At 65.8% G+C, this 55,260-nt stretch carries 54 protein-coding genes, 1 tRNA gene, 1 other RNA gene, 1 pseudogene and 1 riboswitch (2 of these 58 cut by a window edge); of the genes and pseudogenes, 30 read left to right on the top strand and 27 right to left on the bottom strand.

Annotated elements, in window-relative coordinates:
• A protein-coding gene (nadC, locus tag AQ611_RS14225; protein ID WP_069234882.1) for a carboxylating nicotinate-nucleotide diphosphorylase crosses the window boundary here: on the top strand, positions 1-294 show its final stretch. The gene continues 591 nt to the left of window position 1, outside the view; only the last 294 of its 885 coding nucleotides appear in the window; the start codon falls outside the window, past its left edge; it ends in the stop codon at positions 292-294.
• 267 nt (positions 295-561) lie between these two features.
• On the opposite strand, the gene nadB is transcribed toward nadC, so the two are convergent.
• From nadB to radC, 4 genes are all read right to left on the bottom strand, one after another.
• Positions 562-2,163: an L-aspartate oxidase gene (gene nadB / locus AQ611_RS14220; RefSeq protein WP_069235314.1), complete on the bottom strand. Its 1,602-nt coding sequence runs from the start codon at positions 2,161-2,163 to the stop codon at positions 562-564.
• A gap of 168 nt (positions 2,164-2,331) precedes the next feature.
• Positions 2,332-2,499 carry a 50S ribosomal protein L33 gene (gene rpmG, locus AQ611_RS14215; RefSeq protein ID WP_004185395.1) on the bottom strand — a complete coding sequence of 56 codons (168 nt, stop codon included), beginning with the start codon at positions 2,497-2,499 and terminating at the stop codon, positions 2,332-2,334.
• Between the two features lie 18 nt (positions 2,500-2,517).
• Positions 2,518-2,751, bottom strand: coding sequence for a 50S ribosomal protein L28 (gene rpmB, locus AQ611_RS14210; RefSeq protein ID WP_004186391.1), 234 nt, complete (start codon positions 2,749-2,751; stop codon positions 2,518-2,520).
• Positions 2,752-2,964: 213 nt separating this feature from the next.
• Positions 2,965-3,762: a RadC family protein gene (radC, locus tag AQ611_RS14205; protein WP_059520458.1), complete on the bottom strand. Its 798-nt coding sequence runs from the start codon at positions 3,760-3,762 to the stop codon at positions 2,965-2,967.
• Positions 3,763-3,901: 139 nt separating this feature from the next.
• Between radC and AQ611_RS14200 the strand changes: the two genes are divergently transcribed.
• The 8 genes from AQ611_RS14200 (at position 3,902) to AQ611_RS14165 (ending at position 10,984) form a co-directional block, all read left to right on the top strand.
• On the top strand, positions 3,902-4,357 hold the full coding sequence (locus AQ611_RS14200; protein WP_059520457.1) for an FKBP-type peptidyl-prolyl cis-trans isomerase: 456 nt from the start codon (positions 3,902-3,904) through the stop codon (positions 4,355-4,357).
• Between the two features lie 2 nt (positions 4,358-4,359).
• Positions 4,360-5,340, top strand: a complete 981-nt coding sequence (gene ispH, locus AQ611_RS14195) for a 4-hydroxy-3-methylbut-2-enyl diphosphate reductase (protein WP_059520456.1) — start codon at positions 4,360-4,362, stop codon at positions 5,338-5,340.
• A 280-nt stretch (positions 5,341-5,620) separates the two neighbouring features.
• The gene (locus AQ611_RS14190; protein ID WP_102720216.1) at positions 5,621-5,968 is read left to right on the top strand and encodes a hypothetical protein; all 348 of its coding nucleotides are present in this window, start codon (positions 5,621-5,623) and stop codon (positions 5,966-5,968) included.
• Between the two features lie 224 nt (positions 5,969-6,192).
• The gene (locus AQ611_RS14185; RefSeq protein ID WP_059520454.1) at positions 6,193-7,143 is read left to right on the top strand and encodes a branched-chain amino acid ABC transporter permease; all 951 of its coding nucleotides are present in this window, start codon (positions 6,193-6,195) and stop codon (positions 7,141-7,143) included.
• 15 nt (positions 7,144-7,158) lie between these two features.
• Positions 7,159-8,328 (top strand): ABC transporter permease subunit, encoded by a 1,170-nt coding sequence (locus AQ611_RS14180; RefSeq protein ID WP_059520453.1) that lies wholly within the window; start codon positions 7,159-7,161, stop codon positions 8,326-8,328.
• A gap of 304 nt (positions 8,329-8,632) precedes the next feature.
• Positions 8,633-9,406 carry an ABC transporter ATP-binding protein gene (locus AQ611_RS14175; protein ID WP_059520452.1) on the top strand — a complete coding sequence of 258 codons (774 nt, stop codon included), beginning with the start codon at positions 8,633-8,635 and terminating at the stop codon, positions 9,404-9,406.
• Positions 9,406-10,122 carry an ABC transporter ATP-binding protein gene (locus tag AQ611_RS14170; RefSeq protein WP_059520451.1) on the top strand — a complete coding sequence of 239 codons (717 nt, stop codon included), beginning with the start codon at positions 9,406-9,408 and terminating at the stop codon, positions 10,120-10,122. The genes AQ611_RS14175 and AQ611_RS14170 overlap by 1 nt, the downstream gene beginning before the upstream one ends.
• A gap of 187 nt (positions 10,123-10,309) precedes the next feature.
• Positions 10,310-10,984, top strand: coding sequence for a DUF2278 family protein (locus AQ611_RS14165; RefSeq protein ID WP_069234880.1), 675 nt, complete (start codon positions 10,310-10,312; stop codon positions 10,982-10,984).
• A gap of 165 nt (positions 10,985-11,149) precedes the next feature.
• Here the strand turns inward: AQ611_RS14165 and AQ611_RS14160 are convergent, their stop codons facing one another.
• Entirely contained in the window at positions 11,150-12,334 is a 1,185-nt protein-coding gene (locus AQ611_RS14160; RefSeq protein ID WP_069234879.1) for an acetylornithine transaminase, read from the bottom strand.
• A 307-nt stretch (positions 12,335-12,641) separates the two neighbouring features.
• The gene (locus tag AQ611_RS14155; RefSeq protein WP_069234878.1) at positions 12,642-13,673 is read right to left on the bottom strand and encodes a CDP-6-deoxy-delta-3,4-glucoseen reductase; all 1,032 of its coding nucleotides are present in this window, start codon (positions 13,671-13,673) and stop codon (positions 12,642-12,644) included.
• A gap of 29 nt (positions 13,674-13,702) precedes the next feature.
• On the opposite strand from AQ611_RS14155, the pseudogene AQ611_RS14150 reads away from it, so the two are divergent.
• A pseudogene (locus tag AQ611_RS14150) lies at positions 13,703-14,810 on the top strand (NAD-dependent epimerase/dehydratase family protein).
• Here AQ611_RS14150 and AQ611_RS14145 read toward each other — a convergent pair.
• Positions 14,803-14,994 carry a hypothetical protein gene (locus tag AQ611_RS14145; protein WP_089339229.1) on the bottom strand — a complete coding sequence of 64 codons (192 nt, stop codon included), beginning with the start codon at positions 14,992-14,994 and terminating at the stop codon, positions 14,803-14,805. The pseudogene AQ611_RS14150 and the gene AQ611_RS14145 sit on opposite strands and share 8 nt — an antisense overlap.
• 133 nt (positions 14,995-15,127) lie before the next feature.
• Entirely contained in the window at positions 15,128-15,844 is a 717-nt protein-coding gene (locus AQ611_RS14140; protein ID WP_069234876.1) for a pseudouridine synthase, read from the bottom strand.
• A 154-nt stretch (positions 15,845-15,998) separates the two neighbouring features.
• Between AQ611_RS14140 and AQ611_RS14135 the strand changes: the two genes are divergently transcribed.
• Positions 15,999-16,370: a copper resistance CopC family protein gene (locus AQ611_RS14135; protein WP_369828086.1), complete on the top strand. Its 372-nt coding sequence runs from the start codon at positions 15,999-16,001 to the stop codon at positions 16,368-16,370.
• Between the two features lie 251 nt (positions 16,371-16,621).
• On the opposite strand, the gene AQ611_RS14130 is transcribed toward AQ611_RS14135, so the two are convergent.
• A complete protein-coding gene (locus tag AQ611_RS14130; protein ID WP_069234875.1) occupies positions 16,622-17,509 on the bottom strand; it encodes a LysR substrate-binding domain-containing protein in 888 nt (295 codons plus the stop codon).
• Between the two features lie 114 nt (positions 17,510-17,623).
• Between AQ611_RS14130 and AQ611_RS14125 the strand changes: the two genes are divergently transcribed.
• Together AQ611_RS14125 and AQ611_RS14120 are read left to right on the top strand one after the other, a co-directional pair.
• The gene (locus tag AQ611_RS14125) at positions 17,624-18,508 is read left to right on the top strand and encodes an alpha/beta fold hydrolase (RefSeq protein ID WP_069234874.1); all 885 of its coding nucleotides are present in this window, start codon (positions 17,624-17,626) and stop codon (positions 18,506-18,508) included.
• 287 nt (positions 18,509-18,795) lie between these two features.
• Complete coding sequence (locus AQ611_RS14120) at positions 18,796-20,985, top strand: prolyl oligopeptidase family serine peptidase (RefSeq protein WP_069234873.1); 2,190 nt, start codon at positions 18,796-18,798, stop codon at positions 20,983-20,985.
• A gap of 121 nt (positions 20,986-21,106) precedes the next feature.
• On the opposite strand, the gene AQ611_RS14115 is transcribed toward AQ611_RS14120, so the two are convergent.
• The 5 genes from AQ611_RS14115 to AQ611_RS14090 form a co-directional block, all read right to left on the bottom strand.
• Positions 21,107-21,664 (bottom strand): Dabb family protein, encoded by a 558-nt coding sequence (locus tag AQ611_RS14115; RefSeq protein ID WP_180978169.1) that lies wholly within the window; start codon positions 21,662-21,664, stop codon positions 21,107-21,109.
• A 533-nt stretch (positions 21,665-22,197) separates the two neighbouring features.
• The gene (locus AQ611_RS14110) at positions 22,198-23,571 is read right to left on the bottom strand and encodes a phospholipase D-like domain-containing protein (protein ID WP_069234872.1); all 1,374 of its coding nucleotides are present in this window, start codon (positions 23,569-23,571) and stop codon (positions 22,198-22,200) included.
• On the bottom strand, positions 23,568-24,593 hold the full coding sequence (locus AQ611_RS14105; protein ID WP_069234871.1) for an alpha/beta hydrolase: 1,026 nt from the start codon (positions 24,591-24,593) through the stop codon (positions 23,568-23,570). Before AQ611_RS14105 ends, AQ611_RS14110 begins: the two co-directional genes overlap by 4 nt.
• A 1,210-nt stretch (positions 24,594-25,803) precedes the next feature.
• A tRNA-Leu gene (locus AQ611_RS14095) sits at positions 25,804-25,888 on the bottom strand.
• Positions 25,889-26,009: 121 nt separating this feature from the next.
• Positions 26,010-26,951 carry a CysB family HTH-type transcriptional regulator gene (locus AQ611_RS14090; protein WP_059520427.1) on the bottom strand — a complete coding sequence of 314 codons (942 nt, stop codon included), beginning with the start codon at positions 26,949-26,951 and terminating at the stop codon, positions 26,010-26,012.
• 216 nt (positions 26,952-27,167) lie between these two features.
• On the opposite strand from AQ611_RS14090, the gene AQ611_RS14085 reads away from it, so the two are divergent.
• The 6 genes from AQ611_RS14085 to cobA all read left to right on the top strand — a co-directional run bounded on the left by AQ611_RS14085 (position 27,168) and on the right by cobA (position 33,354).
• Positions 27,168-28,847 carry a nitrite/sulfite reductase gene (locus AQ611_RS14085; RefSeq protein ID WP_059520426.1) on the top strand — a complete coding sequence of 560 codons (1,680 nt, stop codon included), beginning with the start codon at positions 27,168-27,170 and terminating at the stop codon, positions 28,845-28,847.
• A gap of 24 nt (positions 28,848-28,871) precedes the next feature.
• Complete coding sequence (locus AQ611_RS14080) at positions 28,872-29,414, top strand: DUF934 domain-containing protein (RefSeq protein ID WP_059520425.1); 543 nt, start codon at positions 28,872-28,874, stop codon at positions 29,412-29,414.
• Positions 29,411-30,154 carry a phosphoadenylyl-sulfate reductase gene (locus tag AQ611_RS14075; protein WP_059520424.1) on the top strand — a complete coding sequence of 248 codons (744 nt, stop codon included), beginning with the start codon at positions 29,411-29,413 and terminating at the stop codon, positions 30,152-30,154. Before AQ611_RS14080 ends, AQ611_RS14075 begins: the two co-directional genes overlap by 4 nt.
• 73 nt (positions 30,155-30,227) lie before the next feature.
• Positions 30,228-31,193, top strand: coding sequence for a sulfate adenylyltransferase subunit CysD (gene cysD, locus AQ611_RS14070; protein WP_069234869.1), 966 nt, complete (start codon positions 30,228-30,230; stop codon positions 31,191-31,193).
• Positions 31,194-31,221: 28 nt separating this feature from the next.
• Complete coding sequence (locus tag AQ611_RS14065) at positions 31,222-32,538, top strand: sulfate adenylyltransferase subunit 1 (RefSeq protein ID WP_059520422.1); 1,317 nt, start codon at positions 31,222-31,224, stop codon at positions 32,536-32,538.
• Positions 32,539-32,589: 51 nt separating this feature from the next.
• A complete protein-coding gene (gene cobA / locus AQ611_RS14060; RefSeq protein ID WP_059520421.1) occupies positions 32,590-33,354 on the top strand; it encodes a uroporphyrinogen-III C-methyltransferase in 765 nt (254 codons plus the stop codon).
• 159 nt (positions 33,355-33,513) lie between these two features.
• Here cobA and AQ611_RS14055 read toward each other — a convergent pair whose 3' ends face one another.
• Genes AQ611_RS14055 through lptF form a run of 3 tightly spaced genes read right to left on the bottom strand, consistent with a single transcriptional unit; the run spans position 33,514 to position 36,185 of the window.
• Entirely contained in the window at positions 33,514-33,900 is a 387-nt protein-coding gene (locus AQ611_RS14055) for a sirohydrochlorin chelatase (protein ID WP_059520595.1), read from the bottom strand.
• 35 nt (positions 33,901-33,935) lie between these two features.
• Positions 33,936-35,084, bottom strand: coding sequence for an LPS export ABC transporter permease LptG (gene lptG, locus AQ611_RS14050; RefSeq protein WP_069234868.1), 1,149 nt, complete (start codon positions 35,082-35,084; stop codon positions 33,936-33,938).
• Positions 35,085-35,087: 3 nt separating this feature from the next.
• Entirely contained in the window at positions 35,088-36,185 is a 1,098-nt protein-coding gene (gene lptF / locus AQ611_RS14045; protein WP_069234867.1) for an LPS export ABC transporter permease LptF, read from the bottom strand.
• A gap of 145 nt (positions 36,186-36,330) precedes the next feature.
• On the opposite strand from lptF, the gene AQ611_RS14040 reads away from it, so the two are divergent.
• From AQ611_RS14040 to AQ611_RS14030, 3 genes are read left to right on the top strand one after another with little or no spacing between them, the layout of a single operon-like run.
• A complete protein-coding gene (locus AQ611_RS14040) occupies positions 36,331-37,842 on the top strand; it encodes a leucyl aminopeptidase (RefSeq protein ID WP_069234866.1) in 1,512 nt (503 codons plus the stop codon).
• A 43-nt stretch (positions 37,843-37,885) separates the two neighbouring features.
• Positions 37,886-38,302 carry a DNA polymerase III subunit chi gene (locus tag AQ611_RS14035; protein WP_059520417.1) on the top strand — a complete coding sequence of 139 codons (417 nt, stop codon included), beginning with the start codon at positions 37,886-37,888 and terminating at the stop codon, positions 38,300-38,302.
• 18 nt (positions 38,303-38,320) lie between these two features.
• On the top strand, positions 38,321-38,713 hold the full coding sequence (locus AQ611_RS14030; RefSeq protein ID WP_059520416.1) for a DUF2486 family protein: 393 nt from the start codon (positions 38,321-38,323) through the stop codon (positions 38,711-38,713).
• 69 nt (positions 38,714-38,782) lie between these two features.
• Here AQ611_RS14030 and AQ611_RS14025 read toward each other — a convergent pair whose 3' ends face one another.
• Together AQ611_RS14025 and ilvD are read right to left on the bottom strand one after the other, a co-directional pair.
• Positions 38,783-39,082 carry a c-type cytochrome gene (locus AQ611_RS14025; RefSeq protein WP_069234865.1) on the bottom strand — a complete coding sequence of 100 codons (300 nt, stop codon included), beginning with the start codon at positions 39,080-39,082 and terminating at the stop codon, positions 38,783-38,785.
• Positions 39,083-39,321: 239 nt separating this feature from the next.
• Entirely contained in the window at positions 39,322-40,995 is a 1,674-nt protein-coding gene (gene ilvD, locus AQ611_RS14020; RefSeq protein WP_069234864.1) for a dihydroxy-acid dehydratase, read from the bottom strand.
• 166 nt (positions 40,996-41,161) lie between these two features.
• On the opposite strand from ilvD, the gene AQ611_RS14015 reads away from it, so the two are divergent.
• On the top strand, positions 41,162-42,118 hold the full coding sequence (locus AQ611_RS14015) for a LysR family transcriptional regulator (RefSeq protein ID WP_069234863.1): 957 nt from the start codon (positions 41,162-41,164) through the stop codon (positions 42,116-42,118).
• A gap of 77 nt (positions 42,119-42,195) precedes the next feature.
• Positions 42,196-43,083, top strand: a complete 888-nt coding sequence (gene lgt, locus AQ611_RS14010; protein WP_059520412.1) for a prolipoprotein diacylglyceryl transferase — start codon at positions 42,196-42,198, stop codon at positions 43,081-43,083.
• 458 nt (positions 43,084-43,541) lie between these two features.
• On the opposite strand, the gene AQ611_RS14005 is transcribed toward lgt, so the two are convergent.
• From AQ611_RS14005 to AQ611_RS13985, 5 genes are all read right to left on the bottom strand, one after another.
• On the bottom strand, positions 43,542-44,276 hold the full coding sequence (locus AQ611_RS14005) for an SIMPL domain-containing protein (protein ID WP_069234862.1): 735 nt from the start codon (positions 44,274-44,276) through the stop codon (positions 43,542-43,544).
• A 195-nt stretch (positions 44,277-44,471) separates the two neighbouring features.
• Entirely contained in the window at positions 44,472-44,933 is a 462-nt protein-coding gene (locus AQ611_RS14000) for an EVE domain-containing protein (protein ID WP_059520410.1), read from the bottom strand.
• Between the two features lie 75 nt (positions 44,934-45,008).
• Positions 45,009-45,190: non-coding RNA, 6S RNA (gene ssrS / locus AQ611_RS13995), on the bottom strand.
• 95 nt (positions 45,191-45,285) lie between these two features.
• Positions 45,286-45,600, bottom strand: a complete 315-nt coding sequence (locus AQ611_RS13990) for a cell division protein ZapA (RefSeq protein ID WP_059520409.1) — start codon at positions 45,598-45,600, stop codon at positions 45,286-45,288.
• On the bottom strand, positions 45,597-45,962 hold the full coding sequence (locus tag AQ611_RS13985; protein ID WP_059520408.1) for a coiled-coil domain-containing protein: 366 nt from the start codon (positions 45,960-45,962) through the stop codon (positions 45,597-45,599). The genes AQ611_RS13990 and AQ611_RS13985 overlap by 4 nt, the downstream gene beginning before the upstream one ends.
• Before the next feature lie 207 nt (positions 45,963-46,169).
• Positions 46,170-46,436, top strand: a riboswitch (cobalamin riboswitch).
• Positions 46,437-46,505: 69 nt separating this feature from the next.
• Between AQ611_RS13985 and AQ611_RS13980 the strand changes: the two genes are divergently transcribed.
• The 6 genes from AQ611_RS13980 to cobC all read left to right on the top strand — a co-directional run bounded on the left by AQ611_RS13980 (position 46,506) and on the right by cobC (position 52,768).
• Positions 46,506-48,380 (top strand): TonB-dependent receptor plug domain-containing protein, encoded by a 1,875-nt coding sequence (locus AQ611_RS13980; RefSeq protein WP_069234861.1) that lies wholly within the window; start codon positions 46,506-46,508, stop codon positions 48,378-48,380.
• Between the two features lie 69 nt (positions 48,381-48,449).
• A complete protein-coding gene (locus AQ611_RS13975; protein WP_059520594.1) occupies positions 48,450-49,451 on the top strand; it encodes a FecCD family ABC transporter permease in 1,002 nt (333 codons plus the stop codon).
• The gene (locus tag AQ611_RS13970; RefSeq protein ID WP_059520406.1) at positions 49,448-50,287 is read left to right on the top strand and encodes an ABC transporter ATP-binding protein; all 840 of its coding nucleotides are present in this window, start codon (positions 49,448-49,450) and stop codon (positions 50,285-50,287) included. Before AQ611_RS13975 ends, AQ611_RS13970 begins: the two co-directional genes overlap by 4 nt.
• A gap of 67 nt (positions 50,288-50,354) precedes the next feature.
• Positions 50,355-51,407: a nicotinate-nucleotide--dimethylbenzimidazole phosphoribosyltransferase gene (gene cobT / locus AQ611_RS13965; RefSeq protein ID WP_069234860.1), complete on the top strand. Its 1,053-nt coding sequence runs from the start codon at positions 50,355-50,357 to the stop codon at positions 51,405-51,407.
• Between the two features lie 6 nt (positions 51,408-51,413).
• Positions 51,414-52,172 carry an adenosylcobinamide-GDP ribazoletransferase gene (locus tag AQ611_RS13960; RefSeq protein WP_069234859.1) on the top strand — a complete coding sequence of 253 codons (759 nt, stop codon included), beginning with the start codon at positions 51,414-51,416 and terminating at the stop codon, positions 52,170-52,172.
• Positions 52,157-52,768: an alpha-ribazole phosphatase gene (cobC, locus tag AQ611_RS13955; protein ID WP_069234858.1), complete on the top strand. Its 612-nt coding sequence runs from the start codon at positions 52,157-52,159 to the stop codon at positions 52,766-52,768. The genes AQ611_RS13960 and cobC overlap by 16 nt, the downstream gene beginning before the upstream one ends.
• Positions 52,769-52,792: 24 nt before the next feature.
• Here the strand turns inward: cobC and AQ611_RS26160 are convergent, their stop codons facing one another.
• From AQ611_RS26160 to cobD, 3 genes are all read right to left on the bottom strand, one after another.
• On the bottom strand, positions 52,793-53,635 hold the full coding sequence (locus tag AQ611_RS26160; protein ID WP_069234857.1) for a hypothetical protein: 843 nt from the start codon (positions 53,633-53,635) through the stop codon (positions 52,793-52,795).
• 120 nt (positions 53,636-53,755) lie between these two features.
• Positions 53,756-54,664 (bottom strand): cobalamin-binding protein, encoded by a 909-nt coding sequence (locus AQ611_RS13945; RefSeq protein ID WP_069234856.1) that lies wholly within the window; start codon positions 54,662-54,664, stop codon positions 53,756-53,758.
• 89 nt (positions 54,665-54,753) lie between these two features.
• Positions 54,754-55,260, bottom strand: partial view of a threonine-phosphate decarboxylase CobD gene (cobD, locus tag AQ611_RS13940; RefSeq protein WP_069234855.1) — the end only. It continues 519 nt past the right edge of the window; 507 of the gene's 1,026 nt are visible here — the last part of the coding sequence; its start codon lies beyond the right edge, outside the window — the gene reads right to left on this strand; its stop codon occupies positions 54,754-54,756.

Raw genomic sequence — 55,260 nt, 5'->3', positions numbered from 1 at the left:
GCGGCGTTCGCGCTCGATGCGCAGGTGCCGGTGCAGATCGAGGTCGAGACGCTCGACCAGTTGCGCACCGCGCTCGCGCATGGCGCGCAGTCGGTGCTGCTCGATAATTTCACGCTCGATGCGATGCGCGAGGCGGTGCGCATGACCGATGGCCGCGCGGTGCTCGAGGTATCGGGCGGCGTGAATTTCGACACGGTGCGTGCGATCGCCGAAACGGGCGTCGACCGGATCTCGATCGGCGCGCTGACGAAAGACGTGCGCGCGACCGATTATTCGATGCGCATCGTCGAATAGGCGCGGCGGGGCCGCGCTGTCCGGCAGGAATGATTGGGCCGGCGCGGGCGGCGGCTTGATAAAGACCGGGCGAATTGCGGCTGCGCCGCGGCGTCCGGTCGATCTTTCACGCTGCCGGTGGTTGCTTCGATTTTTTCGAGAAAGTGACGCCCCGTTTCGACATGCATTAGGCAAATGAAACAAGGCCGCCGGCGCGTGATGTGCCGGCGGCCTTGTCTTATCGCGCGCACGGCGCGACGCAGTGGGCGTGCGCGGCCGGGCACGCCGTTATTGGGTTGCCCGCCGCGTGGGTGTAAGCACGGTCGGCAACGCTGTCGGCAGCGCGTGCGGCCAGTCGCGGCTGTAGTGCAGGCCGCGGCTTTCGCGCCGCGCCCGCGCGCTGTCGACGATCAGCGACGCGACATCGACCAGGTTACGCAGTTCGAGCAGATCGCGGCTTACGCGGAAATTCGAGTAATAGTCGTGAATTTCGTTGCGCAGCAGCTTCAGCCGGTGCTTCGCGCGTTCGAGCCGCTTGTCCGTGCGCACGATGCCGACGTAGTTCCACATCAGGCGGCGCAGTTCGTCCCAGTTGTGCGCGACCACGACTTCCTCGTCCGGGTCCGATACGCGGCTCTCGTCCCACGCAGGCAGCGGGCCATGCGTGGCCGAATCGTAGCCGGCGCTTTCGATTGCGGCGGCGGTGGCGCGGCCGATCACGAGGCATTCGAGCAGCGAATTGCTGGCGAGCCGGTTCGCGCCGTGCAGGCCGGTGTACGACGTCTCGCCCACCGCGTAGAGCCCCGCGAGATCCGTGCGGCCGGCCAAATCCGTGACGATGCCGCCACATGTGTAGTGCGCGGCCGGCACGACGGGAATCGGCTCTTTTGCGATATCGATGCCGAATTCGAGGCAGCGCGCGTGGATCATCGGAAAGTGCTCGCGCAGGAATGCCTCCGGCTGATGGCTGATGTCGAGGTAGACGCAATCGATACCGCGCTTCTTGATCTCGAAATCGATGGCGCGCGCGACGATATCGCGCGGCGCAAGCTCGGCGCGTGGATCATGCTCGGGCATGAAGCGGGTGCCGTCCGGTAGCCGGAGAACGCCGCCTTCGCCGCGAACGGCCTCGGTGATCAGGAACGACTTGGCATACGGATGGAACAGGCAGGTCGGATGGAACTGAATGAATTCCATGTTCGCGACTCGGCAGCCCGCCCGCCATGCCATCGCGATGCCATCTCCGGTCGAGGTGTCCGGATTCGTCGTATACAGATACACCTTGCCGGCGCCGCCCGTCGCGAGCACCGTGTGCGGCGCTTCGATCGTCACCGTGCGGCCGCTTTGCACGTCGAGCGCATAGAGGCCGACGCAGCGCCGCCCGGGCAGGCCGGGCAGCCCGAGGCGATCCGACGTGATCAGGTCGATCGCGTGGTGATCCTCGAAGAACGTGATGTTCGGATGGCTGCGCGCACGCTCGGACAACGTCGCGAGCACGGCATGCCCGGTCGCGTCGGCCGCATGAATGATGCGGCGGTGGCTGTGACCGCCCTCGCGGGTCAGGTGGAAGCCCAGCTCGGCCGCATCGTCCTTCGTGAACGGCACGCCTTGCGAAATCAGCCATTCGATCGCCTCGCGGCCGTGCTCGACGATGTAGCGTGTCGCCGTTTCATCGCACAGGCCGCCGCCTGCGATCAGCGTATCGTTGACGTGGTTTTCGACGCTGTCCGCCGAGTCGAGCACGGCGGCAATGCCGCCTTGCGCGTTGTCACTCGCGCCTTCCATCATCGAGCGCTTCGCGATCAGCGCGACGCGGCGTGTTTGCGCGAGATTGAGCGCGACCGACAGGCCGGCGAGGCCGCTGCCGACAATCGCCACATCGAAATTCATCTGCATCTCCGTTGCTTGTGCGTTCCGTCTTATCTTTCCCGCCGCGCGCCATGCGAACGGGAAGTGCAGAGCATACCGCTTCAGAGCGGAGCGCGGACGGCGGCTCAAGTAAAAAGCCCCGCGATTGCGGGGCTTTTCGTCATCGTCAGGCTCGTGGAAACCGGAGCATTACTTGATCTTGGTTTCCTTGTATGCCACGTGCTTGCGCGCGACGGGATCGAACTTCATGATCTCCATCTTTTCCGGCATGTTGCGCTTGTTCTTCGTGGTCGTGTAGAAGTGACCCGTGCCTGCGGTCGACTCGAGCTTGATTTTGTCGCGTGCGCCTTTCGCCATGGTAGTGCTCCTTGGGGCTTAGGCTTCGCCGCGTGCGCGCAGGTCAGCGAGCACGGAATCGATGCCGTTCTTGTCGATCAGGCGCAGGCCGGCGTTCGAGACGCGCAGGCGCACCCAACGGTTTTCGCTTTCCACCCAGAACCGGCGGTTTTGCAGATTCGGCAGGAAGCGACGCTTCGTTTTGTTGTTCGCGTGGGAAACGTTGTTGCCGCTCATCGGCGCTTTCCCAGTCACTTGGCATACGCGTGCCATGAGAGCACTCCTAATACGCTGAATTCGGGGTTCAATCGCCGGTGACGGTTTCCGCGAGCTTGTGCCGGTATGGACAAAACAGGCTTGCAGGACCGCTGAAGCGGCTTCAGAACTGGTTGGAAAAAAGTCAGACGGCGATTCTAACAGAAAAACCTCAGGAAAATCAAACCCAATTTGTCGGCGGGTTCGGGCAGGCCGCACGGCTCGTCCGTGCTAGAGCCAGCCCGCTTGCGCGAACGAGAACGTATCGTTTGCGCCGATGACGAGATGGTCCGACAGCCGCACGTCGACAAGCGCGAGTGCATCGCGCAGCACGTGCGTGAGCCGCCGATCCGCGGCGCTGGGCTGCACCGCGCCCGACGGGTGATTGTGCGCGACGATGAGCGCGGCCGCATTCAAGGCGAGCGCGCGCCGCACGATTTCGCGCGGATAGACGGCCATTCGCGTCAGCGAGCCGCGCGCGCTTTCCTCGGTTCGCAGCACACGGTGCCGGGCGTCGAGGAACAGGCAAACGAACACCTCATGCGGCTGTGTGCCGATCATGAGCCGCAAGTAATCCTCGAGCGCGCCAGGCGAATCGACGAGCGGCCGTTCGCGCGCCTTTTCGGCGAGCGCGCGCCGCGCCAGCTCGACGACTGCGACGAGCATTGCGGCGCGCGCATTGCCGATGCCGCGCAGGCCCTTGAAATCGCCGGGCGCCGCGTCGAGCAGCGCGCGCAGCGAACCGAAGCGCATGAGCAGCGTGTTCGCAAGCGCGAAGACATCGTGGCCGGGTAGGCCGGTGCCAAGCAAAAGCGCGATGAGTTCCGCATCGGATAGCGCGGCCGGGCCGCGTTCGAGCAAGCGTTCGCGCGGCAGATCGCCGCCACGCCGCGCGGACATCGGCGCGGCCGTGGGCGTTGCGGCGCGGCAGGCCGTGAGCGCGGCCGCGGCGGGCGGGACCGCCGCCGCGCGCCATTCTTGCGGCGGCTCGTCGGTGTCTTCGCCAATCATCAGTAGGTCGTGCTGCATCTTACTGGCTCCATTGGCCGGGCGATGGCGGCGGCGCAAATGACGCCATCTGCCGCCCCGATCGCCGAGGGTGACTTACAATAGGGGCTTTGTACCGCGCCGCCCGCGTTTTTCAGGCGCCGATTGAACGAGTACCACCATGAGTCTCATCGACCTTGCAGAAGTGAAGCCCGGTTCCCACGTCACGCTTCATTACCGGCTCGCCCTGGCCGACGGCGCCGACATCGTCAACACGTTTACCGACAGGCCCGCCACGCTGCTGCTCGGCGCCGGGCAGCTCGCGCCGTCGCTGGAAGAGATTCTGATCGGACTCAAGCCGGGGCACCATTCGACTTTCCGGCTAGCGCCCGAGCAGGCATTCGGGCCGCGCAATCCGGAGCTGATTCAGCGGGTGTCGATGGCCACGCTGCGTGAGAACGCGATGGTCGGCGAGGATTTCACGCCCGGCGATCTGGTCGAGTTCAACGCGCCCGGCGGCGGCCGTTATGCTGGCGTGCTCAAGGAGGTCGGCGAGACGTCGGCGCTGTTCGATTTCAATCATCCGCTCGCGGGCCAGGCGCTCACGTTCGAAGTGAAAATCATCGGGATTCTGTAATCATGAGCTCCATCGATACGCTGTCCGGCCAGGTTGCTGCGGCCGATGCCGAGATCCTGCTCGCTCAACCGCGCGGTTTTTGCGCGGGCGTCGATCGGGCGATCGAGATTGTCGAGCGCGCGATCGCGATGCATGGCGCGCCGATCTACGTTCGCCATGAAATTGTCCACAACAAGTATGTCGTCGAGGATCTGAAGAAAAAAGGCGCGATCTTTGTCGAGGAACTCGCCGAAGTGCCGTCCGGCAACACGGTGATCTTCAGCGCGCACGGCGTATCGAAGGCGGTGCGCGACGAGGCGGCGGTACGCGGGCTGCGCATTTACGACGCCACCTGCCCGCTCGTCACCAAGGTGCACGTGGAGGTCGCGAAGATGCGTCAGGATGGCGTCGATATCGTGATGATCGGCCACAAGGGGCATCCGGAGGTCGAGGGCACGATGGGGCAGGTCGAGCGCGGGATGCATCTCGTCGAGAGCGTCGAGGACGTGAACCGGCTCGAACTGCCCGATCCGGAGCGCGTCGCGCTCGTCACGCAGACGACGCTGTCGGTCGACGACGCGGCCGAGATCATCGCGGCGCTCAAACAGAAATTCCCTGCGATTCGCGAGCCGAAGAAGCAGGACATCTGCTATGCGACGCAGAACCGCCAGGATGCGGTGAAATTCATGGCGCCTCAATGCGATGTCGTCATCGTCGTCGGCAGTCCGAATAGTTCGAATTCGAGCCGTTTGCGCGAGGTCGCGGAAAAGCGCGGCGTCGTCGCGTACATGGTGGATGCGCCCGAGCAGATCGATCCGGCGTGGGTCGCTGGCAAGCGCCGGATCGGCGTGACGGCGGGCGCGTCGGCGCCCGAGGTGCTCGCGCAGGCGGTGATCGCGCGTTTGCGCGAGCTTGGCGTGACCAACGTGCGTGCGCTCGAGGGCATCGAGGAAAACGTTTCGTTCCCGCTGCCGCGCGGCTTGAATCTGCCGCCTGCCGCTTGATCCGGCGACGGCTACTCGCCTCTCGGGTTGTAGCGCGAAAGCGCGCCTTTGGGCGCGCTTTTGTTTTGATGGGGCCTTTGGGGAGCAACCGGACGGCGTTAAATTAGTGCAACCAAGTTGCTATTTAAATTGAAATGGCCTTCCCGGAAAAGGTTGCAATGCAGGAAAACCCTGTCGAATCAGGAATATTGGCGCTTCTATAAATAGAGTTACAATTCGCCCGTTTTCAGGCCTGGGGCCTTGAAACACGAATTGGGCAAGGCGCTGGAGACCTGTTTTGATGCATCGGAAGTTGGCTTGCGCCGAGTTCGACGGCGCTGCGGTTGCGCTTTTTGCGGTATGCGCCGTCACGTGCTGTCACGAGGTGGCGATGCCTGGGGTTTTTCGGCGCGGCATGCGCGCCGGGGCCGGCTGCGCGCGGTTCGCCGCGCGCGCAGTTGCGATGTCCATTCCGCATGTATGCGTTCGCGCGCAGGTTCGGTTGCTTGCCGGCGTGCGCGCCGACGCCCCGGCGCGCCTTCATTTGGCCGCGGCGGTTCATCCGATGCTCCGTCCGCGCGGCCGGAAGGCGCGGGCCCGGACGCTCTACGACTTCAAGGAGGTCCAGCACACTGTCCTCAAGTCGTGAGAATTTCAAACGGGATTCGTGGTGGTGCCGAAAATCCGTGCGGCGCCGTTTCCGCCTCTATCCCGGCGCTCAGCGCGCGGCATACGATCCGCGCGCTGAGCGCCGGGGCGACATCACCTACCGGTATTGATTCAGGACCCGCAGTGTCCGCCGAAACGGTGCGACTCCATCGCTTATCCGCGTGGCCGAGCATCGTCCGGACGGCACGGACCAAGGAGCTTTAAATGGATATTTTCATCCAGCAGATTCTCAACGGGCTGGTGCTCGGCAGCATCTACGCCATCATCGCGTTGGGCTACACGATGGTGTACGGCATTCTCGGCATCATCAACTTCGCGCACGGCGATGTGCTGATGGTGGGCGCAATGGTTGCACTCTCCGCGATCACAGTGCTGCAGAACCATTTTCCGGGGCTGGGGCATATCGCGACGCTGGCCATCGGGCTCGTGATCGCCGCGCTCGTTTGCGCGTGCGTCGGCTTTACGGTCGAGCGCGTCGCGTACCGGCCGCTGCGCCGCGCGCCGCGCCTCGCGCCGCTGATCACCGCGATCGGCGTGTCGATCCTGTTGCAGACGGCCGCGATGATGATCTGGTCGCGCAATCCGCTGCCATTTCCGCAGCTTCTGCCGACCGATCCGATCAGCGTGATCAAGGCGGGCGAGAACAATCCGGGCGCGGTGATTTCGCTGACTGAGATCACGATCATCATCGTCGCATTCGTGGTGATGGGCGGGCTCCTGCTGCTCGTGCACAAGACCAAGCTCGGCCGCGCGATGCGTGCGATCGCCGAGAACCCGAGCACGGCGAGCCTGATGGGTGTGAATCCGAACTTCGTGATTTCGGCGACGTTCATGATCGGCTCGGCGCTGGCCGCGCTCGCGGGCGTGATGATCGCGTCCGAGTATGGCAACGTGCATTTCTACATGGGTTTCATTCCCGGCATGAAGGCATTCACGGCCGCCGTGCTCGGCGGGATCGGCAATCTCGGCGGCGCGATGGTGGGCGGCGTGCTGCTCGGTCTCATCGAGCAACTGGGCGCCGGCTATATCGGCAATCTGACGGGCGGGGTGTTCGGCAGTAACTATCAGGACGTGTTCGCGTTCATCGTGCTCATCGTCGTGCTGGTGTTCCGGCCGTCGGGCCTGCTGGGCGAGCGTGTCGCCGATCGCGCGTAACGGGGGGAGAACAACATGACATCGATTCAACCGATCGAAACGTCCGCGACGCTCGTCGACGAGCGTCATACCGCGAAGACGGTCACTGTCGGCGTGTTGACCGCCGCGCTTGTGATTGCCGCGCCGCTCATCATCGGCGCGACGGGCGGCAACTATTGGGTGCGCGTGCTCGATTTCGCGATGCTGTACGTGATGCTCGCGCTGGGGCTGAATGTCGTCGTCGGCTTCGCGGGGCTGCTCGACCTCGGCTACATCGCGTTCTACGCGGTGGGCGCTTATACCGCGGCGCTGTTGAGTTCGCCGCATCTGACGTCGCATTTCGACTGGATCGCGCAGCTCGCGCCTGCCGGCCTGCATGTGCCGTTTCTCGTCATCGTGCCGATCGCGATGGCGCTCGCGGCGGTGTTCGGCATTCTGCTCGGCGCGCCGACGCTGCGTCTGCGCGGCGACTATCTCGCGATCGTCACGCTCGGCTTCGGTGAGATCGTGCGGATCTTCATGAACAACCTGGATCGTCCGGTCAACGTGACGAACGGGCCGCAAGGGATTACGGGCGTCGATCCGGTCAAGGTCGCGGGTTTCAACTTCGCGCAGACGCATGAGATTTTCGGCTTCTCGCTGCCCTCGGTCTATTTGTATTACTACCTGTTCGTGCTTTGCGCGCTGCTCGTGATCTGGGTCTGCACACGGCTGCAACACTCGCGGATCGGCCGCGCGTGGGCCGCGATCCGCGAGGACGAGATTGCCGCGAAGGCGATGGGCATCAACACCCGTAACGTGAAACTGCTTGCGTTCGCCATGGGCGCGTCGTTCGGCGGTCTGTCGGGCGCGATGTTCGGCGCGTTTCAGGGCTTCGTGTCGCCGGAATCGTTCACGTTCTGGGAATCGGTCGTCGTGCTCGCGTGCGTCGTGCTGGGCGGCATGGGACATATTCCGGGCGTGATTCTCGGCGCCGTGCTGCTCGCCGTGTTCCCCGAATTTCTGCGCTCGACGATGAGTCCGCTGCAACACATGCTGTTCGGCCACGACGTTGTCGATACCGAAGTGATCCGTCAGGCGCTGTATGGCCTCGCGATGGTCGTCATCATGCTGTACCGCTCGGAGGGCCTGTGGCCCGCGCCGAAGCATGAGGACAAGATCGCGAAATTGGCGAAACGCGGCGGCAAGAAGCCGGTGCGCGCTTGAAGGGAGCGGGTGGGGTGAGCGCTGAAGCGCTAACGCCCGCCGACAGCGTTGCATGGGGCAGGGGCAAGTGCTGAAGCGCTAACTCATGCCGACAGCGTTGCATGGGGCAGGAGCAAGTGCTGAAGCGCTAACTCATGCCGACAGCGTTGCATGGGGCAGGAGCAAGTGCTGAAGCGCTAACTCATGCCGACAGCGTTGCATGGGGCAGGAGCAAGTGCTGAAGCGCCAACTCATGCCGACAGCGTTGCATGGGGCAGGAGTAAGCGCTAAAGCGCTAACTCCTGCCGACACAGGAGAGAAGGTAATGAGCGAACAAATTCGTCTGTCCGTCAAAGGCGTGAATAAACGCTTCGGCGGCCTGCAGGCGCTGTCCGATGTCGGCCTCCAGATTCGGGAAGGCGAAATCTACGGTCTCATCGGTCCGAACGGCGCGGGCAAGACCACGTTCTTCAACGTGATCACCGGGCTCTACACGCCCGACTCCGGCGAGTTCAAGCTCGACGGCGAAACTTATACGCCAACCGCCGTCCATCAGGTCGCAAAAGCGGGCATCGCCCGAACGTTTCAGAATATCCGTCTGTTTGGCGGAATGACGGCGCTCGAGAACGTGATGGTCGGGCGCCATGTGCGCACGAAGCACGGCCTGATCGGCGCGGTGTTCCAAACACCCGCCGAGCGCAAGGAAGAGCGCGAGATCAGGGAGCGCGCGATCGAACTGCTCGATTACGTCGGCGTGCTGCAGTATGCGGACTACACTGCGCGCAATCTGTCATACGGCCATCAGCGGCGTCTGGAGATCGCCCGCGCGCTCGCGACCGATCCGAAACTGCTCGCGCTCGACGAGCCGGCGGCAGGGATGAACGCGACCGAGAAAGTCGAACTCACACGGCTGCTTGACAAAATCCGTGCCGATGGCCGCACGATCCTGTTGATCGAACACGACGTGAAGCTCGTGATGGGGCTGTGCAATCGGATGACGGTGCTCGATTACGGCAAGGTGATCGCCGAGGGGCTGCCGCAGGACGTGCAGAAGGACCCGAAAGTGATTGAAGCTTATCTCGGCGCAGGGGTGCACTGATGGCAGCGGCAATGTTGAAAATCAAAGGCTTGCAGGTCAACTACGGCGGCATCCAGGCGGTCAAGGGCGTCGATCTGGAAGTCCGTCAGGGCGAGCTCGTCACGCTGATCGGCGCGAACGGCGCGGGCAAGACCACGACGATGAAGGCGATCACGGGGCTCAAGCCGTATTCGGCGGGCGACATCGAATACGACGGCCAGTCGATCAAGGGCGTGCCGACGCACGAGCTGCTCAAGCGCGGCCTTGCGATGGTGCCGGAAGGGCGCGGCATCTTCGCGCGGATGTCGATCGTCGAAAACATGCAGATGGGCGCATACCTGCGCAACGACAGCGATGGCATCAAGCAGGACGTGGAGCGGATGTTCGGCTTTTTCCCCCGTTTGAAGGAGCGGGCGACGCAGCTGGCGGGCACGCTGTCGGGCGGCGAGCAGCAGATGCTCGCGATGGCGCGCGCGATTCTGAGCCGGCCCAAGCTGTTGCTGCTCGACGAGCCGTCGATGGGGCTGTCGCCGATCATGGTCGAGAAGATCTTCGAGGTGGTGCGCGAGATCTCGAAGGAGGGGCTCACGGTGCTGCTCGTCGAGCAGAACGCGCGCCTCGCGTTGCAGGCGGCCGATCGCGGCTATGTGATGGATTCCGGGACGGTCACGATGTCGGGCGACGCCAAGCAGATGCTCGACGATCCGAAGGTGCGCGCGGCATACCTCGGCGAGTGAGCGCATGAGCGCGCCGCGCACGGCGGCGCATTGCGTTCCGATGCTTTCGAAAGGCCGTCACCGCTCGCCGTGACGGCCTTTTTCCTATCGGGCGTTCGCAGGCGCGGCGAACTTCCCGCGCGCTGCCGAATCCATTCACGCAGCGCGTATGTCGCGCGTGCGATAACTCCGAACCGGGAGGCGAAGCATGAGTCTGGATTACGGTTTCGTAAAGGCGAAGGTGAAAGCGGTGGCGGGGCTGAAGGCGGCGGGGCATGGCGCCGAGACGCAATATCATGTGCATCTCACGCTCGCGTTGCCGACGGGCGATTGGGATGTCGCGATCAACGTCGGCACCAATGACGCAGACGACTTGCTCAAATACAAGCTCGTCTACGATTTCCATCATCCGATTACCGGCACGCTCGCGGCGGCGCAGGAGGGCTACACGGATCTCACTGGCCGCGACGCGCTGCCCGCGCTCGACTACATGCGCAGCGACATCCTGAGCGAGACAGGCGCGTGGCGCCTGAGCGACGTGATGGATGGCTCCGAGCATGCGGAGCCGATACCGTCGGTGCTGCGTCTCGTCAACCACGCGCAACAGCAAGGTCTCGATTTCTACGTGTTCGGCCGGACCTACAGCGAAGGCAACGGCATTCACGACACGCACATGAACCAGGGGTCGTCCGGCGCGCATTATCTGCACCGCGCGGGTGACGACGGCACCGATCACAACGATGTGTGGCAGGATGGCGCGCTGATGGTTTGTATCGACGGCAACCAGCAGTGGGCCGCTTATTTCGCGGCATTCGAGCAGCAGGCGGTGCCGACCGACGCGCTCGGCAATCCGCAGCCGGGCTCGGGGCCGATCACGGCGTGACGTGCGGCGCGGATGGGTCGCGCGCCGCCCGCGCGGCCCATTCGAGTATTCGGAAAATGTGGCGCGCCGCACGGCGCGCGCGGTGTCGATATCGCGGTGCGCGAGTTCCGCCCGCCCATCGAGAGCGGGCCGGCTGCGCTCGGTGCGCGTGCCGGCACGCTCTCATCAAAGCGAATCGAGCACCGAGCGCAGCATCGCGAGCATTTGGTCGATCTCGTCGATGCTCACGTTGAGCGCCGGCATGAAGCGCAGCAGATTGGGCCGCGCGGCGTTCAGCAGCAGGCCCACCGGCTGCATGTCGCGCGCCTTCTCGACGATCTGCGGGCCGATGTCCTTGCCGAGCAGCAGCGCACGCAGCAGGCCTTCGCCACGTTCGCCTTCGAAGCCGCGCTCGTCGGACAGCTCGAGCAGCTTTTCCTTCAGATATTCGCCGCGCGCGCGCACGCCTTCGAGGAAGCCGGGCGCGACGAGCTGCGAGATCACCGCATGGCCCGCCGCCGTCATCAGCGGGTTGCCGTTGTAGGTGCCGCCCTGATCGCCTGCCTCGAACACCGCGACATCGGCCTTCGCGAGCAGCGCCGCGAGCGGCACGCCGCCGCCCAGGCCCTTGCCGAGCGTCATGATGTCCGGCTCGACGTTCGCGAGTTCGTACGCGAACAGCGTGCCGGCGCGGCCGCAACCGCTTTGCACCTCGTCGACGATCAACAGCAGGCCGTGCTGCTTCGTCAGCGCGCGCAACTGGTGCATGAATTCGCGCGTCGCCGGAATCACGCCGCCCTCGCCCTGGATGGGCTCCAGCATCACGGCGACTGTCTTGTCGCCGATCAGCTTTTCGACCGACGCGATATCGTTAAGCTCGGCCTTCGGGAAACCCGGCACCTGCGGGGCGAAGAGCGTATCCCAGCCGGGCTTGCCGCTTGCCGACATCGTCGCGAGCGTGCGGCCGTGGAACGCATGGTCGAACGTGATGATCTCGTAGGCGCCGTTCTTGTATTGACGGCCCCACTTGCGCGCGAGCTTGATCGCGCCTTCGTTCGCTTCCGCGCCGCTGTTCGCGAAGAATACCTTGTCGAAGACGCTATGCTGCGTGAGCAGGGCCGCGAGCTTGGCCATCGGTTCGTTGTAGAAGGCGGGCGAAGGGTTGAGCAGCTTCTCCGCTTGCGCCTGCAGCGCGTGCACGAGGCCGTCGTTGCAGTGGCCGAGGCAATTGACCGCCCAACCCTGGATGAAGTCCAGATAGCGCTTGCCGGTATGGTCGTGGAGCCACGATCCCTTGCCGTGCGTGAACACGATGTCGGGGCGGTTCGTGATGTACATCAGCGAGTCGATCGGGTAATCGGTCAACGGCATGGCGGCGGGCTCCGGGCAGGGGGTCGGCGAAATGAAGCGGAATGAAAAGCAACAAAAAAGCCACGGTGCATGCCGTGGCTGGATGGTTCGAACAGCTTGCGCGTAACAGGGAAGCGGGTTAGGCGCGAGTCCGTGACGAGCCGGCGGCATCCGGGACGGGAAGCGAGCGGCGACGTCGAAGTGTGGACTGGAGGCGGTTCATGGGCGCAAGCTTAAGGCACGCTTGGCTTCAAGTAAACCGCCGCGACGCGGCAATTCGATGTCGCGGCGGTTCGATCTCTGCGGGTGCGTTGCCGGCGCACGGCACTCAGACCGTATGCGCGAGGTCCGCGGCGCTCGTGAACGAATCCGCGTAGAACGCGTCCGCGGGCAAACCATGATGCTGCGTGAAGTCGCGCTGCGCCGATTCGACCATCACCGGCGCGCCGCATGCATACACCTCATGGCCCGACAGATCCGGCAGATCCTCGATTACCGCGCGGTGCACGAAGCCCGTGCGGCCCGTCCAGCCGTCGCTGTCGTCGGGCTCGGAGAGCACCGGCACGAACTTGAAGTTCGGGATTTCGCCCGCCCATTGTTCGGCGACGTCGAGCAGATACAGATCCTTCTTGCGGCGCGCGCCCCAGTAAAGCGTCATGGGACGCTCGAGCTTCAGGTGTTTCACATGCTCGATGATCGCCTTGATCGGCGCGAAGCCCGTGCCGGAGGCGAGCAGCACGATCGGCTTGTCCGATTCCTCGCGCAGGAAGAACGTGCCGAGCGGGCCTTCGAAGCGCAGGATATCGCGCTCCTTCATCGCGCCGAACACGTGATCGGTGAACTTGCCGCCCGGCATGTGGCGGATGTGCAACTCGATCGGACCGTCCTCGTGCGGCGGTGTCGCCATCGAGTAGCTGCGGCGCGTGCCGTCCTTCAGGAGGAATTCGATGTATTGGCCGGCGAGATACTGCAGCCGCTCGTTTGCGGGAAGCTGCAGTTTCAGCACGATCACGTCGTCCGCGCGGCGCTCGAGCGCCGCGACGCGGCACGGCAGCTTCTTCACTTGCACGCCGTCGACACCCGCGATTTCGCGCACGTCGATTTCGAGGTCGCTTTGCGGTTTCGCGCAGCACATCAGCGCCAGGCCGCGCGTGCGTTCGTCATTCGACAGCGCCGACGCCGAATGCGGCCCCTGCTCGATCTGACCTTGCGCGACCGCGCCCTTGCACGAGCCGCATGCGCCGTTCTTGCAACCGTAAGGCAAATGCACGTTCTGACGCAGCGCCGCCGCGAGCACGGTTTCGTCGGCCTCGACCTGGAATTGCCGGCCGCTTTGCTTGATGGTTACGTTAAAAGCCATAAGTCCGTTGAGAACAGTATGTGGGGACCGTGCGATTCAGGCACGGCAGCTACAATGCATCACGAAGGAATCAACCGGTACACCATGATTGCGACACGAATCCTGCGCCGCTCGCGCGTGCTGATCGTCGGCTGCGGCGATGTCGGCATGCGCTGCGTCGCTCAACTGCGCGCGCGGCGCGTGAACCTGCGCATCGTCGCGCTGACGAGCCAGCCGGCGCGCCGCGCCGAACTGCGCGCGGCAGGCGCCGTGCCGCTCGTCGGCAATCTCGACGAACGGGCGACGCTCACGCGTCTTTCCCGGCTCGCGAATACCGTGCTGCATCTCGCGCCGCCGCAGGCGACGGGCGACGCCGATTGCCGCACGCAGGCGCTGATCGCCGCGCTGGCATCGCCGCGGCGGGTGCCGCGCCGCTTCGCGCGTGCGCAGGCGGGCCGTGCATACGTCAGACGGCGCGCGAAGCAGGCCGCCGTCACTGCGATTCGGCAGCCATTTCGGCCACGGTTTCGGCTTCCGCGTATTGTACCCGACGCGCCGTCGCGGCCGGTCGTCGTCTACGCGAGCACGAGCGGTGTTTATGGCGACTGCGGCGGTGCATGGGTTGACGAAACGCGGCCGGTGCGGCCGGCCAACCCGCGTGCGCGGCGGCGCGTGTCGGCCGAGCGCCAGTTGCGCCGCGCGACCGCGCGCGGCGCGCTGTCTGCGCGCATCGTCCGCATTCCGGGCATTTATGCGGCAAACCGGCTGCCGCTCGCGCGGCTCGACAAGGGCACGCCGGCGCTCGTCGACGCCGACGACGTCTACACCAACCACATTCACGCCGACGATCTCGCTTCGATCCTGCTGCGTGCGGCCGCGCGCGGCAAGCCGGCGCGGGCCGTGCACGCGTGCGACGACACCGAGATGAAGATGGCGGAGTATTTCGAGCGGGTCGCGCGTGCGTTCGGCAAGCCGAGCCCGCCGCGTATTACGCGCGCCGACGCGCAGCGGCGGCTCGATCCGACGCTGCTGTCGTTCATGCGCGAATCGCGGCGGCTCGTGAACGCGCGCATGAAGCGCGAATTGCGCATCGCGCTGCGCTACCCGAGCGTCGACGCGTTTCTGCGCGCCACCGCCGCGCCGGACGCGCTCAAGTAAGCGCCGGCAACGCCTCGATCAGCAGGAAGCACAACAGCGCGCCGATCATCGCGCCGATCAGGTTCGGGTGATATTTGTGCTTCAAATGCATCGCGGTGAGCAATCCGCCGATCACGATCGCACCAAGCGCCGCGAACGCGAGGATCACGGACGAAATTTCAATCGGACTGCTGATGATCATCATGCCTCCCCAAACCGGAAAACTCTGTACTCGTGTTTTGTGCTTGTGATTTGAGTATAGCGAGGCTTTTCGATGCTGCCATGCTGCGGAGCAGCAAGCCTGCAGCCGCTGGCCCGCAGGCCGTGCGGGCTTTCCCTTACAGGGTTTTCGCTGTATCGCGCAATGCAGCCAGCTCGGATGCGTCGAGCCAGCGCCACGCGCCTTGCGCGAGATCCTTTGGCAGCGCGAAGCCGCCGATGCGAAGCCGGTGCAGCGCGTCGACGCGGTTGCCCACTGCGGCGACCATTCGTTTGACCTGGTGGTATTTGCCTTCCGCGATAGTCAATTCGAGGAGGCGTTCTTCTCTGGCATGCGCGGCGATCGCGGCGACGGGCTTGGGCTCGCCGTGCAGCAGCACGCCGGCGCGCAGCGCATCGAGTTGCGCGTCGTCGAGCGGGTGGCGCACCGTGGCGGCATAGGTTTTCGGCACCTTGCGCTTCGGTGACGTGTATGCGTGAACGAATTGGCCGTCGTCGGACAGCAGCAGCAGGCCCGTCGTGTCCTGGTCGAGCCGGCCGACGCACTGGACGCCGCGCTCGGCGAACTGGGGCGGCAGCAGGCTGAAGACGCTCGGGTGATGTTGCGGCTCGCGCGAGCATTCGTAACCGGCGGGCTTGTTGAGCGCGAGATACGCGCGCGCGTGGTACGGCCACGCGATGCCGTCGACTTCGAAGATCAGTCGGTCGGCATCGAACGATGCCTGCGGATCGGCGCACGTCGCGCCGCCGATCGCGACGCGTCCCGTGTCGATGAGCGCGCGGCATTGGCGGCGCGAGCCGAAGCCTTGCGTAAACAGAATGCTTTCGAGATCCATGGCGTGCGCATTGTATCAAGCGTATCAAGCGGGCATGCGCCGGTACGTTCGCGCAGGGGCGCACGCGCGCGTAACGCTGGTAAGCTGACGGCCGCGGTCCGCACCGGCGCGCCGTGTTTGGTCGTTTGTTTCGTCGTTTTAATGAAGGTATCCAATGACATCGAAGAAGATCATGCTGATGGCGCGCGGCGGCATCGCCGCCGCGCTTGCGCTCACGTTGCCGGGCTTTGCGTCGGCCCATGCGAAACCGGAGCAGACTCAGCCTCCCGCGAACGCCGTGGTTGCGGCGCCTAGCGATGTGGTGATCAATTTCACCGAGACGCTCGAGCCGGCATTCAGCTCGATCGCGGTTGTCGATGCGGCAGGCGTGCTCGTGACGACCGACAAATCGATCGTCGATGCCAGCCGCAAGCACATGTCGGTCGCGCTCAAACCGTTGCAACCGGGTGCCTACACGGTCAAATGGGTGGCGGTTGCGACCGACGGCCATCGCACGCAAGGCAGCTACAAGTTCAGCGTGAAATGAACGGGCGCGCCGAGGCGCCCGAATCGGCCGAGCGGTGACCCGGCGCTGCGCCTGAGCCGCTTGGCCCGAATCGTTCAAGCAGTGATCCTCCGCTGCGCGGCGCAGCCGATCGGCCGCGCGCGCGGTATGTCGGCGGGTGGCCGGCCGCGCCGGGCGGGGCCGGCAGGTTGGGCGCGCTGGGGTTGCGCGCGGATGTTCCACGCATGCGTGCGCAGCCCGTCAATTCGTCGGCCCGGCGGCCCGTCGGCCCGTCATGTTCCGAATCGGCGGCGCGCGCCGCTTTCGCGAACCGCGTCGATCAGCGCCTCGCTCGCGGGCGTCGGCCGGTGCGCGAACGCGTAGAAGCGCGCCGCGGGCAGCGTAGGCAAGCCGTCGTTTGACCCGTATTCGCGCAGGCCGTCGCGCAACTGGCTGCGCGCGAGCACCGTGAGCGCGAATCCGGCGAGCGCCGCCGACACGCAACCCGTCATGCTGGCGCTCTCGAACACGATGCGCCACGGCCGTTGCGCGCTGCTCAGCGCGCGTACCGCCGCCTCTCGATAGACGCACGGCTCGGGAAAGAGCGCGAGCGGCAGCGTGCCGGCCGGCTCGAGCGTGGCGGCGGACGTGTAGGCCCACACGAGCGGCTCCTCCCACAGCAATTCGCCGGCGGCGTCGACGCGCTCGCATGCCTTGCCGAGCACGACGTCGATCTTGCCGCGCGCCTGCTCGCGCAGCAGATCCACGGTGATGCCGACCTTCAGTTCGATCGACGTGCGGCGATGCCGGCGGCCAAACGCATGCAGCACCTGCGGCAGCCACGTGCCGGCGAAGTCCTCCGAGGCGCCGATGCGCAGCCGTGCGTCGAGCGGCGAGCCGCGCAGCCGCGCCCGCGCGTCGCGCTCCAATTCGACGATATTGCGCGCATACGTGTGGAGCGTCTGGCCGGCCGGCGTCAGCTCGACGCGGCGCGTGGTGCGGGCGAGCAGCGTCGCCCCCGCAGCCCGTTCGAGCCGCTTGATGTGGCCGCTGACCGCGGATGGCGTCAGCGCGAGCCGCTCCGCGGCGAGTGCGAAGCCGTTGCTTTCGACGACGGCGAGAAACGTGCGCAGCAGCCCGATGTCGAGCGGCGCGGACGACGGTTCCAGCAGCGTATCCATTGCGATCCGCTCCCGCAATTGAACGAGATTCTCTAATAATAATCGATGATTCTTCACGAATCGCAATGAGACGACGTTCTACCATCGGCAACGTATTGATCGACGGAGATCCCGATGTCTGCATACGCCTATGTGGCGACGCCGTTGCTGGACGTTGCTTATCTCGAATGGAATCCGGCCGGCGAGCGCACGGCCGTTCTGCTGCACGGCTGGCCCGACAGCCCGGCTTGCTGGAAGACGCTCGCGCCGGCGCTTGCCGGCGCCGGCTATCGCGTGCTGGCGCCGGCGCTGCGCGGCTTTGCGCCGACCCGTTTTCGCGATCCCGCGACGCCGCGCAGCGGGCAGCTCGCCGCACTGGCGCGCGATTTGCTGGATTTCATCGACGCGTTGCGGCTCGATGCGCCGGTGCTCGTCGGGCACGATTGGGGCGCGCGGGCGGTGGCGAACGCGTGCGCGTTGCGCGAGCGCGCCGCGTCGCATCTCGTGATGATGTCGGTCGGGTATGGCACCAACGATCCGAATCAGACGCTGTCGCTGCAGCAAACGCGCAACTACTGGTATCACTGGTGGATGGCGACGCCGCGCGGCGAACGCGCGGTGCGCGACGAGCGCCGCGAGGTTGCCCGCTTCATGTGGGACACCTGGTCGCCTGCCGGCTGGTATGCCCCGCACGAGTTCGACGAGGCGGCCGAAGCGTTCGACTCGCCCGACTGGGCCGATGTGGTGCTGCACTCCTACCGGCAGCGCTGGAATCTCGCGCACGGCGACCCGGCCTACGCGGAGGACGACGCGCGGCTGGTGCCCGCGCCCGTGCTGTCGGTGCCGACGCTCGTATTGCACGGCGGCGCGGACGCCTGCACGCATCCGGACAGCTCCGCCGGACGCGAAGCGCTGTTCGCCGCGCGTTACGAGCGAATCGTGCTCGACGGAATCGGGCATTTCCCGCAGCGCGAGGCGCCGGCGCAGGCGGCCGGCGCGATTCTGAAATTCTGCGTGTGAGCGTGCGGCAGGCGCGTGCGGCTGGCACGACGATGCGGTATTTGAAAAGCCGAGTGACGGCAGGCAGCGGTTGAAACATTGCGCGCCGCGCGAGCGGGCGCATGCGGCACGGTGATCCGGCGCGCGGTTTCGAGCTGATGCCGGGCGTTGCCGCGGCGTCTGGAATCGATCTTTCAGCGATCTTTTCGGGCGCCGCAAGCTCGTTTGGCGTATCGCATTTTTGGCGACGTTGTCGGTCGGGAGGACCCGGAGTACGCTTGCCGCGCCTCCTTACCGGGAAATCCCAGATGAAAACAACGAAAGCCGTTTGGATCATGACGCTCGCCACGAGCTTGAGCGTTGCGGCAGCCGCGTCGTTCGCGGCCGACGGGCCGCCCGTCGCGCCGGTGCGCCCCGTCACGACAACCTATTTCGGCACGCCGGTCGTCGACAACTACCGCTACATGGAGAATCTGAAAGATCCTGAAGTCCAGGCGTGGATGAAGGCACAGGCCGACTATACGCGCCGCACGCTCGATCGCATTGCCGGGCGCGCCGCGCTCGCCAAGCAAATTCAGAGCCTGATGGCGGGCGATCTGATGCGCGGCGAATTCACGCGCCGTGGCGAGCGCCTGTTTTATCGGCTGATGGAGCCGGGCAGCAACTTGCCGAAGCTCGCGTGGCGCGATGGCGTGCATGGCGCGGAACACGTGATCGTCGATCCGGCCAAGCTCGCGCCCGGCAGCGCGCATCATTACGCACTCGACTGGTATTCGCCGTCCTGGGACGGCCGCTATGTGGCGTATGGCGTATCCGAAGGCGGCTCGGAAAAGAGCGTGCTGCGCGTGATCGATTTGAGCACGGGCGCGCAGCTTGCCGAATCGATCGATCGCACCAGCGGCTGTGTCGTGTCGTGGCGCAACGACAACCGTTCGTTCTTCTATCTGCGTTACCCGAAGGCCGGCCCCGACACGCCGCCCGCGCTCACCGAGTACAACGCGGTGACGTTCGTGCACACGCTCGGCGAGCATCCCGACGGCGACGGCGACGAGGCCGTGTTCGGCCGCGGCGTGTCGGCCAAGCTCGACGTGCCCGAAGGCCAGGGCACCTATGTGCTGGTGTCGCCCGATTCGCCGTATGCGGTGGCGGTAGCCAATCGCAACATGGATGACAATCCGAATACGTTCTACGTCGCGCCGCTCGAGCGCGTGAGCGGCGCCGATACGCCGTGGCAGAAATTCGCCGAGCCTCGGGACGGCGTGACCGACGTGAAGCTGCGCGGCGAGCGCTTGTATCTGCTGTCCGAAAAGGATGCGCCGCGCTTCCAGATCCTGTCGACGCCGGCAGCGCGGCCGGATATCGCGCATGCGGCTGTGCTCGTTCCGCAGGGGCCGAACGTGCTCGACGCGTTCACGATCGCGCAGGATGCGATCTATGCCGGCGAGCGCGCGGGCGCGAGCTTTCAGCTCAGGCGGGTGTCGTTCGACGGGCGCGACAACGCAACGCTCACGCTGCCGTTCGCAGGCGCCGTGCGCGATCTGAGCGCGGACCCGCGCGAGCCGGGCGTGATGTTCACCCTGCAAAACTGGGTCAAGGCGCCGCGCGTGATGGCGTTCGATCCGCGCAGCCGCGGCAATGCCGCGGTCGATACCGGCCTCGTCGCGCCGTCGAAGCTCGAATCCGACGCCTATGAAGCGCACGACGAGTTCGCGACGAGCTACGACGGCACGCGCATTCCGGTATCGATCATCGCGAAGAAGGGCGTGGCGCGCGACGGTTCGCATCCGACCATCGTGACCGGCTACGGCAGTTACGGCGTATCGATGGACCCGGCCTACCGGCCGTCGTGGCCGGCGTGGCTGGACCAGGGCGGCATCGTCGCGGTCGCGCACCTGCGCGGCGGCGGCGAGTATGGCGACGCGTGGCATCGCGCGGGCCAGAAGCAATGGAAGATCAACACGATGCTCGATTTCGTCGCGGCCGCGCAGCATCTGATCGACCGGCGCTATACGCAGCGGCGATATCTGGCCGCGAATAGCGCGAGCGCAGGCGGGATCGTGATGGGAGGCGCGATGAGCATCGATCCGGGGCTCTTCCGCGTCGTGCTGGACGATGTCGGCCTGTCCGACGCGCTGCGTTTCGAGACCGAGCCGAACGGGCCGCCGAACGTGCCCGAGATGGGTTCGAGTTCCGACGAGGCGGGTTTTCACGGGCTGTATGCGATGAGCGCGTATGCGCATATTCACGACGGCACGCCGTATCCGGCGGTCATGTTCACCACCGGCGCGAACGATCCGCGCGTGTCGCCGTGGCACATGCTGAAGATGGCGGCGCGGGTGCAGGCGGCGACGGCGAGTGCACGTCCGGTGCTGCTGCGCATCGATTACGACGCCGGCCATGGTATCGGCTCGAGCGTATCGCAGCGGGCGAATCTGCTTGCCGACGAATGGGCGTTCGCGCTGTGGCAAATGGGCCAGCCCGCGTTCCAGCCGAAGTGACGGCGCACGGGCGATGCTTCAGCATCGTTCGGACCGGCGGCGCGGCGCCTGCCCGGCGCCGGCGCGCCGGTTCGGGTGCCGGCCGGCGCGGCACGTCACGGCGTGCCGCTTGCCGGCCGGCTCATGCGCCGGACGCAGTCTGGTCGACGGTATAGTCGAACACCAGAACGCCTTGGCGCGCGAGCAACGGGCCGACGAAATCCTTGAAGGCCTGGTGATTCGCGTCATAGAAATTCGGATCGGTGACGATCGGTTGCCCGACATAGAAATTACGGTCGCCTTCCGAGCGGAACGTCACGAGGAACCCTTGCTGTAGCCCCTGATCGGCTTTTTCGCCGCTGCTTTGCAGCCCTTCGTCGATGGATACGATATAACGCGCGCCGTTGCGCTGGCTTTTCTGTAGCGACAGAAAGCGCTGGGTGATTTCCTGCCTTTGCGCGGCCGTCACCGTATCTTGATAGCGGAACAGCACGATGTGACGCACTACGCCGGGCTTGTAATCCGATGCGGTGAACCGTTCGACGCCGACGGCCCTGAGTTCGTCGTTCAAGCGTTGCGCAGCCGGAATCGATGACACATCGGCACCCTTTGCGTTGGGGATCACGTTGTCGTCATCTCCGCATGCCGAGACAACGAAGCCGCAGACGACGATTAGCGCAATATTGAGCAGAATTTTCATGATCATACCTTGCGTGGTCGACTGAGCGCGGCCGCGTATTTTGCCGTTCGGAGCCCAGCCGTATATCGATGATCGGTTTTCGGCAATTCGTGTCGCGAATTGGAAAATCGCCGGAAACCATCGGAAAGACATGCGCATTGATTGACGCGCCTCATCGCGTTTCATTGCGGCGAATAAAAAGGCGTGCCGGCCCAGGGTAAAGCCGGCACGCTCAAAGTTCCGCTTTTCGCAGAACCACGCATGCTGCGCTTGACTCGCATTCGCGCAGCCGTTTCATCATCTCAAAGGCGGGAAAAACTATCAATGGCATTTTCCCGCATTTCGCACTTGTTGACAGTTAACGACATGCGATTATTTTTAAATTTTAATTCGATTAATTGAGTTGCGGTTTTAATCCCAGAAATTGAATTGTGGGAATATGATTAATATATTGACGGAGTTAATCCGGCGCCGGCGCCGACGCCGGCGCGCGGGAGAGCCGATATTCAGGTAAGCCGCATTCGCGCCGCCCGGCGAGCGCCGATGCCGCGCGATTATAGAAACCGTCGCACGAGCGGTGTCAGCCATCGCCAGACGCTGCCGCACCCGGCCGCATCGCAACGCGCATCGGGCGAGGCGAGCAGCCCGCCTTTGCCGTCGGTGACCGCGGCTGAATGCGCGAGAGCGAGCGCCACCGTTTGAGCGAGTGGGGGGATGTCTGTTTCGTCGGCGGGATCGATCCACAGGCCGTTTTCAGTATTTGAATAGGCTGAGAGCGGATCGAAATTGAAGCTGCCGACATAATAGCGGCGGCCGTCGATCCGAACGAGCTTCGCGTGCAGCATCCGGTTTGCGTCGTCGTGATATTCGCGTATTTCGAGGCCCGCGCGCGCGAGTGCCGGCAAGTCGTTCGCGTATGCGCGGCCGATCGCCGGCAACTCAGCGGCGAGCCGCTCGAGCGATGCGCCGACTAGCACGACGCGCACGCCCTCGCGCTGCTTGCGCTCGAGCAGCGCGCGCATCTCGGGCACGAGGATCAGATATGGATTCACGACGACGATTTCCGTGCGCGCATGGGCAAGCGCGGCGAGCATGTCGCCGAGCGTGCCGGGCGCGCGTTTGTCCGGCGCGTCGTGCACGTAGCGCAGACGGTCGCATGTGAGCGCAAGCCACGCGGTGGCGGGGGGCGCGTCGTCGATCGCCGGCGCGCCGGCGTTGTTGCCGTGCTCGTCGACGGGCGCGGCGGACAGCGCGCGGCGCCAGCGCTCGATGAGCGCCGGCTCGAGCGTCTTGAAACCACGTGCGCCGTGGTACGGCGACGCGAGCGCGAATATATCCGCCGGTCGCTGCGCGACGGCCGCGTTGCTGCGCCAGAATGCGTCGAAGTGCGCGCGCATCGCATGCAGCGTCGAATCGCGGCGGCCTGGATCGCCGCGCACCAGCAAGTCGCGCTCGATGAGCCAGCCGTCGACGCTTGCATCCCACGTCGAGCTGCTGCCGATGATGCCGGTGTCGCCGACGAGGAACAGTTTGTCGTGCATGCGCCGCGCGAGTTTCGTGAAGTCTGCTTTCGGATGGAATACGCGTATTTCGAAGCGCGGCGCGATGTCGTGCAGCGCGGCGATCAACTCGTCTTCGATCGGCAGGGTGGCTCCGGGGCCGATGCCGTCGATCAGCAGGCGCACCGGCACGCCGCGTTGCGCGGCCTGCACGAGCCGGCGCAGCATGTCGAGGCCCGCGCGGTCGGTATCGAAAATGTATGCCAGGATGCGAATGCCGTCCGACGGCGTGGCCGCGCGAACGAGGTCGGCGCGCGTGCGCTGCAGCGCGCCGTCGTCGATGGGGGCGATCCAGTCGACGCATTGCGCGGCGGCGCTCGCGGACCAGGCGGCGATTGCGAATGCGGCGGCGAATGCGCGCGGTTTCATCGTTCGGCCGACATCGCGCGATTGGCCGGCGCAACGCGGGCGGTGAACGCGAGAATCCGATCCATCATCCAATCGAACGACGGGTTGTAGTCGCCAGGTTGGGAACGGTACGTATCCATGGACGATTTCGCGACGTTCGCGTGCCACACGGCGCTTTCCTCCGGATAGACGATCAGTTCGGATATTTGCGGCATCTGTGCGAGCAGGCTCAGCGTTTCGCGCGCGTCGACGGCGGGATCGCGTAGCGGCACGATCGCGAATACCGGCGCGCGCACTTGCGCGCCGAGCCTCACATAAGACAGCGGCAGATCGCGGCGCTTGCCGTTGTCGAGCGGAATCGCGTCGCCGTAAGTGCGGCCGAGATATTGAATCATCTCGTACAACTGAAATACCGGATTGCCGGACAGCCTCGCGCTTTCGTCCGCATCCGCGCGCTTGCGCGTAAACGTGTTGCCCGCGATGCCGGATGCCTTGCCGATCACGCCGCCGAGCGTGGGCAGCGCACGTAGTTCGGTTGCGGGCGCCCATAGAACGAGCGCGTCGACGTCGCGCGGGCGCGCGAGCGCCGCGTACAGCGCGAGCGTGCCGCCGAGCGAATGTCCGGCGACGATCACGTGCTGGCCAACGCAATGCGCAACGTCCAGACCGAGATCGGCCGTGGCGAGCCAGTCGCGATACGTGACGGTGTCGATCGAGCGCCAGCCCGCGTCCCAATGCCCCGGCAGCAGCAGCGACACGACATTGTAGCCGGCCGCCGCGAAGCGCGACGCCGCGCCGCGCAGGAAGTACGGCGATTCGTACAGCCCGTGGATCAACAAGACGGCCGTGTCCGTGCGACTGTCGGGCTGGAGGATCATGAACGGCAAGTGCTTGTCCGCGACGCCGGCTGCCGCGAGGCCGAGCCGATACGCGTCGAACGCCGCGGTGCAGTGCTGCTGCGTGGCGGCTTGCGTGGCACAGGGCAACGCGAGGCCGGTGAGCGCAACGGCGCATAGCCGGCGCAGAATCGCGAGCGGGCGCATCGACGTCGAATGAGTTAACCGGCCGGATGCGCGCTGGACGAGCGATCGGCCGAAAGCGCCGAGGCCGGGGGCCGGTGCCGCCGCGGGTAGGGCGTGCCGTCGGGCGGCGCGAAATTCCGACGTAGCGCGCGGGGCGGCAGAGAAAGCGTTATTTCTTTCATATTTTCGAGAAATAAAAATTCAACTTTCGATCGAGGCGATCTCGCATTAACTTCGTAACCGATTCGCGGCTGATTGCGTGGCTTGGGTTTTGCGGCGGATTTTTATGTGGATTTACAAAGTCGATTTATTGATTGTTATTCTTTGAGGTTGATGGTTGGCTGTAAATTTTGGGATCGATATTGGATTTAAATATCGATTGAATGAGGTGTGGTTTCTTTAAAAAAGGATCGCTTCAATCGCAATGGTGATTAGTCTGTGCCAAGTCGATTGGGCGGCACGGGCTGATTGCGAATTTGATATTCGCATGGCGCAATCGGCATCGAAAGGTGGTCTGATAAAGGTGTCGCCTATTGTGACGGCGGTATCGGCCGCGCGATTGTCGATTGCCGATCGGCGTCGGACCGATTCGATTATTAACGCAGGGCGAGAGCGGTAATTTGAAAGCGGTGGATGAAATTTCTAAGGCCGGACCGCGATGAAAGCGAGTTTTCGGCGATACTCGGATGGGAAAAAGCCATGCGCGACGAAATGCAAACGCTTTGGTGTTGGGCGCATCGGCGTTGTGTCGAAGCGGGCCGAAACACGGACGCCGCTGCCAGGCTGAAATCGTCGCGCCGGTTGATCGGAATGGATTGGTTTGCTGGCGCACGCGGTTTGCCAGGCGCTTTGACGAGGCGGCTCGAGCGGCCGCGCGAATAAGGCGAATGAGAAGAGGGCCGCACACGTCGGCGCGATCGCGGCCCGCGTACTGAACAACGCATCGCAAGCGCCGGTGCCATAAGCCGGGCGTCGCGCTGCGAACGCACGATTTGATCTGGTTTGCGGTTGGCGGCGTGCCCGCGTATGCGAGCGCGCAGATTGGCCATGGTTTCAGCAGGAATGCGGGGAAGTGTCGAGTTGCGGGGCGCAAACAAAAAAGCCCCATACTGAGTCGGACCAGTTGGGGCGGCTTTGGGTGCGCGAAGGCCGGTTGGCGGCGCTGCAGATGACGAGGTCGTTTGGAGGACGACTTAACGTGATGTGCTGAGAGTGTTGCGTTGTGCTTGGTTGGTGCCCAGGGCCGGAATCGAACCGGCACGCCTTGCGGCGGGGGATTTTGAGTCCCCTGCGTCTACCAATTTCACCACCTGGGCAAACCGCACTGATCCGCTCGCCGCCAACATGGCTCACCAATTTGAACCGTTAGCGCCCAGCGAAACGAGGATTATCACTGAAATCCCTCAGCCGGGCAAGTGCCGCGATAATCGTTGCCCGTCACAGCTCGTAGCTCTCGGCTACGCCCTTGAGCGCGGTTTCGACGAGCTTGCGATTGAGCGTCGGCGACAGCAGCTCGACGAGCGTGTACACGTAGCCGCGCAGATACGCCCCCTGCTTGAGCGCGACGCGCGTGATGTTGCTGCCGAACAAATGCCCGACCGGAATCGCGCGTAGGTTGCGGTCGCGCTCGGCGTTGAACGCGATGTCGGCCATGATCCCGACGCCAAGCCCAAGCTCGACGTAGGTTTTGATCACGTCCGCGTCGATCGCCTCGAGCACGATGTCGGGCGACAGCCCGCGCAGCGCGAACGCCTGGTTGATCTTCTTGCGGCCGGCAAACGCATCGTCGTATGTGATGAGCGGGTATTGCGCCAGATCGTCGAGCGACGGCTGCTTGCGTTCGAGTAGCGGATGATCGGCCGGGACGACGGCCGCGTGGTGCCACTGGAAGCACGGCAGCGACACGAGTTCCTTGTAGTCGGCGATAGCCTCGGTCGCGATGGCCAGATCGGCCTGATCGTGGATCACCATTTCGGCAACCTGAGTCGGGCTGCCTTGCAGGATCGACAGATGCACCTTCGGAAAGCGTTTCTTGAACTCGGCGATTGCGGCGGGCAGCGAGTAGCGGGCCTGCGTATGCGTGGCCGCGATCGTCAGGTTGCCCTGATCCTGCGCCGCATAGTCTTTTCCGACCCTTTTGAGGCTTTCCACTTCCTGCAAAATCCGCTCGACCGACGCGAGAATGATGCGCCCCGGCTCGGTCAGCGAGCGCACGCGCTTGCCGTGGCGCGTGAAGATTTCGACGCCAAGTTCGTCTTCCAGCTCGATGATGGCTTTCGAGACCCCTGGCTGGGACGTGTACAGCGCCTTCGCCGCTTCCGTGAGATTGAAATTCTGACGCACGGCCTCGCGCACGAAGCGGAATTGGTGCAGGTTCATTTATAACCCCTGTGCATATCGACAGAATTTTTTAGTCGTTTGAAATATAAAGAGAGTTTATTACGATTTGCCCGTGTTTTTCAAATATCGATATCTGTAATCGTCATTAGCAAAGCAGCGGCCGGGCGGATGGCCGCTCCGGCGGGCGGTGCAGATTCGGCGCGCGGCGTGGCTAGGACGTCGCGCGATCACGTTGAGCAACCCTGGGGTCCCCGAATGTATCAGTACGACCAGTACGATCAGACGATCGTCGACGAGCGTGTCGCGCAGTACCGCGACCAGGTCCGCCGCCGCTTGTCCGGCGAATTGAGCGAAGACGAGTTCCGCCCGCTGCGGCTGCAGAACGGCCTGTACATGCAGCGCCACGCGTACATGCACCGGATCGCGATTCCGTACGGCAATCTGCGCAGCGACCAGTTGCGCATGCTCGCGCGCATCGCACGCGAGCACGACCGCGGCTACGGGCACTTTTCGACGCGCTCGAACATCCAGTACAACTGGATCAAGCTGGAAGAGACGCCCGAGATTCTCGCGAAGCTTGCGTCCGTGCAGATGCACGGCATCCAGACATCGGGTAACTGCATCCGCAACATCACCGCCGACCAATTCGCGGGCGTCGCGCAGGACGAGGAAGTCGATCCGCGTCCGTGGGCCGAGATTCTGCGCCAATGGTCGACGTTCCATCCCGAATTCGCGTGGCTGCCGCGCAAGTTCAAGATCGCCGTGTCGGGCGCGAAGGTCGATCGTGCCGCCGTGCAGATCCATGATCTCGGCGTCTATCTGAAGAAGAATGAGCGCGGCGAAGTGGTCGCGAGCATTCTCGCGGGCGGCGGGCTCGGCCGCACGCCGATCGTCGGCGCGCTCATCCGCGAGAACCTGCCGTGGCAGCATCTGCTGACTTATTGCGAAGCGGTGCTGCGCGTCTACAACCGCTATGGCCGCCGCGACAATCTGTACAAGGCGCGGATCAAGATTCTCGTGAAGGCGCTGTCGCCGGCGAAGTTCGCGCAGCAGGTCGAAGAGGAATGGCAGCACCTGAAGGACGGCCCGTCGACGCTCACGCAGGCGGAAGTCGATCGCGTGTCGCAATACTTCCAGCCGCCCGTCTACGAGAAGCTGCCGGACACCGACGCGTCGTTCGAGCAGCATCTGCTGGAGAACAAGGCATTCGCGCGCTGGGTCGAGCGCAACGTGGCGCCGCACAAGGTGCCGGGCTACGCGGCCGTCACGCTGTCGCTGAAAAAGCATGGCGTCGCGCCGGGCGATGCGACCGACGCGCAGATGGAGCAGGTCGCCGACTGGGCCGACGCGTATTCGTTCGGCGAGCTGCGCGTGTCGCACGAGCAGAACCTGATTCTCGCGAACGTGAAGAAGCGCGATCTGTTCGAGCTGTGGGAAAAGGCGAAGGCGGTCGGCTTCGCGACGCCGAACATCGGCCTGCTGACCGACATCATCGCGTGCCCCGGCGGCGATTTTTGCTCGCTCGCAAACGCGAAGTCGATTCCGATCGCCACCGCGATCCAGGCGCGCTTCGACGATCTCGACTACGTGTACGACCTGGGCGATCTGTCGCTGAACATCTCGGGCTGCATGAATTCGTGCGGCCATCACCATGTCGGCAACATCGGCATCCTCGGTGTCGACAAGGACGGCGCCGAGTGGTACCAGGTGTCGCTCGGCGGCGAGCAGAGCACCGGCGCGAACGGCGCGCGGCTCGGCCGCGTGATCGGCCCGTCGTTCTCCGCGCATGAGGTGCCGGACGTGATCGCGAAGCTGATCGACACTTACGTCGATGCGCGCATCGAAGGCGAGCGCTTCATCGACACCTATGAGCGCATCGGCATCGCGCCGTTCAAGGAGCGCGTCTATGCGGCGCGCCAGACCGCGCACGCGTAATTCAAGCGGAGAAGGAATCAGCAGATGGCTTTGATTATCAAGAATCGCGCGGTGATCGACGACGCATGGCAGGTCGTGAGGGCGTCCGAGGACGGCGCGCTGCCCGAAGCCGGCGCACTGCCGGCCGGCAACGTGCTCGTGCCGCTCGCGCTGTGGCAGGCTTCGCGCGACGCGCTCGCCGCCGCGAAGCGCCGCGACGAACTCGGCGTATGGCTCGCGCCGGATAGCGAACCCGCGGATCTGATCGCCGATTTCGAACGGATTGCGTTGATCGGCGTCGACTTCCCGCGCTTTGCCGACGGCCGCGGTTACAGCATCGCGCGCCTGCTGCGCGAGCGATATGGGTGGAAGGGCGAGTTGCGCGCGATCGGCGACGTGCTGCGCGATCAACTGTATTACATGGAGCGTTGCGGCTTCGATGCGTTCGCGGTGCGCGCCGACAAGGACATTCACGACGCGCTGAACGCGTTTGGCGAATTCACGCAGCGTTATCAGGGCGCGGTCGACAATCCGTCGCCGTTGTTTCGCCGGCGCGCGGGCGCGGCCGACGCGAAGGTGAGCGCATGAGCGCCGCCGCTGCCAACGCGCTGTCGCCCGAGCTGGTCGCGAAGATCGCGCAGCTTGACGCGCTGCTCGCGCAGATCGCCGCGCGCCATGCGAAAGTGAAGTTCGCGAGCAGCCTCGCGGCGGAAGATATGCTCGTCACGCACGCGATTCTGTCCAAGGGCGTGCCGATCGGCATTTTTTCGTTGAACACGGGCCGCCTGCATGCGCAGACGCTCGACATGATCGAGCGCGTGCGCGAGCGTTACGGCTACGAGATCGAGCAGTTCCATCCGCGGCAGGATGCGGTGGACGCGTATGTCGCCGAGCACGGGCTCAATGCGTTTTACGACAGCGTCGAATTGCGCAAGCGCTGCTGTCATATCCGCAAGGTCGAGCCGCTCGATCGCGCGCTCGCGCACGTCGACGCATGGGTGACCGGGCAGCGTCGCGAGCAGTCGGTCACGCGCGCGGAGCTGCACGTCGAGGAGCGCGATGCCGCGCGCGGCATCGCGAAATACAATCCGCTGGCCGATTGGACGCAAGCCGACGTCTGGGCGTATCTGAGCGCATTCGACGTACCCGTCAATCCGCTGCACGCGCGCGGCTATCCGAGCATCGGCTGCGAGCCGTGCACGCGCGCGATCCGCCCCGGCGAGGACAGCCGCGCCGGGCGCTGGTGGTGGGAGTCGCGCGACTCCAAGGAATGCGGGCTGCACATTGCGATCACGCCGTTGCCGGCCGATACGCCGTCCGCGCCGTGATCGCCGATAACAAGACTGTCTATGGTGCCGCCCGGGGGCCGGGCGGCACGAACCCAGAAGAAGGATCGAAACCATGAGCACGACGCTCGAACAATCCGCGTTTGCACCGTCCGCCGGCACGGCGTCCGGCCGGATGGGCCATCTCGACTGGCTCGAAGCCGAGTCGATCCACATCCTGCGCGAGCTGGTCGCCGAGTGCAGCAAGCCCGCGCTGTTGTTCTCGGGCGGCAAGGATTCGGTCGTCGTGCTGCATCTCGCGCTCAAGGCGTTCGGGCTCGGCGCGAATCGCAAGACGGCGCTGCCGTTCCCGCTCGTGCATATCGACACCGGTCATAACTACGACGAGGTGATCGATTTCCGCGACCGCCGCGTGAGCGAGATCGGCGCGGAGCTGATCGTCGGGCACGTCGAGGATTCGATCAAGCGCGGCACTGTTGTACTGCGCCGCGAGACCGATTCGCGCAACGCCGCGCAAGCGGTCACGCTGCTCGAGACGATCGAGCAGCACGGCTTCACCGCGATGATCGGCGGCGCGCGCCGCGACGAGGAAAAAGCGCGCGCGAAGGAGCGCATCTTCTCGTTTCGCGACGAGTTCGGCCAGTGGGACCCGAAATCGCAGCGCCCGGAACTGTGGAGCCTCTACAACGCGCGTTTGCATCGTGGTGAGCATCTGCGCGTGTTCCCGATCTCGAACTGGACCGAACTCGACGTGTGGCAATACATCGCGCGCGAGCAGCTCGAATTGCCGTCGATCTATTACGCGCACCGCCGCGAGATCGTGCGCCGCAACGGCCTGCTCGTGCCCGTGACGCCGCTCACGCCGATGCGCGATGGCGAAACCAGCGAGCACGCGCTGGTGCGCTTTCGCACGGTCGGCGATATCTCGTGCACGTGCCCGGTCGAGAGCGACGCGGACGATATCGAGAAGATCATCGCCGAGACGGCGGTGACCGAGATCACCGAGCGCGGCGCGACGCGGATGGACGACCAGACCTCCGAGGCCGCGATGGAGCAGCGCAAGAAGCAAGGTTATTTCTGACGCACCGCAGAACGAGGACACGAGCAACATGAGCACCATCGACACCAACGAAGACCTCGGCGTGCTGCGCTTCATCACCGCGGGCAGCGTCGACGACGGCAAGAGCACGCTGATCGGCCGCCTGCTGTACGACAGCAAGGCGGTGCTGTCGGACCAACTGTCCGCGCTGTCGCGCGCGAAGAACAAGCGCACGGTCGGCGACGAGCTCGACCTCGCGCTGTTGACCGACGGGCTGGAAGCCGAGCGCGAGCAGGGCATCACGATCGACGTCGCATACCGCTATTTCGCGACCGCGAAGCGCAAGTTCATCATCGCCGACACGCCGGGCCACGAGCAGTACACGCGCAACATGGTGACGGGCGCGTCGACCGCGCATGCGGCGATCATCCTGATCGACGCGACGCGCGTGACGCTCGAGAACGGCGTGGCGCAACTGCTGCCGCAAACCAAGCGCCACAGCGCGATCGTCAAGCTGCTCGCGCTGCAGCACGTGATCGTCGCGATCAACAAGATGGATCTCGTCGACTACAGCGAGGCGCGCTTCAACGAGATCCGCGACGCATACGTGAAGCTCGCGCAGCAACTGGGGCTTGCCGACGTGCGCTTCGTGCCGGTGTCGGCGCTCAAGGGCGACAACATCGTCGCGCCGAGCGAGCGCATGCCGTGGTATGCGGGCGAGCCGCTGCTCGACGTGCTCGAGGCGCTGCCCGTCGAGACGCAGGCGGGCGACGCGCTGCGCTTTCCGGTGCAATGGGTCGCGCGCCAGGACGGCAGTTCGGCCGACGATTTCCGCGGCTACATGGGCCGCATCGAGGCGGGCGCAGTGAAGGTCGGCGACGAGATTGCCGTGCTGCCGTCGAACCGCGTCGCGACGGTCGCCGAGATCATCGCGCCGGTGCCGGGCGGCACCGCGGCCGTCGAGCGCGCGTTTGCAGGGCAAACCGTGACGATCCGGCTTGCCGAGGATGTCGACGTGTCGCGCGGCGATACGTTCGTGGCGAGCGCGCAGCCCGTCGAGCCGGCCAAGAAGCTCGAAGCGGACCTGTGCTGGTTCGACGAGACGCCGCTGTCGCCGCAGCGCAAGTATCTGCTCAAGCAGACCACGAACACGGTGTTCACGAAGATCGGCGCGGTTCAGCAGGTGCTCGACGTGCATACGCTGTCGCATGCGACCGACCGCCACGAGCTGAAGATGAACGACATCGGCCGCGTCGCGCTGACGCTGCAAAAGCCGATCGTCTGCGACACTTATGACGCGCATCCGGGCACGGGCGCGTTCGTGCTGATCGACGAGGCCACCCACCATACGGTCGCAGCGGGTATGATTCGGGCGTTTTCCGCGTGACGGATCGCGCCGCACCCGCGGCGCGAGTGCGCGAGAAGAGGATCGACGCATATGGGCAAGGTGTATCTGATCGGCGCGGGGCCGGGCGCGGCGGACCTGATCACGGTGCGCGGCGCGCGCCTGCTCGCGAGCGCGGACATCGTGCTGCACGACGCGCTCGTCGAGCCGCAGATGCTCGAGCACGCGCCGCGTGCGCGCAAGATCGCGGTCGGCAAGCGCTGCGGGCAGCGCTCGAGTGCGCAGCATTTCATCAACAAGCAGCTCGTCGACGCGGCGCGCGAGCACGCGCTCGTCGTGCGCCTGAAGGGCGGCGATCCGATGCTGTTCGGCCGGGCGGACGAGGAGATGCGCGCGCTCGAGGCGGCCGGGATCGACTACGAGATCGTCCCCGGCATTACCGCCGCGCTTGCGGGCGCCGCCGCGCTCAAGCGTTCGCTGACGCTGCGCGGCGTCGCGCGCAGCGTCGCATTCGCCACGCACAGCCGCGCGCCGGGCAGCGACGAGATTCGCGAGCAGGTCAGCGCGGATTCGCTCGTTTATTACATGGGCCGCGACAGCGCGCCCGGCATCGCGCAACGGTTGATCGACGCGGGCCGCGCCGGTTCGACGCCGGTGGCGATCGTCGAGGCGTGCAGCACGCCGCGCGAGCGCACGCTCACGCTGACGCTCGCGGAGATGGCGGCGGGCGCGGCGTATGCGTGGCTCGATCCGCTCCAGCCGAGCTTGCTGATGATCGGCGACGCGTTCGCCGCCCGCGAGCGGGCGGACGGCGAAAAGCCGGCCGAAGGCAAGGCGGGGATGCGGGATGCGGCTTGATCCGGTGCCGTTGGCGGCCGGTTTGGGCTGACGCGTAGGGGCAGACGAAAACGCCGGCGACGAGCCGGCGATTTTTATTTCGGACGATCCGACGGCGCGTCGCCATGCAACGGTCCGCCGACGAATGCGGCGCGGGCCTGCTGCGGCGCGCGCGAGCACTCACCGCATCGGCTCGCCGCCTTGGCGCAGGCAATACTCGACGATCGCGTCGAGCACCGCATCGTCCTCGCCCACCGCCGTCGCGCAACGAATGTCGATCCCCGGATGCGCGAGGCGGCATGCTTCGACGAGCTGCGGCAGGTCGCGGCGCACGTGGCCGCCCTGGCCGAAGAAAACCGGTATCACGGTGATCACGTCGCACTGCGCGGCGAGTGCGGCCGCAGCCGTCGCAAGCGACGGCTCCATCAGTTCGAGAAACGCGAGCGCGACGGGCGCATGCGCGCCGCGCGCCGCGCGCAGCTTCGCAGCCAGCCGCTCGAACGGCTCGGCCCAGCGTGCATCGCGCGCGCCGTGGCCGAACAGAATGATGCCGGATCGACGATTCATCGCCCGCTCCTTCGAGAACGGCACGCCTGGCGCGCTCAGTGCCGGTCGACCCACTTCAGCGCCAGCAGGCCGAGCGCCAGATAGAGGCAGCCGGGCAGCGCCGCCGTCAGCGGCGCGGGCCACGTGTTCAGCGTGCCGATATGCGAGAACAGCGTGTTGAAAAGCTGGAAGCTCATCCCGAGCATGATTCCGCCGAACACCTTCACGCCGACGACGCCCGCGCGCGTATGCAGATACGCGAACGGCAGCGACAGCACGAGCATCACGAACACCGCGAACGGATACAGCAGCTTGCGCCATAGCGCGATGTCATAGCGCTGCGTATCCTGCTGGTTCTCCTTCAAATGCTGGATGTAGCGGAACAGGTTGAACAGCGACATCCGCTCCGGCGATACGAGCAGCACCGACAGGATCTGCGGCGTCAGGTCCGAGCGCAGCGAGTATTGCGGCATCGTGACCTGCTGCGAGCGGTAGACCGGGTTCAGCGCGTCGGACGGCTGGTTGGGCTGGCCCGAGAGGTTCGTCAATTGCGTGTCGGTGACGTCGGTCAGCAGCCAGTGGCCGGGCGGCTGATAGCGGCCGCGTTTGGCGATCCGCACGTTTTGCAGATTGAATTTCGAATCGAACTCGTAGATCCGCACGTCGCTGATCGTCGAATCCGGCGACAGCGTGCCGACGTTGACGAAGCGCGTCACGGGTTCGCCCGTCTCGCGCGCGGTCAGCGTGTCCTTGACCCACACGCCCGATGCGAAGTTCGACGACACCGACGAGCCGAGCGCCTCGAGCCGCACGCGCTCCGACAACTGATCGGTGTAGGGGCCGACGAATTCGCCGATCAGGTAGGTCGCGACGACGATCGGCACGCCGATCTTCAGCAGCGAACGCAGCGCCTGGTTGGTCGCGAGGCCGGAGACGCGGAAGATCGTGAACTCCGAGTTCGCGGCCATCTGCGCGAACACGTAGATCGAGCTGATCAGTATGGCCACCGGGATGATCTCGTAAAAGCGCGACGGCGTTTGCAGCGCGACGCGCAGCACCGCATAGCCGAACTTGTAGTTGCCGTGGCCGACCGAGTTCAACTCGCTGATCAGGTCGAAGAAGAAGAACAGGCCGGAGAACGCGAACAGCACGAAGGCAAACGTCACGTAGATCTGGCGCGCGAAGTATTTTTCGTAAAGCCGCATCGTTTACGCTCCTTGCGAGCGGCCGGGCGCGGCGCGCGAAAACAGCGGCCGGTTGCGCACGCGCAGCCAGAACAGGAATGCGACGATCGCGGCAATCAGCAAATGCAAGCCGATCAGGCCGACGCCGAACGGGATCTTGCCCCGTTCCATTTGCGACTGGACGACGTTCAGCAGGTTCGAGTAAGTCAGGTAGATCAGCACGGCCATCACGAGGTTCACGGTCCGGCCGCGGCGCGGGTTCTGATACGACAGAGGAATCGCGAGCACCATCAGGTTGATCGCGATCAGCGGCAGTCCCGCGCGCCACGCGAATTCGGCAAGGTTCTGATTGGTCGGATTGCGCAGCAGGTCGATCGTCGGCGTGCCTGTCGTGGTCGGCTGGCTGACCACCTGCTTGCTCTGGATTTTTACGCCGTAGCGCTCGAATTCCATGATCTTGAAATTCGGCTGGCCCGGCACGCCGTCGTAGCGGCGGCCGTTATCGAGCACGATGAAGCGATCGCCGTTCTTCATCGTCTCGGTGTGGCCCGTCTGCGATACGACGACGTTCACCTTGCCCTGTTCGGTGGTCGTGACGAACACGTTTTGCACCTTGCTCTGGTCGGGCGACATTTTCTCGATGAAGAACACGCGGTTGTTCGCGGCGGATTCGCGGAACTGGCCGGGCGCGAGCAACGACACCTCGTCGCGCTGCTGAAAGCGCGCGCGGATCAGCTTGCTTTGCTGGTTCGACCACGGCCAGCCGACGAACGCGAAAAACGCGATCAGGATCACGATCGGCGTCGCGAACACGCCGATCGGCTTGATGAGGCGGGTGAGGCTCACGCCGGAGGCGAGCCAGACGACCATTTCGGAATCCTTGTACCAGCGCGTGAGCACGAACAGGATCGACACGAACAGCGTGCCGACGAGGATCATCGCCAGGTAGCCGATCACGGTGAGGCCGATCAGCACGAGCACGTCCTTCGGGTTGACCTCGCCGGACGCGGCGTAACCGACGATGCGGATCATCATCGACGTCAGCATGATCGTGAGCAGCACCATGAAAACGGCGCCGGCGGTATACGCAAGCTCGCGCTGGAGGGAGCGTTCGAAGATCATTATTGATGCGAAGCAGGCAAAACTGCGGGGTGAGACTGCGGGGCGGGAACGAGCGCACGAGCGGGGGCGCTCACGCCGCGCAGGAAAAATAGCGGATAATTGCGGCTTTCATCCTTAGCCCAGATTTTACCCGAGGACAAGCGCGATGGACTTTAGCATAAAAGGCTGTGATTGGAGCAAAGGCGCGGCGAAGGGTTTCCTGACCGGGAAATCCGACTGTATCGTGCTGGGCGTGTTCGAAGCGCAAACCTTGTCCGGCGCGGCGCTCGATATCGACGAGGCGACCAAGGGCCTCGTGTCGCGTGTGATCAAGGCGGGGGACATGGACGGCAAGCTCGGCAAAACCTTGTTTTTGCACGAGGTTTCGGGCATCGGCGCGTCGCGCGTGCTGCTCGTCGGGCTGGGCAAGCAGGATGCTTTCAGCCAGAAAGCCTATCACGACGCGCTCAAGGCCGCGTGGCGCGCGCTGCTCGGCACGAAAATAGTCCAGGTCACGTTCACGCTCGCGCAGGCGCCGGTGCCCGATCGCGGCTCCGATTGGGGCGTGCGCGCGGCGATTCTCGCGCTGCGCAACGAAACGTATCAATTCACGCAGATGAAGAGCAAGCCGGAGACGCCCGCGCGCGCATTGAAGCGCGTCGTGTTCAGCGTCGATCCGGCCGACGAGAAGGCGGCGAAGCTCGCGGTGAAACAGGCGGGCGCGCTCGCGAACGGAATGGATCTCACGCGCGATCTCGGCAATCTGCCCGGCAACGTCTGCACGCCGGCCTATCTCGCGAGCGTCGCGAAGCAGCTCGCGAAGGATTGGGGGTTGAAGGCCGATGTGCTCGGTCTGAAGCAGATCCAGGCGCTCAAGATGGGCTCGTTTCTCGCGGTCGCGAAGGGCTCCGTCGAGCCGCCGCAGTTCATCGTGCTGCATTATCAGGGCGCGGCCGCGAAGGCGGCGCCCGTCGTGCTGGTCGGCAAGGGCATCACGTTCGACACGGGCGGCATTTCGCTCAAGCCCGGCGAGGCGATGGACGAGATGAAGTACGACATGTGCGGCGCGGGCGCCGTGCTCGGCACGATGCGCGCGGTTGCCGAGATGGGGCTGAAGCTCAACGTCGTGGCGATCGTGCCGACCTGCGAAAATATGCCGGCCGGCAATGCGACGAAGCCGGGCGACATCGTCACGAGCATGAAGGGGCTGACGATCGAGGTGCTGAACACCGATGCGGAAGGGCGCCTGATCCTCTGTGATGCGCTCACGTATGCGGAACGCTTCAAGCCGGCGGCCGTGATCGACGTCGCGACGCTGACCGGCGCGTGCGTGATTGCGCTGGGCCATCACAACACCGGCCTCTTCTCGAAGGACGACGCGCTCGCGGGCGAGTTGCTCGACGCGTCGCGCGAGGCGGCCGACCCGGCCTGGCGGATGCCGCTCGACGACGAGTACCAGGAGCAGCTGAAATCGAATTTCGCGGATCTCGCGAACATCGGCGGGCGGCCCGGCGGCAGCATCACGGCGGCGTGCTTTCTGTCGCGTTTCACCGACAGCTATCCGTGGGCGCACCTCGACATCGCGGGCACCGCATGGAAGAGCGGCGCGGCGAAGGGCGCGACGGGGCGTCCCGTGCCGCTGCTCGCACAGTTCCTGATCGATCGCGCCGGCGCGTGATGGCGTGGCGCTCGATGGCGAATCCGGCGGGGCGCGGCGCGCGATGACGCGGATCGATTTCCACACGAACGTCGGCGACCCGCTCGCCTACGCTTGCCGGCTGCTGCGCAAGGCGTATCAGGCGGGGCAGCCGGTCGTCGTGCGCGCTTCGCCCGCGCGGCTGCGCGCGCTCGACGAGCGGCTCTGGACGTTTTCTCCGCTCGACTTCATTCCGCACTGCGCAGTGGACAGCCCGCACGCGGCCGCCACGCCGATCGTGCTGACCGCGGATCTCGAGCGCGCGCCGCATCACGGCATCTTGCTGAATCTGGGCGACGATGTGCCCGCGCAGTTCGCGCGCTTCGAGCGTCTGCTCGAAGTGGTCGGCAATGCGCCCGACGAGCTGACGGCGGGGCGCGAGCGTTACCGTTTCTATCGGGATCGCGGCTACGCGCTCAACAATTACAAGCAGGGGGCGTGAGCCCGGACGGAGAACAGCGTGTCCGAAGCGAACGAAATCGATCCAGCCGGCGAAGCGCCGATTCCCGTTCTGAGCGACGTGCTCGTGCCGGGCAATCCGGCGCTCGCGCGGCCGCCCGCCGCTGGAGCGTCACGGCAGCCGCCTGCGGCGAGCGCCGATGCGCGGCGCATCGCCGAGCGGTTGCAGGACCGGTTGCACGCATATCTGGCGGGCGACGGGCGCGAACTCGTCGAAGCGCGTTGCCGCGACGCGCTGCAAGTCCATACTGCGCGGCTCGTCGGCCAGATCGCGGGCGAGGTTTCGCGTGTGCTCGAAACCGAGATCGCAGCGTGGGTGGCGCAAGAAATCGATGCGGCGCTGGCGCATCATCGGCAAGCGGATTCGGGCGGCGGCTCGCAAGGCTCGAAATAGCGCTGCGAACACGCTGCCTCGCATTCGGTGCGTTCACCGGCACGCGTAGCGGATGCTGGGCGCGGTTTCTTATTTGCGCGACAGAATCCAGTGCGCGAGCGTGCTCGCTTCGGCATTCGTCAATTGCGTGTTCGCGGGCATCGGCACGTTGCCCCAGACGCCGACGCTGCCTTTCACGATGGTTTGCGCGAGATAGCTGACGGCGTCGCCGCGCGCGGCGTACTTGTCGGCGATCGCGCGGAACGACGGGCCCATCAGCGTAGTGTCGGTCGCATGGCATGCCATGCAGTTCTTGCGTTGCGCGAGCGATAGTCCGTCGGCTGGCTGCGCATGCAAGCTTGCGCTCGCGGCCGTCAACGAAACGATCATCACGCGCAGGCACGCCGTGCGAATACGCACCGCGTACCAGGTCATTCGGTTCATGCTGGTCTCCGCCGGTGCGGTGCCCGGTTTGGCGTTGCGCGCATTATAAAAGCAAAGGGCGGCCGGACAGGTTGCGCCAGCCGGCGATCTTGTGGTTTTTTGTCGCTACGCGCACATACGCACACATACGCGCGCGGCGGCCGCGCCGGATCGCCACCCGTCGCGGCCGCCGCCGATGCCGGGCGTCAGCCGGTGACCGCGCCCTGGTTCGCGGGGCGGGCGAGCGCCGCGTACTTGGCGAGCACCCCGCGCGTGTAGCGCGGCGCAGGCTGCTTCCATGCGGCGCGGCGGCGCGCAAGCTCGGCGTCGTCGACGTTGAGCTGCAGCAGCAGCTTGTGCGCGTCGATCGTGATCGAGTCGCCTTCCTGCACCAGCGCGATCGTGCCGCCGACGAACGCCTCCGGCGCGACGTGGCCCACCACCATTCCCCACGTGCCGCCCGAGAAGCGGCCATCGGTGATGAGGCCGACCGATTCCCCCAGCCCCTTGCCGATGATCGCGGACGTCGGCGCGAGCATCTCGGGCATGCCGGGGCCGCCTTGCGGGCCGAGATAACGCAGCACGACCACGTCGCCCGCGTGGATCTTGTCGTCGAGGATCGCTTGCAATGCGCTTTGCTCGTCGTCGAACACGCGCGCCGGGCCGGTGATGACCGGGTTCTTCAGGCCGGTGATCTTCGCGACCGCGCCGTTTTCCGCGAGATTGCCCTTCAGGATCGCGAGATGGCCTTCCTTGTACAGCGCCTGATCGATCGGGTAGATCACCTTCTGGTCGGCGCGTGGCGTGCTCGGCACGTCCTTCAGCTCGTCGGCGAGCGTGCGGCCGGTGATCGTCATGCAATCGCCGTGCAGGAGGCCCGCGTCGAGCAGGATCTTCATCACCTGCGGGATGCCCCCCGCCGCGTGCAGATCGGTCGCGACATATTGGCCCGACGGCTTCAGGTCGCAAATCACCGGCACGCGCTTGCGAATCCGTTCGAAATCGTCGATCGACCAGTCGATCTCGGCCGCGTGCGCGATCGCAAGGTAATGCAGCACCGCGTTCGTCGAGCCGCCCGTGGCCATGATGACCGACACCGCATTCTCGATCGATTGTTTCGTGATGATGTCGCGCGGCTTCAGGTCGCGCTTCACGGCTTCGACGAGCACGCGTGCCGATTCGGCCGCCGAGTCGACCTTCTCCTGATCCGGGTTGGCCATCGTCGACGAATACAGCAGCGACATGCCGAGCGCCTCGAACGACGAACTCATCGTGTTCGCGGTGTACATGCCGCCGCACGAGCCCGTGGTCGGGCACGCGTTTTTTTCGACCCCTTCGAAATCCTCCTGCGTCATCCGCCCGGCCGTGAATTCGCCGACCGCCTCGAACGATGACACGATCGTCAGATCGCGGCCCTTCCAGCGGCCGGGGCGGATCGTGCCGCCGTACACGTAGATGCCCGGCACGTTCAGGCGCGCGAGCGCGATCATTCCGCCCGGCATGTTCTTGTCGCAGCCGCCGACGACCACCACGCCGTCCATCCATTGGCCCTGCACGCAGGTTTCGATGCAGTCGGCGATCACTTCGCGCGATACGAGCGAATACTTCATCCCTTCGGTGCCCATCGACATGCCGTCCGAAATGGTCGGCGTGCCGAAAATCTGCGGATTCGCGCCGGCGTGCTTGACGGCCTCGACGGCCGCATCCGACAGGCGCTGCAGGCCCGCGTTGCACGGCGTGATCGTCGAGTGGCCGTTGGCGATGCCGATCATCGGTTTGTCGAAATCTTCCGGCTGGTAGCCGAGCGCGTAATACATCGAGCGATTCGGCGAGCGGGCCACGCCCTGCGTGATGTTCTTCGAGCGGCGGTTGTACGACATGGGGACTCCATCCATCGGCTGATTGATTGCGGGGCGGCGCGCTGCATGGGCGCAGGCCGGCTCAGGTGGGCAAGAATGCAGTTTCCGTTCAAGAATGTCCAATATATTATTCGTCGTCTATTAGGTCGAAAGACATATCAGTGACGAGTCGAACGAGGAGCCCGATGTGACCCCGGATCTGCGCCAGTGGCGCTATTTCTTGACCGTGGCCGACGAGCGGCATTTCGGGCGGGCCGCGGCGCGGCTGGCGATGACGCAGCCGCCGCTGTCGCAGGCGATTCGCGCGCTCGAGGACGCGCTCGGCGTCGCGCTGTTCGCGCGCACGAAGCGCTCGGTCGAGCTGACCGCGGTGGGTGCCGCGCTGCTGCCCGACGTGCGGCGGCTGCTTGCCGCCGCCGACGCACTGCCGCCGCTCGCGCAGCGCCTGGCGCGCGGCGAATCGGGCTCGCTTGCGCTCGCGTTCGTATCGACGGCCGATTACGGGCTGCTGCCGCGGCTGTTGCGCGAGTTCGGCGCGCGCCATCCGCACGTGCGCCTGCAGTTGACCGAGGCGACGAGCGACGTGCAACTCGACGAACTGGCGGCCGGCCGCATCGACGCGGGGCTCGTGATTGCGCCCGTGCCGCCGCGTCACGCGGCGTCGCTGTCGTATCTGCCGGTGCTGCGCGAGCCGCTCGTCGTCGCGATGTCGGCCGATGCGGCCGCTGCGCTTGCCGTGCGAGGCGTCGCCGCTGACGCGCCGGTGCGGATCGCGGACATCGCGTCGTTGCCGCTCGTGATCTTTCCCCGCCGTCTGGCGCCCGGCTTTTATGACATCATTACGGGCTGCTACGGCGCGGCGGGCGTTGCACCCCGCATCGGCCAGGAAGCGATCCAGATGCAGACGATCGTGAGCCTCGTGTCCGCGGGTTTGGGCGTCGCGCTCGTGCCGCAATCGCTGCGCAACCTGCGGCGCATGGGCGTCGTCTACCGGCCGCTTGCCGATACGGCGGCGCCCGTCGTCGAGACGGGGCTCGTGTGGCGCACGGCCGACGTAAGCCCGGTGCTCTCGGGCTTCATCGACATCGTGCGCGCCCATGCGTGCGGCGCGCACGCCGCGCCGGGCCAGAGCGCGCGGCCGTGAACGTTCGCGCGGCGCGTCCGTCGAAACGCGTTTCGCGGCGCGAGCGCCGCTTCGATTCAAACCTTCAACGCTAATCCATGATCATTCATCCGAATTTCGATCCCGTCGCGATCCACATCGGCCCGCTCGCCGTGCGCTGGTATGGGCTCATGTATCTCGTCGGCTTCATCGCGGCGATCGTCATCGGCCGTGTGCGGCTGAAGCTGCCGCACGTCGCCGCGCAAGGCTGGAGCGCGAAGGACATCGACGACATGATGTTCTACGGCGTGCTAGGCGTCGTGCTGGGCGGCCGGCTCGGCTACGTGCTGTTCTACAAGGCGGGCTTCTACCTGTCGCACCCGCTCGATATCTTCAAGGTGTGGGAAGGGGGCATGTCGTTTCACGGCGGCTTTCTCGGCGTGACGCTCGCGATGGCGCTGTTCGCGTGGCAGCGCAAGCGCCACTGGCTGCAGGTGACCGATTTCGTCGCGCCGATGGTGCCGACGGGCCTCGCGACCGGGCGGCTCGGCAACTTCATCAACGGCGAGCTGTGGGGGCGCGTGACCAGCCCCGACGCGCCATGGGCGATGCTGTTTCCGGGCGCGGCGCGCGACGATGCCGCGTGGCTTGCCGCGCATCAGGATATCGCCGCGAAGTGGGATCTCAACGAGGTGTTCCTCGCGCACCAGATGCTGCCGCGCCATCCGTCGCAGCTTTATGAAATCGCGCTCGAAGGCATTGCGCTTTTTATCGTGCTGTGGTTTTTCTCGCGCAAGCCTCGGCCGATGGGCGCGGTGTCGGCGCTGTTCCTGATCGGCTACGGGCTCGCGCGTTTCACGGTCGAGTTCGCGCGCGAGCCGGACGACTTTCTTGGGCTGTTGACGTTTGGGCTGTCGATGGGGCAGTGGCTGTCGCTGCCGATGATCGTCGCCGGCGTGCTGATGATGGTTTGGGCATACCGGCGCGGCGGGGGGAAAGCGGCTTGAGCGGTTCGCGCATCGCGTTGCGTGGAGGCCGGACATCGATCGAATGAGAACGGCGTCGTGGGCAGGTCGGCTGGATGGATGCCGCGACCCGTGTGGCCGGCGCGGACGATGCGTGCCGGAGATTGGCATCGCGCGCAGCGCGACGCATGGCGCGATTGGGAGGCCTGCACGGTGGGTGCGCGCGGCACAGGGCTTGGCGTCGCGGGCAGGTCGGCGCGGCGCATTTCGCCATTCGGTGCGTGCCGCAACGGCGATGCGTGTGATGCAACAAACGGGCGCCACTCCCATTCGAGGCCGTTTGCGTATCCCGCATGCATGGGCCGAAGCAAAGCGAGTGCCATGCAACTCGGCGCGGCGCACATCAAAAACGCCGGCTCTCGCGGCCGGCGTTCTGTCTGGCGATTATCGTTATCGGCGGCGGGCGGCGCTGCAACACGCCGCTGCCGGCGATGACTTCGTCACTTCATCTGCACCGAGCCGTTCACGTTGACGGTCACGGTCGCCTTGCCGCCTTCGACCGCGATCGGCGCGGCGTCTGCTGCGGCGGGCGCGGCGGCCATCGCCATCATCCTCGGCTGGAACGGCTGCACGTTGCGGCCGCTGCCGACGTTCACGTCACGGATCGAATAGCTGCTATAGCCGAACGCCTTCGTCGCTTCCTCGGCGCGTGCGCGGAATGCCTTGATCGCTTCGGTCGTGAGTTTCTGCTCGGTCGCGCGCTGCGCGTCCGGCGACAGCGAGAACGACACGTTGCCGATCTGCATGATCGAACTTAGTTGGCCCGCGAGCTTCGACGCAGCGGAAAAATCGCGCGATTCGAGCACGACCTCGGTACGCCCGCGCCATGCCGAGATCTTGCCATCGCGATCGAAGCTCGGTGAGACCGAGAACTGGCCCGTATGCGCCGTCACGCCCGCGACGCTGCGCGCCTGCGCGAGCGCCGAATCCGCGCGCTTGTTGAGTTCGCTGGTCAGGTTGCCGGGATCTTTCGCTTGCTGTTCATAGAACAGCGTGATGTCGATGACGTCCTGCGGAACGTCGGCGCTTGCTTGCGCGGACAGCGACAGCACGCCCGACGGCGGCGGCATTACGCCGATGCTTTGCGCGCGTGCGGCGGACGGCGCAAGCGCGATGGCGATGGGCAATGCCGCTGCGAGGGCGACGGCGGCAGTCAGAGCGGATTTTTTCGTCATTATTGACTCCTTGAGCGAGAACACGCATGCATCGTTGGCATGCGGGGCGCGGATGTAAGCCGCGCTGAATGATCGAGCAACGGATACAAGCATAGTGGGCGTCGCATCCGTTGCGCGTCCGTTAGGCAGATGAAAGCGTCGCGAGGTTCCGGCTGCCGCGTGTGTATCTGACATTGTTTGACGGCAGATGCCGCATTACTTCATCAGCCGCTTCGTGATGAAGCGCCATTCGTCTGGCGTGACGGGCGTGATCGACAGCCGGTTGCCCTTCGCGAGCACGCGCATGCCGGCGAGCGCGTCATGTTCGCGCAATGTGCCAAGCGCAATGAGCGGCGTCTTCTTCACGAAGCGCACGTCGACGAGCACCCAGCGCGGCGCATCGGGCGCCGCCTTCGGATCGTGGTACGGACTTTGCGGGTCGAACTGCGTGGGATCGGGGTAAGGCGTCGAGCACACCTCGGCGAGCCCCGCGATGCCGGGCTCCGGGCAGCTCGAATGGTAGAACAGCACGCCGTCGCCGATCTGCATCGCGTCGCGCATGAAGTTGCGCGCCTGATAGTTGCGCACGCCGGTCCACGGCAACGTTTGTCCGGGTGCGGCGGCGAGATCGTCGATGCTCGCCTCGTCCGGTTCGGATTTCATCAGCCAATAGCGCATGGATCGGATCGAATCGACGCAATGAAAAGGCTGCGGATAAGGAAACGGCACCGGGACGAACCCGATGCCGTGGAATAGGCCCCCGCCTTGGCCGCTAGGCCGGCATCCTGAACCTGAGGTTCAGAATTGGTCGCAGTTAGCAGCACTTCGGGTACATCAGACAGAGTGACGCGCGCGCCCGTGCTACAAATTTCCGCAACCGTGCACATGGCATTGGTTCAAGGAATATATGACCTTGGCGAACCAGGCAGGGAAGCTGACTAAACGGTTCGAATCACTTTTGGGTTCGGCTGCTTGAGCGGGATAGACCAAGCATGGCTCGAACCGGGTGAAACGAATGGACTGCTTTAACTTACTGCAACTCGTGCTGTGTGAGCACTGCACCGAGCTGTTCATTCATTTGGCGCATTGTACGCCGGATTTCTTCCGCGGGGAACGCTTCGCCGTGTCGCACGCTTTGTTGCAGCCGCAGCAGCTCCGATGCGAGCGACAGCGCGGCCATCACCGCGATGCGGTCGGTGCCGCGCACCGAGCTGTTCGCGCGGATGTTGGACATTTCGGTATCGACGCGCGCGACCGCTTCGAGCAGCGCCGCTTCCGTTTCCGGCGAGCAGGCGAGCCGATACGTCTGGCCGAGAATCGAGACTTCGATCTGCTTCGTGCTCATGCATGTTCTCCGTGGCTCGCCGTGCCGTCGTCGCCTTCACGCGGGCTTTCGTCGTTCGCCTGCGCAGCAAGCAGATCAAGCTGGTTTTCCGTATCCGGCACGCTTTTCGTGCGCGGCAATTTTTCGAGGATCGCGTTGAGCTTGACTTGCGCGTCGTCGATTTTCGCCGACAGCGAATCGCGCTCCGCCGCGAGCGCATTGCGCTCGTCGCGCAACTGCGCGAGATCGGTGCGCAGTGTGTTCATTTCCGTTCGCAATTGTGCGACTTGCTCCTCGAGCGCGAGCCGTTCCGTTTGATAGCGCTGATTGAGCGCGATCAAACGGCCAATGTTTTGAGATAGGGTTTCGAGTTCGTTGAGCATCTGCTGCGTCCTCTAAAGACCCAGCATTTTAGCGCGGAATACCCGTTATTCCGATATCTGTAACGTTTCCAGACGTAACACCTGCGCTTCTTGCCGCGAACTATCGCAGGCGCATCGACGCCGGCGCATGCTTTCGCGTGCCGCCTCATGTGCGATGCGCGCGCGTCGCGCGCCGCCGTGTTTCTTGACGCACGGCCGGCCGCGCTCCTAAACTGGCGCCGCCTCGGTGCTCGCGCGTTTCACGCGCGGTTAAACGGGAAGCAGGGCGCGAAGTCCGCCAGGATCGAGCCAACCTGCGCTGCCCCCGCAACGGTAAGCGAAGCGCATCGCATTCGATGCAAGCCGTCCTCTTCGCGCACCGGCGGCTGGTCGTGACCGACCGGCCGCCGGTGCGCAGCAAGCCACTGCGCATCGCGCGGGAAGGCGAGGCGGCGATTTCGCAGCCCGGATACCGGCCGAGGCGGGGAGGCGGCTTGCGGCCGTCTTCGTGACGCGGCGCCCGCGGGGAAGCAGGCGCCGTAGCGCCACTGGATTTTTGTCTCGATGTCAACCTCATTCGTCCGCGCGGCGCTCGTCGCCTTGTCCGGATTGCCTTGCGCGTCGTTCGCGCAAACCGGCGCGGCGCCGTCGGCGCCTGCCGCCGGCGACGCCGGCACGCAACTCGAGCCGATCGTCGTCACCGCGCAGCGCGGTCCGCAGAAGCTTGCCGATACCATTCCTCAAACCACCCGCTTCGATGCGCAGGACATCGCCGACAGCGGCGCGACCGATCTGCCCGGCCTGCTCGCGCTCGCGCCGGGCGCGCAGATCGTGCGCAACGGCGGCCCGGGGGCGAGCGCGAGCCTCTTTCTGCGCGGTGCGCAGCCGACGCAGTCGCTCGTGCTGATCGACGGCGTGCGAGTCGATTCGGCGAGCCTCGGCCAGGCGCAGATCGGCCGGATTCCGCTCGATCAGATCGAGCGTGTCGAGGTCGTGAACGGCAACGTATCGTCGCTGTATGGGTCGGGCGCGATCGGCGGCGTCGTGCAGGTGTTCACGAAGCGCGGCGGCGATCATCCGCCGCGCTTCGATTTCTCCGCGGGCTACGGCAGCTATCACACGCAGACGCAGAACGCGGGCGTGTCGGGGCGGCTCGATCAGGACGGCAGCACGACGTTCAGCGTGTCGCTTGCGCGCGCGAAGACCGATGGTTTCTCGGCGATCGATCCCGCGAGCAAGCCGCAGGCGAATCCGAACGCGAACGGCAACTTGAGCGAGAGCGTGTCGGCGTCGCTCAAGCATCGGTTCGGCGGCGGCTGGGATGCGGGCGTCACGTACTTCGACACCGCCGGCCGCAACAGCTACGACAACGCATACGGCAAGCCCACCGATCTGAACGACCTGTACAGCCGGGTTCAGCAGATCTCGGCATTCGCGAACGGCAAAATCACCGGCTGGTGGACGACGCACGTCAACGTGTCGAGCGGCAAGGATCGCAACCAGTCGGCGTTGAACGGCGCGTACACCGATCACTTCAACACCGACAACCGTCAGTACACCTGGCAGAACGATTTCACGCTCGCGCGCGGCCACACGTTGCAGGCCGGCTACGAACGGCTCGATCAGTCGTTCGATTCGAACAGCTACGCGGCGCCCACGCGCCACGTGAATTCCGGCTGGCTCGGCTATACCGGCCGCCTGGGCGCGAGCCAGTTCCAGGCGAATCTGCGGCGCGACCAGTATTCCGATTTCGGCGGCGCGAACAGCTACTATTTCGGTTATGGATTGGACGTCACCGAGCACTGGAAGGTGACGGCGAGCTACTCGGACGCGTTTCGCGCGCCCAGCTTCAACGATCTGTACTTTCCCAACTCGGGTAACCTGTCGATTCAGCCCGAGCGCAGCCACTCGGTCGACGCGGCCGTGCAGTACGCATCGGAGGCGATCGGCGTGGTGCGCGTCACCGCGTTTCAGACCCGCTATACGAACTTGATCGACTACCGGCCGGGCGCGAGCGGGTTTTTCTATGTCGCGCAGAACGTCGGCCGCGCCAAGGTGCAGGGCGTCGAAGGCTCGTGGCAGGGGCGGATCGGCAAGACCGACTTGCGGATTGCGGCGACGGTGCAGAATCCGGTCGACGAAATCGCGCATCAGGATCTGAACCGGCGCGCGCGGCGCTTCGCGTCGTTCGCCGCGCATCGCACGATGGGCGGCTGGCGGGTCGGCGGCGAGTGGCTGGTCAGCGGGCCGCGCACCGATTACGGCAGCCGGCTCGGCGGCTATGGAATCGTGAATTTGTCCGCGCGCTACGACATCACGAAATCGTGGTACGTGAGCGCGCGCATCGACAATCTGCTCGATAAGGATTATGAGCTTGCGTATGCGTACAACACGCCGCGCCGCGGCGCCTATGTCACGCTCGGCTGGCAGCAGCGCTGACGTGGGCGGCACGCGGGAGGCGGCTTGATGGCAGCGTTTGCCGGAAAGGGCGGCGTGCGCGGCGCCGGCATGCGCGCGGGACGCGCGGCGGCGATCTGGGCGGCGCTCGCGGCCGCCGCCGGCGCGGTGTTCGTCGCGTCGCTGACGCTCGGCAGCGTGCCGATGACGCCCGCCGATGCGCTCGCGGCCCTCGCGCATCGCACGGGCGAGGCACCGCTCGCGGCCGACATCGTCCGCACGCTGAGGCTGCCGCGCGCACTTGCGGGCTTCGGCTGCGGCGCGCTGCTTGCGCTCGCGGGCGCGCTGCTGCAAGTGCTGTTGCGCAATCCGCTCGCCGAGCCGTATGTGCTCGGCGTGTCGGGCGGCGCGGCGGCGTTCGCGCTCGTCGCGATGATCGCGGGCGGCGCGTGGTGGCTCGTCGATGCGGCGTCGTTCGCGGGCGCGCTGGTGTCGATCGTGTTCGTGCTCGGGCTCGCGCGCCGGGAGCTGTGGCGCGGCGAGCCGCGCGATGCATCGCCGCGCCTGCTGCTCACGGGCGTCGTGATTTCCGCCGGATGGTTCGCGCTCATCACGCTGTTGCTGTCGATCGCGCCGCAGGAGCGGCTGCGCGGCATCCTGTTCTGGCTGTCGGGCGATCTGGGCGGCGCGGCGTCGCCGGGGTTCGCGCTCGCCGCGCTCGCGGTGGCCGCGCTTGCCGCGCTGCCGGCCGCGCCGCAACTGAACGTGCTGTTGCGCGGCGACGCGGCCGCCGCCGCGCTCGGCGTGCCGGTCGCGCGGCTGCGGCTGCGGGTTTATCTGATCGCTTCGCTCGCGGCCGCCGCGGCCGTCACGACGGCGGGCACGATCGGCTTTGTCGGCTTGGTCGTGCCGCATGCGTTGCGGCTTGCGTTCGGCAACGATCAACGGATGCTGTTGCCCGCAGCGATGCTCGCGGGCGGCGCGGGCGTGATGGCCGCCGATCTGCTCGCGCGCACGGCGATTGCGCCCGCGCAGTTGCCGGTCGGCGTGATGACCGCGCTGATCGGCGTGCCGCTGTTCCTGTGGATGCTGTTGCGCAGGGCGGGGCGATGACGAGCGCTCGGATCGACGCACGGCGGGCGCATGCTGCGCGCTATGGCGTGCAACGCCTCGTGCTGAAAGCGGGGGCGCGCACGCTGCTCGACGATTTCACGCATACGTTCCGTCCGGGCGAGCTTTGGTGTATCGCCGGGCCGAACGGCGCGGGCAAGACCACGCTGATGACGACGCTCGCGGGGCTCGCGGCGCCCGCGTCGGGCATTGTCGATGCCGACGGTGTGCCGCTTGCGCAATGGCGGCCGCAGGCGCTCGCGCAGCGGCGCGCGTGGATGGCGCAGACGCTGCACGACGCCTTCAGCGCCAGCGTGTTCGATACCGTGCTGCTTGGCCGCTTCCCGTATCTGACTGGATGGGGATGGGAGCGCGCGGACGATCGCGAGGCGGCATGGGCGGCGCTCGAGCGGCTCGGACTTGCCGCGTTCGCGGCGCGCGACGTGCTGTCGCTGTCGGGCGGCGAGCGGCAGCGCGTCGCGCTGGCCGCCGCGCTGTGCCAGGATGCGCCGCTGCTGTTGCTCGACGAGCCGCTCGCGCATCTGGACTTGCATCATCAGATCGATTGCCTCGCCGCGCTCGCCGATTGGCTGCGCGCCGGCGGGCGCACGGTCATCTTCTCGTGCCACGATCTGAACCTCGCGCGCCGCTTTGCCACTCACGCGCTGCTGCTCGACGGCTGCGGCCACGCGCACGCGGGCCCGGCGCGCGACGTGCTGACGCCCGCGCTCGCGAGCCGCGCATTCGGCTATCCGCTCGTGCTGATCGAGCGCGACGGCCACGAGGCGCTGGTGCCCGCATGGCCCGATGCGCGCCACGGCGGGAGCCGCGCGCGTTGATTTCGATCCTCGGCCGGCGTTGCGTTGCGCGCCGCATTCCACCTTTGAGACTCGACAGAGTAAACCGATGAGTTCCTATTGCGTGCCGTATGTCGCCCCGCTCGACGATGCCGAACTGCGCGCGACGCTCGCGCGCGTCATCGACCAGAAAACCAAGCCGCCCGGCAGTCTTGGCCGGCTCGAGGCGCTCGCGTTGCAACTCGGCCTCGTTCAGCGCACCGTCGCGCCGCGCATCGTGCGCCCGGCGATGATCGTGTTCGCGGCCGATCACGGCATCGCCGCCGAAGGCGTGAGCCCGTATCCGCAGGCGGTGACCGTGCAGATGGTCGCGAATTTCGTCGCGGGCGGCGCGGCGATCAACGCGTTTTCGGGCGTCGCGGGGTGTGTGCTGGAGATCGTCGACGCAGGCGTCGCGTCGCCGTTGGACGACGCGCTGCCGCTCGTGCGCGCGGCGATCGCGCGCGGCACGCGCAACTTCGCGCGCGAGCGCGCGATGACGCGCGACGAGGTCTGCGCGGCGCTCGAGGCGGGCGCCGCGCGCGTCGCGCATCATGCGGCGCTCGGCACCAATGTGATCGGTTTTGGCGAGATGGGGATCGCGAACACGTCGGCGGCCGCGTGCCTGATGAGCCGCATGCTGAACGTGCCGCTCGATGCGTGCGTCGGCCGCGGCACGGGGCTCGACGACGCCGGGCTCGCGCACAAGCGCGCGGTGCTCGAACGCGCGCTCGCGCGGCATCCGCACGCGCGTGAGCCGCTCGACGTGCTCGCGACGTTCGGCGGCTTCGAAATCGCGATGATGACCGGCGCATTCGTCGAGGCCGCGCGTGCGCGCATGACGATCCTCGTCGACGGTTTCATCGCCACGTCCGCGCTGCTGATCGCCGATGCGCTCGCGCCCGCGGTGCGCGAATACTGCGTGTTCTCGCATGTATCGAACGAAGCGGGGCATCGGCGGATGCTCGAGCATTTCGGCGCGCATGCGTTGCTGTCGCTCGATCTGCGCGTCGGCGAAGGCACGGGCGCCGCGCTCGCGCTGCCGCTGGTGCGCGCGGCGGCCGCGTTCGTCAACGAGATGGCGAGCTTCGAGGCGGCCGGCGTCGCGAACCGCGATGCGTGACGCGCGATGAATCCGCTTGCCGAATTTCGCTACTTCGCCGTCGCGCTCGGGTATTTCACGCGCATGCCGGTGCCGCGTTCGATCAGCGGCGCGAGCGTCGAGCTTGCGCACGCGGCGCGCTATTTTCCGCTCGTCGGCGTGTGCGTGGGCGCGCTCGCGGCGCTCGTGCATCTGGCCGCGTCGCGCGTGTGGCCGCCGGGCATCGCGGCGCTGCTGTCGATCGCGGCGACGCTTGCGGCAACGGGCGCGCTGCACGAGGACGGGCTGGCCGATAGTTGCGACGCGTTCGGCGGCGGCTACACGCGCGACGACGTATTGCGGATCATGCGCGATTCGCGGATCGGCACGTTCGGCGCGGCGGCGCTCGTCGTCGCGCTCGCGTTGAAGTGGCAGGCGCTCGCCGCGATGCCGCCCGCGCGCGCGGCCTGGACGATGATCGCCGCGCACGCGGGCAGCCGCGCGCTCGCCGCGAGCCTGCTCGTGACGCTCGACTACGTGCGCGCCGAAGGCCGTGCGCGGCCCGTCGCGCAGCGCATGCGCGCGCGCGCGTTCGCATTCGCGGCGGCGTGCGGCCTGCCGTGGCTGTTTTGGCCGGATTGGCGCGCGGGCGCACTGGCGCTTGCCGTGATGCTCGTGCTGCGTGCGGGCATCGCGCGTTATTTGGTCAAGCGCATCGGCGGCTATACCGGCGATTGTCTCGGCTTCGCGCAGCAGGTGTTCGAGCTGGCGATCTATCTGACGGTGCTCGGATGGATCTCGTTCTGATCCGCCATCCGGCCGTCGCCGTCGAACCGCACGTTTGCTACGGCGGCAGCGACGTGCCGCTGGCGGCCGATGCAGCGTCGGGCGCGGCCGATATCCTGCGGCGGCTGCGCTTGCTCGGCGCGGGCAGCGCACGCACGGTCTGGACGAGCCCGCTCATGCGATGCGCGGATGTCGCGCACGCGCTTGCGCGCGACGTGCGCGCGCCGATCGAAGTCGACCCGCGCTTGCGCGAAATCGACTTCGGCGCATGGGAAATGCAGAGCTGGGACGCGATCGGGCGCGACGCGATCGATCGCTGGAGCGCCGATCCGATGGGCGCGCGCGAGCATGGCGGCGAAAGCGCCGCGCAGTTCGCCGCGCGCGTGCGGCCGATGCTGGCGGCGCTGTCGGCAGTTTCGGCGTTTGCTTCGCAGACGCCGACGAACTGGGCGGTGACGCACGCGGGGGTGATACGCGTGCTCGCGGCGCTGGCGCTGGATGTGCCGCTCGATACGCTGCTCGCGCGGCCGATCGCGATGGGCGGCATCGTGTGGCTGCGCCGCGATGAAGGCGGCGAGGGCGCATGCGGCTGGCGGCTCGCGCATTGGGACGTATGATGCGAAACCGAAGCGCCCGGGCGGCTAATTCCTGCTGTCGTCCCAGTCATGCAGCGATGGCGGAATTTTCTTGTTGAATTGCTCGCAGACGTTGTTACTCATTAGAAACGCCATCCACGAGATCGCGAACACGGCGAAGAACAGCCAATAAAGCAGGCTGTGCGTGATGAGCGGCGCTGATCCGGCGATCGGGATGAATTGTCCGGCGATCCCGGCAGCGCACGACAGGCCGCTGAGCCTGCGCATCAGGATCGCGCGCGATCGCTGTTTGCCGATTCGCGTTGGGTCGGCGAGATCGATTGCCCACACCGGGCCCGCGTATTCCAAGCCGGCCGAGCCCAGCACCGGGCCGGAAATCCGCGCGGACGGGTCGTGTCCGCTCGCGAATCCGAGCGTGGCGACAAAGCCGTGCCCAGGGTCGAGCCGGTCGAACGTGATGATTTTCTTGCTCTTGTCGCGGTTGAAAAGCCGCTCGTCGATCAGTTTCACGCCTATTGCGTGGGTACTCTCGATGAGCGTGACGCGCGTGATCGCGGTCGGCGGAATCAATTGCAGCGTGAGCGGTTTTTTCTTGACGAGGTCGTCGCGGAGAATCGGTTCGCAGCCGCTGTTCCAGAAGAATATTTTGATCTGATCGAGCGGCGCGCCGCGCTCCGGCTTGCGTGCGACGCGCCGCCATGCCGAGCGCAGCCATGCGTGGCCGTTGGCTTTTTGCGGCGGGATGTTCGGTTTCCAGACGCTGTATCTGACGCGCTTCAAGCTGCCGCCGTTTTTCCGGTTCGACAGGAAGTGTCTGGACTCCACCAAAATGAACGAGAACGCGGCCGATGCGATATTCAGCAGAAGTTTGCTTTCGAAATCGGTCATTGTTTTGCTAGGTTGTCCGTTGGATGCCGGTGCGCCATTGCCGGGGGCGCCGCAGCGGCAGGCATCCGGGGAAATTGACGGGCTCGGCGCTGCTTTTGCGCCGGCGCGATGCCATGTGCGTCACGGCTTCGGCCGTCGCGAGCGCGCGATATCGAGATCCCGGCACAGCCGTTCGGCGCCTTGCGCGAGACGCGGAGTGGGCCGCGTCAGCAGATCGCCGTCGATCGCGAACAGATTGCCCCGCGCGACCGCGGTGAGCGCGGGCCATGTGCGCCAGCGGGCGAAATCGGGCAGCGCGTCGCGCGTCGAGGTCGCGCCGGGCGCGGTCGTCAAGATCGCTTCGGGGTTGGCCGCGAGCACCGCTTCGTCGGTGACGGCGGGCGCGATCGGCTGTAGTTGCGCGAATACGTTGCGCCCGCCGCACAGCGCGATCACGTCGCTGGCGATGTGCGCGCCGCTCAACGTCATCAGCGGCCGATCCCAGATCTGGAAGAACACGGCAACGGGCGGCTTGTCCGCGTAGCGCGCACGTAGCTGGCCGATCTGCCGCCGATAGTCGGCGGCGGCGGCCGACGCCGTGTCGCGCGTATCGAGGAGCGTGCCGAGTTTTTCGAGCGACGTCGCGACATCGTCGAGATGATGCGGCTCGCTGAAGAAGAGCGGAATGCCGAGCGCGCGCAGCCGCTCGGTCTCGCGTTCGGCGTTGCCGTGCCGCCAAACGACGACCAGATCGGGCTTGAGCGCCGCGATGCGTTCGAGGTCGAGCGCTTGATTCGAGCCGACGCGCGGCAGCGTTTTCGCGGCGGGCGGATAGTCGCTGTACGACACCGTGCCGACGAGCGCCGCGCCGCCGCCGGCTGCGTAGATCAGCTCGGTCACGTGCGGCGCGAGGCTCACGACGCGCCGCGCGGGCGCGGCGAGCGTGACGGCGCGGCCGGCGTCGTCCGTGACGGTGATGCTCGCGTGCGCGGCGTTGAATGCACCGGCACAAGCGCAAGCGGCGGCGAGCCGGGTGAGGGCGGTGCGCATTCGAGCGAGCCTCGTTGGCAAGAGCGCGCCGCCTGGCATTTGCGCGTACCTTGAAATCGGCAACGCGCCGGTTTGTATCCGTGTGCGCTTCATAATCGGATGAGCCCCGGCGAGCACGCGGCGAGCGCATCTTCGAGCCGCCGCCATTCGTCTTCTTGCGCGGGCAAGCCGATTCGCACGCTCGGCGAGTGCGCGAACAAGCGCGTCCAGATCCCGCGCGCGGCGAGCGCTTCGTGCAGCGCGCGGGCGCGCGGATCGTCGGTCCAACTGAACAGCGGCGTCGCGCGGACCGCGAAACCATGCGCGCGCAGCAGCGACGCGAGCCGTGCGCCATCAGCCGCGAGCCGTTCACGCGCCGCATGCTGCCACGCGTGGTCGGAGAATGCCGCGAGCACGGCGTGGCGGGCGGGGCCGCTGACCGTCCACGCGCCGAGCGCGTCGCGCAACCGGTGCAGCAGTGCGGGCGCGGCAAGCACGAAGCCCGCGCGCACTCCCGCGAGTCCGAAGAACTTGCCGACCGAGCGCAGCACGACGAGGCCGTGTGTATCGGTGTCGGCGGCAAGCGACGCGGGCGTGCCGGCATCGGCGTCCGCGAA

It is taken from the genome of Burkholderia singularis (assembly GCF_001718875.1).
In the GTDB taxonomy this organism is placed as follows: Bacteria; Pseudomonadota; Gammaproteobacteria; order Burkholderiales; family Burkholderiaceae; genus Burkholderia; species Burkholderia singularis.
Note: the sequence above shows the minus strand (reverse complement) of the source record. Positions and strands in the feature narration are given on the sequence as shown.

Excerpts from the sequence above, each read along its gene's own strand:
- nadB (WP_069235314.1), bottom strand. The coding sequence starts at position 2,163 with ATGAATTTCGATGTGGCGATTGTCGGCAGCGGCCTCGCCGGCCTGTCG.
- rpmG (WP_004185395.1), bottom strand. The coding sequence starts at position 2,499 with ATGGCGAAAGGCGCACGCGACAAAATCAAGCTCGAGTCGACCGCAGGC.
- rpmB (WP_004186391.1), bottom strand. The coding sequence starts at position 2,751 with ATGGCACGCGTATGCCAAGTGACTGGGAAAGCGCCGATGAGCGGCAAC.
- radC (WP_059520458.1), bottom strand. The coding sequence starts at position 3,762 with ATGCAGCACGACCTACTGATGATTGGCGAAGACACCGACGAGCCGCCG.
- AQ611_RS14200 (WP_059520457.1), top strand. The coding sequence starts at position 3,902 with ATGAGTCTCATCGACCTTGCAGAAGTGAAGCCCGGTTCCCACGTCACG.
- ispH (WP_059520456.1), top strand. The coding sequence starts at position 4,360 with ATGAGCTCCATCGATACGCTGTCCGGCCAGGTTGCTGCGGCCGATGCC.
- AQ611_RS14190 (WP_102720216.1), top strand. The coding sequence starts at position 5,621 with ATGCATCGGAAGTTGGCTTGCGCCGAGTTCGACGGCGCTGCGGTTGCG.
- AQ611_RS14185 (WP_059520454.1), top strand. The coding sequence starts at position 6,193 with ATGGATATTTTCATCCAGCAGATTCTCAACGGGCTGGTGCTCGGCAGC.
- AQ611_RS14180 (WP_059520453.1), top strand. The coding sequence starts at position 7,159 with ATGACATCGATTCAACCGATCGAAACGTCCGCGACGCTCGTCGACGAG.
- AQ611_RS14175 (WP_059520452.1), top strand. The coding sequence starts at position 8,633 with ATGAGCGAACAAATTCGTCTGTCCGTCAAAGGCGTGAATAAACGCTTC.
- AQ611_RS14170 (WP_059520451.1), top strand. The coding sequence starts at position 9,406 with ATGGCAGCGGCAATGTTGAAAATCAAAGGCTTGCAGGTCAACTACGGC.
- AQ611_RS14165 (WP_069234880.1), top strand. The coding sequence starts at position 10,310 with ATGAGTCTGGATTACGGTTTCGTAAAGGCGAAGGTGAAAGCGGTGGCG.
- AQ611_RS14160 (WP_069234879.1), bottom strand. The coding sequence starts at position 12,334 with ATGCCGTTGACCGATTACCCGATCGACTCGCTGATGTACATCACGAAC.
- AQ611_RS14155 (WP_069234878.1), bottom strand. The coding sequence starts at position 13,673 with ATGGCTTTTAACGTAACCATCAAGCAAAGCGGCCGGCAATTCCAGGTC.
- AQ611_RS14145 (WP_089339229.1), bottom strand. The coding sequence starts at position 14,994 with ATGATGATCATCAGCAGTCCGATTGAAATTTCGTCCGTGATCCTCGCG.
- AQ611_RS14140 (WP_069234876.1), bottom strand. The coding sequence starts at position 15,844 with ATGGATCTCGAAAGCATTCTGTTTACGCAAGGCTTCGGCTCGCGCCGC.
- AQ611_RS14135 (WP_369828086.1), top strand. The coding sequence starts at position 15,999 with ATGACATCGAAGAAGATCATGCTGATGGCGCGCGGCGGCATCGCCGCC.
- AQ611_RS14130 (WP_069234875.1), bottom strand. The coding sequence starts at position 17,509 with ATGGATACGCTGCTGGAACCGTCGTCCGCGCCGCTCGACATCGGGCTG.
- AQ611_RS14125 (WP_069234874.1), top strand. The coding sequence starts at position 17,624 with ATGTCTGCATACGCCTATGTGGCGACGCCGTTGCTGGACGTTGCTTAT.
- AQ611_RS14120 (WP_069234873.1), top strand. The coding sequence starts at position 18,796 with ATGAAAACAACGAAAGCCGTTTGGATCATGACGCTCGCCACGAGCTTG.
- AQ611_RS14115 (WP_180978169.1), bottom strand. The coding sequence starts at position 21,664 with ATGAAAATTCTGCTCAATATTGCGCTAATCGTCGTCTGCGGCTTCGTT.
- AQ611_RS14110 (WP_069234872.1), bottom strand. The coding sequence starts at position 23,571 with ATGAAACCGCGCGCATTCGCCGCCGCATTCGCAATCGCCGCCTGGTCC.
- AQ611_RS14105 (WP_069234871.1), bottom strand. The coding sequence starts at position 24,593 with ATGCGCCCGCTCGCGATTCTGCGCCGGCTATGCGCCGTTGCGCTCACC.
- AQ611_RS14090 (WP_059520427.1), bottom strand. The coding sequence starts at position 26,951 with ATGAACCTGCACCAATTCCGCTTCGTGCGCGAGGCCGTGCGTCAGAAT.
- AQ611_RS14085 (WP_059520426.1), top strand. The coding sequence starts at position 27,168 with ATGTATCAGTACGACCAGTACGATCAGACGATCGTCGACGAGCGTGTC.
- AQ611_RS14080 (WP_059520425.1), top strand. The coding sequence starts at position 28,872 with ATGGCTTTGATTATCAAGAATCGCGCGGTGATCGACGACGCATGGCAG.
- AQ611_RS14075 (WP_059520424.1), top strand. The coding sequence starts at position 29,411 with ATGAGCGCCGCCGCTGCCAACGCGCTGTCGCCCGAGCTGGTCGCGAAG.
- cysD (WP_069234869.1), top strand. The coding sequence starts at position 30,228 with ATGAGCACGACGCTCGAACAATCCGCGTTTGCACCGTCCGCCGGCACG.
- AQ611_RS14065 (WP_059520422.1), top strand. The coding sequence starts at position 31,222 with ATGAGCACCATCGACACCAACGAAGACCTCGGCGTGCTGCGCTTCATC.
- cobA (WP_059520421.1), top strand. The coding sequence starts at position 32,590 with ATGGGCAAGGTGTATCTGATCGGCGCGGGGCCGGGCGCGGCGGACCTG.
- AQ611_RS14055 (WP_059520595.1), bottom strand. The coding sequence starts at position 33,900 with ATGAATCGTCGATCCGGCATCATTCTGTTCGGCCACGGCGCGCGCGAT.
- lptG (WP_069234868.1), bottom strand. The coding sequence starts at position 35,084 with ATGCGGCTTTACGAAAAATACTTCGCGCGCCAGATCTACGTGACGTTT.
- lptF (WP_069234867.1), bottom strand. The coding sequence starts at position 36,185 with ATGATCTTCGAACGCTCCCTCCAGCGCGAGCTTGCGTATACCGCCGGC.
- AQ611_RS14040 (WP_069234866.1), top strand. The coding sequence starts at position 36,331 with ATGGACTTTAGCATAAAAGGCTGTGATTGGAGCAAAGGCGCGGCGAAG.
- AQ611_RS14035 (WP_059520417.1), top strand. The coding sequence starts at position 37,886 with ATGACGCGGATCGATTTCCACACGAACGTCGGCGACCCGCTCGCCTAC.
- AQ611_RS14025 (WP_069234865.1), bottom strand. The coding sequence starts at position 39,082 with ATGATCGTTTCGTTGACGGCCGCGAGCGCAAGCTTGCATGCGCAGCCA.
- ilvD (WP_069234864.1), bottom strand. The coding sequence starts at position 40,995 with ATGTCGTACAACCGCCGCTCGAAGAACATCACGCAGGGCGTGGCCCGC.
- lgt (WP_059520412.1), top strand. The coding sequence starts at position 42,196 with ATGATCATTCATCCGAATTTCGATCCCGTCGCGATCCACATCGGCCCG.
- AQ611_RS14005 (WP_069234862.1), bottom strand. The coding sequence starts at position 44,276 with ATGACGAAAAAATCCGCTCTGACTGCCGCCGTCGCCCTCGCAGCGGCA.
- AQ611_RS14000 (WP_059520410.1), bottom strand. The coding sequence starts at position 44,933 with ATGCGCTATTGGCTGATGAAATCCGAACCGGACGAGGCGAGCATCGAC.
- AQ611_RS13990 (WP_059520409.1), bottom strand. The coding sequence starts at position 45,600 with ATGAGCACGAAGCAGATCGAAGTCTCGATTCTCGGCCAGACGTATCGG.
- AQ611_RS13985 (WP_059520408.1), bottom strand. The coding sequence starts at position 45,962 with ATGCTCAACGAACTCGAAACCCTATCTCAAAACATTGGCCGTTTGATC.
- AQ611_RS13980 (WP_069234861.1), top strand. The coding sequence starts at position 46,506 with ATGTCAACCTCATTCGTCCGCGCGGCGCTCGTCGCCTTGTCCGGATTG.
- AQ611_RS13975 (WP_059520594.1), top strand. The coding sequence starts at position 48,450 with ATGCGCGCGGGACGCGCGGCGGCGATCTGGGCGGCGCTCGCGGCCGCC.
- AQ611_RS13970 (WP_059520406.1), top strand. The coding sequence starts at position 49,448 with ATGACGAGCGCTCGGATCGACGCACGGCGGGCGCATGCTGCGCGCTAT.
- cobT (WP_069234860.1), top strand. The coding sequence starts at position 50,355 with ATGAGTTCCTATTGCGTGCCGTATGTCGCCCCGCTCGACGATGCCGAA.
- AQ611_RS13960 (WP_069234859.1), top strand. The coding sequence starts at position 51,414 with ATGAATCCGCTTGCCGAATTTCGCTACTTCGCCGTCGCGCTCGGGTAT.
- cobC (WP_069234858.1), top strand. The coding sequence starts at position 52,157 with ATGGATCTCGTTCTGATCCGCCATCCGGCCGTCGCCGTCGAACCGCAC.
- AQ611_RS26160 (WP_069234857.1), bottom strand. The coding sequence starts at position 53,635 with ATGACCGATTTCGAAAGCAAACTTCTGCTGAATATCGCATCGGCCGCG.
- AQ611_RS13945 (WP_069234856.1), bottom strand. The coding sequence starts at position 54,664 with ATGCGCACCGCCCTCACCCGGCTCGCCGCCGCTTGCGCTTGTGCCGGT.